This window comes from Alkalihalobacillus sp. CinArs1, from assembly GCF_947387515.1.
Taxonomy (GTDB): domain Bacteria; phylum Bacillota; class Bacilli; order Bacillales; family Guptibacillaceae; genus Guptibacillus.
The window spans coordinates 230,686-288,356 of record NZ_CANDOB010000003.1 but is presented as its reverse complement, the minus strand read 5'-3'; the positions used below and the strand labels follow the sequence as shown (position 1 = coordinate 288,356).

The 57,671-nt window shown below is 37.0% G+C and carries 55 protein-coding genes and 2 pseudogenes (2 of these 57 only partly in view); 49 read left to right on the top strand and 8 right to left on the bottom strand.

Annotated features, from left to right (window positions below; all coding sequences use genetic code 11):
- From PFZ69_RS17160 to PFZ69_RS17125, 8 genes are all read left to right on the top strand, one after another.
- On the top strand, nt 1–59 hold the 3' portion of the coding sequence (locus PFZ69_RS17160; RefSeq protein ID WP_270182320.1) for an IclR family transcriptional regulator. 676 nt of this gene lie to the left of the window's left edge; only the last 59 of its 735 coding nucleotides appear in the window; the start codon falls outside the window, past its left edge; its stop codon occupies nt 57–59.
- Nucleotides 60–84: 25 nt separating this feature from the next.
- Nucleotides 85–1,272, top strand: a complete 1,188-nt coding sequence (locus PFZ69_RS17155) for an MFS transporter (protein WP_270182319.1) — start codon at nt 85–87, stop codon at nt 1,270–1,272.
- 12 nt (nt 1,273–1,284) lie between these two features.
- Nucleotides 1,285–1,743, top strand: a complete 459-nt coding sequence (locus PFZ69_RS17150; protein WP_270182318.1) for a heme-binding protein — start codon at nt 1,285–1,287, stop codon at nt 1,741–1,743.
- Nucleotides 1,744–2,264: 521 nt separating this feature from the next.
- Nucleotides 2,265–3,149 (top strand): aminoglycoside 6-adenylyltransferase, encoded by an 885-nt coding sequence (locus PFZ69_RS17145; protein ID WP_270182317.1) that lies wholly within the window; start codon nt 2,265–2,267, stop codon nt 3,147–3,149.
- A 649-nt stretch (nt 3,150–3,798) separates the two neighbouring features.
- Nucleotides 3,799–4,731, top strand: coding sequence for an alcohol dehydrogenase (locus PFZ69_RS17140; RefSeq protein ID WP_270182316.1), 933 nt, complete (start codon nt 3,799–3,801; stop codon nt 4,729–4,731).
- 1,072 nt (nt 4,732–5,803) lie between these two features.
- Nucleotides 5,804–7,303: an AbgT family transporter gene (locus PFZ69_RS17135; RefSeq protein WP_442865207.1), complete on the top strand. Its 1,500-nt coding sequence runs from the start codon at nt 5,804–5,806 to the stop codon at nt 7,301–7,303.
- Nucleotides 7,304–8,784: 1,481 nt separating this feature from the next.
- Nucleotides 8,785–9,699 carry a GNAT family N-acetyltransferase gene (locus PFZ69_RS17130; RefSeq protein WP_270182315.1) on the top strand — a complete coding sequence of 305 codons (915 nt, stop codon included), beginning with the start codon at nt 8,785–8,787 and terminating at the stop codon, nt 9,697–9,699.
- Nucleotides 9,700–9,797: 98 nt separating this feature from the next.
- Nucleotides 9,798–11,585, top strand: coding sequence for a M3 family oligoendopeptidase (locus PFZ69_RS17125; protein WP_270182314.1), 1,788 nt, complete (start codon nt 9,798–9,800; stop codon nt 11,583–11,585).
- 206 nt (nt 11,586–11,791) lie between these two features.
- Here PFZ69_RS17125 and PFZ69_RS17120 read toward each other — a convergent pair whose 3' ends face one another.
- Complete coding sequence (locus tag PFZ69_RS17120) at nt 11,792–12,385, bottom strand: YczE/YyaS/YitT family protein (RefSeq protein ID WP_270182313.1); 594 nt, start codon at nt 12,383–12,385, stop codon at nt 11,792–11,794.
- Between the two features lie 113 nt (nt 12,386–12,498).
- Here PFZ69_RS17120 and PFZ69_RS17115 point away from each other — a divergent pair, with 113 nt between their 5' ends.
- From PFZ69_RS17115 to merA, 12 genes and pseudogenes are all read left to right on the top strand, one after another.
- Nucleotides 12,499–12,951 carry a MarR family winged helix-turn-helix transcriptional regulator gene (locus PFZ69_RS17115; protein ID WP_270182312.1) on the top strand — a complete coding sequence of 151 codons (453 nt, stop codon included), beginning with the start codon at nt 12,499–12,501 and terminating at the stop codon, nt 12,949–12,951.
- A gap of 25 nt (nt 12,952–12,976) precedes the next feature.
- The gene (locus PFZ69_RS17110) at nt 12,977–13,495 is read left to right on the top strand and encodes a GNAT family N-acetyltransferase (protein WP_270182311.1); all 519 of its coding nucleotides are present in this window, start codon (nt 12,977–12,979) and stop codon (nt 13,493–13,495) included.
- A gap of 21 nt (nt 13,496–13,516) precedes the next feature.
- The gene (locus PFZ69_RS17105) at nt 13,517–14,128 is read left to right on the top strand and encodes an FMN-binding negative transcriptional regulator (RefSeq protein ID WP_270182310.1); all 612 of its coding nucleotides are present in this window, start codon (nt 13,517–13,519) and stop codon (nt 14,126–14,128) included.
- 176 nt (nt 14,129–14,304) lie between these two features.
- Complete coding sequence (locus PFZ69_RS17100; protein WP_270182309.1) at nt 14,305–14,763, top strand: hypothetical protein; 459 nt, start codon at nt 14,305–14,307, stop codon at nt 14,761–14,763.
- 508 nt (nt 14,764–15,271) lie between these two features.
- Nucleotides 15,272–16,540 carry an L-lactate MFS transporter gene (locus tag PFZ69_RS17095; protein ID WP_270182308.1) on the top strand — a complete coding sequence of 423 codons (1,269 nt, stop codon included), beginning with the start codon at nt 15,272–15,274 and terminating at the stop codon, nt 16,538–16,540.
- A gap of 373 nt (nt 16,541–16,913) precedes the next feature.
- A complete protein-coding gene (locus PFZ69_RS17090; RefSeq protein WP_270182307.1) occupies nt 16,914–17,993 on the top strand; it encodes a polysaccharide deacetylase family protein in 1,080 nt (359 codons plus the stop codon).
- 215 nt (nt 17,994–18,208) lie between these two features.
- A pseudogene (locus tag PFZ69_RS17085) lies at nt 18,209–18,614 on the top strand (hypothetical protein); the annotation flags it as partial.
- 228 nt (nt 18,615–18,842) lie between these two features.
- The gene (locus PFZ69_RS17080) at nt 18,843–19,127 is read left to right on the top strand and encodes a hypothetical protein (RefSeq protein WP_270182306.1); all 285 of its coding nucleotides are present in this window, start codon (nt 18,843–18,845) and stop codon (nt 19,125–19,127) included.
- 6 nt (nt 19,128–19,133) lie between these two features.
- Nucleotides 19,134–19,358 (top strand): DUF3221 domain-containing protein, encoded by a 225-nt coding sequence (locus PFZ69_RS21050; RefSeq protein WP_442865206.1) that lies wholly within the window; start codon nt 19,134–19,136, stop codon nt 19,356–19,358.
- Between the two features lie 283 nt (nt 19,359–19,641).
- Nucleotides 19,642–20,064, top strand: a complete 423-nt coding sequence (merR, locus tag PFZ69_RS17075) for an Hg(II)-responsive transcriptional regulator (RefSeq protein WP_270182305.1) — start codon at nt 19,642–19,644, stop codon at nt 20,062–20,064.
- Nucleotides 20,061–20,288: a mercury resistance system transport protein MerF gene (gene merF, locus PFZ69_RS17070; RefSeq protein ID WP_270182304.1), complete on the top strand. Its 228-nt coding sequence runs from the start codon at nt 20,061–20,063 to the stop codon at nt 20,286–20,288. Before merR ends, merF begins: the two co-directional genes overlap by 4 nt.
- A gap of 52 nt (nt 20,289–20,340) precedes the next feature.
- Nucleotides 20,341–21,954: a mercury(II) reductase gene (gene merA, locus PFZ69_RS17065; RefSeq protein ID WP_442865205.1), complete on the top strand. Its 1,614-nt coding sequence runs from the start codon at nt 20,341–20,343 to the stop codon at nt 21,952–21,954.
- Nucleotides 21,955–22,400: 446 nt separating this feature from the next.
- On the opposite strand, the gene PFZ69_RS17060 is transcribed toward merA, so the two are convergent.
- On the bottom strand, nt 22,401–22,985 hold the full coding sequence (locus PFZ69_RS17060; RefSeq protein WP_270182302.1) for a hypothetical protein: 585 nt from the start codon (nt 22,983–22,985) through the stop codon (nt 22,401–22,403).
- A gap of 956 nt (nt 22,986–23,941) precedes the next feature.
- Nucleotides 23,942–25,897, bottom strand: coding sequence for an alkyl/aryl-sulfatase (locus PFZ69_RS17055; RefSeq protein ID WP_270182301.1), 1,956 nt, complete (start codon nt 25,895–25,897; stop codon nt 23,942–23,944).
- Nucleotides 25,898–26,130: 233 nt separating this feature from the next.
- Between PFZ69_RS17055 and PFZ69_RS17050 the strand changes: the two genes are divergently transcribed.
- The 4 genes from PFZ69_RS17050 (at nt 26,131) to PFZ69_RS17035 (ending at nt 28,976) form a co-directional block, all read left to right on the top strand.
- Nucleotides 26,131–26,586 carry a GNAT family N-acetyltransferase gene (locus PFZ69_RS17050; RefSeq protein ID WP_270182300.1) on the top strand — a complete coding sequence of 152 codons (456 nt, stop codon included), beginning with the start codon at nt 26,131–26,133 and terminating at the stop codon, nt 26,584–26,586.
- 144 nt (nt 26,587–26,730) lie between these two features.
- Nucleotides 26,731–27,438: a DUF5694 domain-containing protein gene (locus PFZ69_RS17045; protein WP_270182299.1), complete on the top strand. Its 708-nt coding sequence runs from the start codon at nt 26,731–26,733 to the stop codon at nt 27,436–27,438.
- A gap of 83 nt (nt 27,439–27,521) precedes the next feature.
- Nucleotides 27,522–28,283, top strand: a complete 762-nt coding sequence (locus PFZ69_RS17040; RefSeq protein ID WP_270182298.1) for a class I SAM-dependent methyltransferase — start codon at nt 27,522–27,524, stop codon at nt 28,281–28,283.
- Between the two features lie 240 nt (nt 28,284–28,523).
- The gene (locus PFZ69_RS17035) at nt 28,524–28,976 is read left to right on the top strand and encodes a hypothetical protein (RefSeq protein WP_270182297.1); all 453 of its coding nucleotides are present in this window, start codon (nt 28,524–28,526) and stop codon (nt 28,974–28,976) included.
- 107 nt (nt 28,977–29,083) lie between these two features.
- On the opposite strand, the gene ltaE is transcribed toward PFZ69_RS17035, so the two are convergent.
- Nucleotides 29,084–30,109 (bottom strand): low-specificity L-threonine aldolase, encoded by a 1,026-nt coding sequence (gene ltaE, locus PFZ69_RS17030; RefSeq protein WP_270182296.1) that lies wholly within the window; start codon nt 30,107–30,109, stop codon nt 29,084–29,086.
- Nucleotides 30,110–30,413: 304 nt separating this feature from the next.
- On the opposite strand from ltaE, the gene PFZ69_RS17025 reads away from it, so the two are divergent.
- From PFZ69_RS17025 to PFZ69_RS20990, 11 genes are all read left to right on the top strand, one after another.
- Complete coding sequence (locus PFZ69_RS17025; RefSeq protein ID WP_270182295.1) at nt 30,414–30,698, top strand: hypothetical protein; 285 nt, start codon at nt 30,414–30,416, stop codon at nt 30,696–30,698.
- Between the two features lie 68 nt (nt 30,699–30,766).
- On the top strand, nt 30,767–31,153 hold the full coding sequence (locus tag PFZ69_RS17020; protein WP_270182294.1) for a VOC family protein: 387 nt from the start codon (nt 30,767–30,769) through the stop codon (nt 31,151–31,153).
- 63 nt (nt 31,154–31,216) lie between these two features.
- Complete coding sequence (locus tag PFZ69_RS17015; protein WP_270182293.1) at nt 31,217–31,591, top strand: VOC family protein; 375 nt, start codon at nt 31,217–31,219, stop codon at nt 31,589–31,591.
- A gap of 28 nt (nt 31,592–31,619) precedes the next feature.
- Complete coding sequence (locus PFZ69_RS17010) at nt 31,620–32,273, top strand: YdeI/OmpD-associated family protein (RefSeq protein ID WP_270182292.1); 654 nt, start codon at nt 31,620–31,622, stop codon at nt 32,271–32,273.
- A gap of 107 nt (nt 32,274–32,380) precedes the next feature.
- On the top strand, nt 32,381–33,037 hold the full coding sequence (locus PFZ69_RS17005; protein ID WP_270182375.1) for a Type 1 glutamine amidotransferase-like domain-containing protein: 657 nt from the start codon (nt 32,381–32,383) through the stop codon (nt 33,035–33,037).
- Nucleotides 33,038–33,129: 92 nt separating this feature from the next.
- Complete coding sequence (locus PFZ69_RS17000; RefSeq protein ID WP_270182291.1) at nt 33,130–33,801, top strand: 5'-methylthioadenosine/S-adenosylhomocysteine nucleosidase family protein; 672 nt, start codon at nt 33,130–33,132, stop codon at nt 33,799–33,801.
- 630 nt (nt 33,802–34,431) lie between these two features.
- Complete coding sequence (gene dcuS, locus PFZ69_RS16995) at nt 34,432–36,036, top strand: DcuS/MalK family sensor histidine kinase (RefSeq protein ID WP_270182290.1); 1,605 nt, start codon at nt 34,432–34,434, stop codon at nt 36,034–36,036.
- Nucleotides 36,033–36,743: a response regulator gene (locus PFZ69_RS16990; protein WP_270182289.1), complete on the top strand. Its 711-nt coding sequence runs from the start codon at nt 36,033–36,035 to the stop codon at nt 36,741–36,743. Before dcuS ends, PFZ69_RS16990 begins: the two co-directional genes overlap by 4 nt.
- A 206-nt stretch (nt 36,744–36,949) precedes the next feature.
- Entirely contained in the window at nt 36,950–38,278 is a 1,329-nt protein-coding gene (locus PFZ69_RS16985; RefSeq protein ID WP_270182288.1) for a 2-hydroxycarboxylate transporter family protein, read from the top strand.
- 206 nt (nt 38,279–38,484) lie between these two features.
- Nucleotides 38,485–39,507 (top strand): serine hydrolase domain-containing protein, encoded by a 1,023-nt coding sequence (locus tag PFZ69_RS16980; protein ID WP_270182287.1) that lies wholly within the window; start codon nt 38,485–38,487, stop codon nt 39,505–39,507.
- Nucleotides 39,508–39,754: 247 nt separating this feature from the next.
- Nucleotides 39,755–40,453: a CPBP family intramembrane glutamic endopeptidase gene (locus PFZ69_RS20990; protein WP_333489747.1), complete on the top strand. Its 699-nt coding sequence runs from the start codon at nt 39,755–39,757 to the stop codon at nt 40,451–40,453.
- Nucleotides 40,454–40,553: 100 nt separating this feature from the next.
- Here the strand turns inward: PFZ69_RS20990 and PFZ69_RS16970 are convergent, their stop codons facing one another.
- The gene (locus PFZ69_RS16970) at nt 40,554–41,387 is read right to left on the bottom strand and encodes a DUF2935 domain-containing protein (protein WP_270182286.1); all 834 of its coding nucleotides are present in this window, start codon (nt 41,385–41,387) and stop codon (nt 40,554–40,556) included.
- A gap of 85 nt (nt 41,388–41,472) precedes the next feature.
- Between PFZ69_RS16970 and PFZ69_RS16965 the strand changes: the two genes are divergently transcribed.
- From PFZ69_RS16965 to PFZ69_RS16945, 5 genes are all read left to right on the top strand, one after another.
- Complete coding sequence (locus tag PFZ69_RS16965) at nt 41,473–41,904, top strand: NUDIX hydrolase (protein WP_270182285.1); 432 nt, start codon at nt 41,473–41,475, stop codon at nt 41,902–41,904.
- A gap of 44 nt (nt 41,905–41,948) precedes the next feature.
- Nucleotides 41,949–42,440, top strand: coding sequence for an AAA family ATPase (locus tag PFZ69_RS16960; protein ID WP_270182284.1), 492 nt, complete (start codon nt 41,949–41,951; stop codon nt 42,438–42,440).
- 72 nt (nt 42,441–42,512) lie between these two features.
- Nucleotides 42,513–43,382 carry an SDR family oxidoreductase gene (locus PFZ69_RS16955; protein ID WP_270182283.1) on the top strand — a complete coding sequence of 290 codons (870 nt, stop codon included), beginning with the start codon at nt 42,513–42,515 and terminating at the stop codon, nt 43,380–43,382.
- Between the two features lie 162 nt (nt 43,383–43,544).
- On the top strand, nt 43,545–44,009 hold the full coding sequence (locus PFZ69_RS16950) for a GNAT family N-acetyltransferase (protein ID WP_270182282.1): 465 nt from the start codon (nt 43,545–43,547) through the stop codon (nt 44,007–44,009).
- Nucleotides 44,010–44,099: 90 nt separating this feature from the next.
- On the top strand, nt 44,100–44,636 hold the full coding sequence (locus tag PFZ69_RS16945; protein WP_270182281.1) for a GrpB family protein: 537 nt from the start codon (nt 44,100–44,102) through the stop codon (nt 44,634–44,636).
- A 26-nt stretch (nt 44,637–44,662) separates the two neighbouring features.
- Here the strand turns inward: PFZ69_RS16945 and PFZ69_RS16940 are convergent, their stop codons facing one another.
- Both PFZ69_RS16940 and PFZ69_RS16935 read right to left on the bottom strand, forming a co-directional pair.
- A complete protein-coding gene (locus PFZ69_RS16940) occupies nt 44,663–45,802 on the bottom strand; it encodes a S8 family peptidase (protein WP_270182280.1) in 1,140 nt (379 codons plus the stop codon).
- A 531-nt stretch (nt 45,803–46,333) separates the two neighbouring features.
- Nucleotides 46,334–47,482 (bottom strand): S8 family peptidase, encoded by a 1,149-nt coding sequence (locus tag PFZ69_RS16935; RefSeq protein WP_270182279.1) that lies wholly within the window; start codon nt 47,480–47,482, stop codon nt 46,334–46,336.
- A gap of 360 nt (nt 47,483–47,842) precedes the next feature.
- Here PFZ69_RS16935 and PFZ69_RS16930 point away from each other — a divergent pair, with 360 nt between their 5' ends.
- From PFZ69_RS16930 to PFZ69_RS16895, 8 genes and pseudogenes are all read left to right on the top strand, one after another.
- Entirely contained in the window at nt 47,843–48,031 is a 189-nt protein-coding gene (locus PFZ69_RS16930) for a DUF4177 domain-containing protein (RefSeq protein ID WP_333489746.1), read from the top strand.
- Between the two features lie 95 nt (nt 48,032–48,126).
- A complete protein-coding gene (locus tag PFZ69_RS16925) occupies nt 48,127–49,284 on the top strand; it encodes a serine hydrolase domain-containing protein (RefSeq protein WP_270182278.1) in 1,158 nt (385 codons plus the stop codon).
- 126 nt (nt 49,285–49,410) lie between these two features.
- Nucleotides 49,411–50,460: an ArsR/SmtB family transcription factor gene (locus tag PFZ69_RS16920; protein WP_270182277.1), complete on the top strand. Its 1,050-nt coding sequence runs from the start codon at nt 49,411–49,413 to the stop codon at nt 50,458–50,460.
- 7 nt (nt 50,461–50,467) lie between these two features.
- Nucleotides 50,468–51,706, top strand: a pseudogene (locus tag PFZ69_RS16915) (MFS transporter).
- 978 nt (nt 51,707–52,684) lie between these two features.
- Entirely contained in the window at nt 52,685–53,461 is a 777-nt protein-coding gene (locus tag PFZ69_RS16910; protein ID WP_270182276.1) for a GNAT family N-acetyltransferase, read from the top strand.
- Between the two features lie 535 nt (nt 53,462–53,996).
- Nucleotides 53,997–54,914: a DUF6843 domain-containing protein gene (locus PFZ69_RS16905; protein WP_270182275.1), complete on the top strand. Its 918-nt coding sequence runs from the start codon at nt 53,997–53,999 to the stop codon at nt 54,912–54,914.
- Nucleotides 54,915–55,065: 151 nt separating this feature from the next.
- Complete coding sequence (locus PFZ69_RS16900) at nt 55,066–55,506, top strand: WapI family immunity protein (protein WP_270182274.1); 441 nt, start codon at nt 55,066–55,068, stop codon at nt 55,504–55,506.
- Between the two features lie 46 nt (nt 55,507–55,552).
- Complete coding sequence (locus tag PFZ69_RS16895; RefSeq protein ID WP_270182273.1) at nt 55,553–56,767, top strand: DUF4910 domain-containing protein; 1,215 nt, start codon at nt 55,553–55,555, stop codon at nt 56,765–56,767.
- 141 nt (nt 56,768–56,908) lie between these two features.
- On the opposite strand, the gene mce is transcribed toward PFZ69_RS16895, so the two are convergent.
- Nucleotides 56,909–57,328, bottom strand: a complete 420-nt coding sequence (mce, locus tag PFZ69_RS16890) for a methylmalonyl-CoA epimerase (protein WP_270182272.1) — start codon at nt 57,326–57,328, stop codon at nt 56,909–56,911.
- Between the two features lie 143 nt (nt 57,329–57,471).
- On the opposite strand from mce, the gene PFZ69_RS16885 reads away from it, so the two are divergent.
- Nucleotides 57,472–57,671, top strand: partial view of an NAD(P)/FAD-dependent oxidoreductase gene (locus PFZ69_RS16885; RefSeq protein WP_270182271.1) — the beginning only. It continues 922 nt past the right edge of the window; the window shows 200 of its 1,122 coding nt (coding positions 1–200); its start codon is at nt 57,472–57,474; its stop codon lies off the right edge, out of view.

Genomic DNA, 57,671 nt, shown 5'->3' with positions numbered 1-57,671 from the left:
TCACTCAGGTCAGTAAAAAGATCAGAGCATGTAGCGCTCAAATTTCAAAACTATTGTAATTAAGACGTCAAGGAGGAGACAGCTATGAGTAAATTATCATCAAAAGCGATCATCGGACTTTTGTCACTAGCCATTAGTGCTTTTGCTATCGGTACGACAGAGTTTGTTATTGTCGGACTCCTTCAAACCGTTGCATCGGATCTGGATATTTCCGTAACCAAAGCAGGGACCTTGATCTCAGGTTACGCAGCAGCCATTGCTATCGGGACTCCCATTGTTACGACAATGACGGGAAAGCTTCCAAAGAAAGGATTGCTCCTTACTTTCATGTCCGTTTTCATCCTTGGAAATGTCCTCTCAGGGCTCTCCGGGACATATGAGTTATTGTTAATATCACGTATTATTACAGCTGTAGCTCATGGCGTGTTCTTCGCCATTGCTGCAACTGTAGCTGCGGAACTTGTGCCGAAAGACAAGCAATCCTCAGCCATTTCCATTATGTTTACTGGATTGACGGTGGCTACCATTATCGGCGTACCATTCGGGACATTTGTGGGACAAGCGGTTGGTTGGAGAGCTACCTTCTATTCTGTGGCAGTACTTGGACTCATCGGACTAGTTGCCAATCTATGGGCAGTGGATCGAATGAAGCGACCGACTGAATCTCCTACCCTCGGTGATGTAGGACGGCTTGTATCGAACTCAAGAATTCTACTTGCTCTACTGATGACAGCATTCGGTTTCGGAGGGACTTTCGTGCTATTCACTTACCTTTCTCCAATACTAGAGGAGGTAAGCGGGTTCACCGAAGGGGCTATATCATGGATGCTTCTATTATACGGAATAGCCGTGTCGATTGGGAATATCGTCGGTGGTAAAGTGAGCAACAGCCATCCTGTAAAAGCGTTGCGATTTGTATTCTTCATCCAAATCTTCGTACTTCTTTTGCAAATGGTATTGCTTCCAAACCAGACCTTTAGCTATCCATCAGTCTTTATTCTAGGTTTATTCGCCTTTATGTTGACTCCGGGGGTCCAGTCCTACATTCTCATGCTCGCTGAGAAACTTGTACCAAAAGCGAAGGATGTCGCATCGGCGATGAACATCTCCGCTTTCAATATAGGAATTGCCGGCGGTTCTGCGATCGGTGGTTTCGTTGTGGAGAAGATGAATTACCTTGATACAGCTTGGGTTGGTGCCATTATGGTGACCATCGCACTTCTTCTGGCTGTGATCAACTACCGACTAGATAAGAAACAACATTTATTTTAAAGGAGAATAGATATGAATATAGAAGGTCTACTACAACTCGAGGATGAGCTGGTATTCGACCAATTTACAAATGAACAGGCATTAAAACTGGGCATGGAACTCGTCCAATATGCGAAAGAGAACGGCAAGTCTGTGGCGGTGCACATCGAGAAAAATCGTCTGCCGCTTTTCACTCATCTAATGGATGGAACATCAGAAGAGAATATAAAATGGTTATACCGCAAAAAAAACGTCGTGGACCATTACAATCACAGCACACAATTCATTGCAGCTCGTTTTGAAGAAATGGGCACCACACACAACGAAAGTTCCTTGCTTCCAGTTGAGGAGTACCAAGCTGTCGGCGGCTCTTTGCCTATTACAATCAAAGGGGTAGGTACGATCGGTTCTGTTACCGTAGCTGGGCTTACTCCGCAAATGGATCACGATTACTGTGTAGCAGGAGTTAGACGTTTCTTGGATAAAGATTAAGATTTGAACTGTGTTGGGAAGGTTCTCGGGTTTGACAAACACGAGAACCTTCCCCATTTATATTTTATTTTACTTCTTGTGAAAGAACCTTTGCAAAGACACGTATGAAGACAGTAAGTTAAGTCTTTTGACTATTTGGGGTATTGAATGTAAATAAACTAAGTAAAGTATAGAAAAACGGTAATAAACCTTTAGAAATATTTAATTTTAAAAATATTGATGTTTTACTTATAGGTTTACACAAACACCTCGAATTCGAGTCTTCAAGTAAAGGGAGCATATCACTAAATGTGTATTATGCTCTCTATTTTATAATTAGTTAACCTAAGAAGGGTTTTTCTTTTCGGCTATCGAACCATGCTAAATAGAGATATTTTCAGTGAAAGGAATTTACATATGAAGAGAATATTTAATAAGGTATAAACATCATTATTAAGAAGTGAGAGATATCATTCACGAGATCCTCCTTAAGATGGAACAACCAACTAATTTAAACTATTACATCTACGGAGGGAAAATAAATGAGAAGTGAACAAGAAATGATGGACCTCATAATCAAAAGAGGTAAGGAAGATCAAAGAGTTCGTGCTGTATATATGAATGGTTCCAGGACAAATCCGAACGTGTCAAAAGATATCTTTCAAGATTACGATATTGTATATGTAGTAAAAGAAACCTTGCCATTTATCAAGAGTGAAGATTGGGTACATGGATTTGGAAATATACTTATGTTCCAAGAACCAGATAAAAATAGTAAGGAAAGCGGAATGGAAACGAATTTTAGTGAATCTTATGGGTATTTAATGCTCTTCGACGATGGCAATCGGATTGATCTTCATATTGAAACGAAAGAGCATATGAGGGAGCATTATTTAAAAGACAAACTAACGGTTCCTTTGTTAGATAAAGATAATTGTTTACCTAGTATCCCAGAGCCGTCCGATAGTGACTACCATGTAAAAAAACCTACTGAGTCTATGTATTTAAGCTGCTGTAATAACTTCTGGTGGTGCCAACAAAACATTGCTAAAAGCATGTGGCGAGATGAGTTACCCTATGCAAAATTCATGATGGAACGTGTGGTTAGACAGGAGTTAAATAAGATGGTTGAATGGTGGATTGGGATTGCCACTAATTTCGAAGTATCAACTGGAAAAGTAGGAAACTATTTTAGAAAACAGCTTCCGGACTCTCACTGGAATAAGTACAAAGCTACTTACTCTGATGACAACTACGAGAACATATGGAATTCGTTGTTCATTTGTGGGGAGTTATTTAGAGAATTAGGCAAAGATATTGCATATTATCTGTCGTTTAACTACCCATCCCATGAGGATGAAAATATGACTATGTATTTAAAGCAAGTACGGGTATTACCGAAAGATGCTAAAGAAGTTTTAAAATGAATTAAATAACCCTGCTGAATTGGCAGGGTTATTGTCTTCGTTTGAAGTCTTCAAGAATTGGGGCGAGTATTGTGAAAATAGACATTTGAAACACCTATCTATTATCTACCTATTAATAATATAAATTTTTAGTGTTATTTTTTGAGGGATAACACTCTAACTAACCGACCTCCTATAATAGGAGCAAGGATCATTATTATACTTAGTAGATATAGGCGGATTTCGAATATTGATGAAGATAAGAATAACAAAATAGGGTAGCAAGTCCAAAAAAGAATATAGAAAATGATAAACAAAAATTTAACTCTTTGAAGAAATTGCTGAAAACCTCTATTCTTTGCTTCAATAAAGTATAAAAATTCTATTGATTCTCTAAGCGTTGATAGCTTCCTAAATTTATGTAGGAGTAAACTTACCATTATGCTTATTGGGATAAGGGTTATTATTAGTATTTTCATATTCTACTCCTAACTTTAGCAATTACATATTTACCTTATCATAACTTAATTGTTCTTACTTGGTTAATCATAAAATTGAATTCTTCAATTAAAAGGGACTAATACAGAGTTGATAGCTACACATATAGGTAAAGGAAATAAAGGGTTCAAAATATGAAGATTATATCTAACATATAAAAGGGTGTTTTCAAATGATGCAACAGTCATTAGTACTTGTAGGAAAAAGAAAACTAGAATGGGAACGAAAGGCATTAAATCCTATTGAAGAAGATGAATTATTAATTCAAACAATCGCAGGCGCAATAAGTATAGGTGCCGAACTCCCTCAGTACAATGAATCCGATGTTACGGATCTCGATCCTAAATACCCCAGAGAAACAGGTTATGAGAGTTATGGAAAAGTGATAGCAGCTGGAAAACATGTATTAGACATCGAAGTGGGAGATTTCGTTCTAGCTTTTTATGGACATAAAGACTATGGGGTAGTAAAAGCTGAAAAGGTTGTTAAAGTCCCTGAAACGATTGATTATACATATGCTTTACTCAATACTCTCTCTTGCGACTCTGCGAAAGGTGTTATGAAGCTCGGACCTAACAAATGGGATCATGTCTTAGTAGCAGGGGCAGGAACAATGGGGCTGCTGACACTTCATTTTTTGAAAGAGTACATAAACGTTGAGAAAGTCGATGTATTGGAAACTAATAAAGCAAGAGGTAAACGAGCCAAAACGTTCGGAGCTAATAATGTTTATATATCAGAAGATGAAGTTCCCAGAGAGCATTATAAGTATGGGTTTGAGTGCTCTTCAAGTAAGAATGCATTTCACGCAATACTAAAAGCGTTGAATCATAATGGGGAAGTTTGTGTGTTGTCAGACGGGAACAAGGACCTTTTCTTTTTGAATGAAGACTTCTATAAGAAGGAACTTAAAATCGTGGGATCAAGTGACGGATGGGACTATCGACAACATAGTCAGTGGTTTTTCGAGAATATCAAGAAATCAGAATATGTAAATACTATTTTTGAAAGCCATATACATTCAAATGAATTAATTGATTACTTCGCGTATCTTAGTGAAACTAGTGAAAGTCCTATAAAAGTGTTGGTTACTTATCAAGTTTAATAACATTAGTATTCAATTAAAGGGAGCATTTCTTTAGAAAGTAGAAGAATACTTTTTTGTGAAATAAGTGTTCATAATAAAGATTACTGCTGTAAAATAAGGTATATTAATAAATAGATTCTCTTGTAATTGAAGAAAAGTGGTGAACAAAGTGGGAAGATACCAATTAGATAACAAAGGTAAGGTAGCTGTGACAAAATTTCATGAAAAACAGACGACTACCAAATTTGATAGAAAGAATCATCTTGAAAAAATGCGTGCAGAGTATTTAAAAAAGAAGCAACAACAGACAGATAAATAATATGATGGATAACATAGGAAGATTAAGTTCTTCCTATGTTTTATTATGAAATGTTTTATATCAATATCTTTTGCAATCGGGAGCAAATGATCAAGAAGCCAATAAATCTGCTTTGGCTAAGAGTGCCTGTCCCACTGCTATATAACTGTGAAAAATTAGGGATCAGGGGCCGATATTGTGAAAAGTGAGTTAATAACCGAATTAATAAGAGAGTCCACCCTATGAAGGGATTGGGCTCTTTTTTGGCAGTAATTAGGCGGATTGACCTTGCATTACGGTGTAAGTACTTAAAAATGTAATTACTATTTTTGGAAGTAACGCAATTGACAGAGAGTTGACGAAAGGGAGCATTTATATCATGTTGCTTTCAATCCCGGCGCAAGCGCATTTCGCTTGTGATTTACAATACAGAAAATTAACCAAGAATCACTGAAATCTTCAGAAAAAAATCATTGAATATGAATCATTTGAAAGACCTGTTTGAGGGGGATGTTCTCCTATAATGGCGCTTGACATCCACGGCAAAATCCCTGTAAAAGATTGTGGGTCAGGCATCTTCCTCAGTTCCTCTAAACCTGAATATTTTATACCTCCTTTGTATTTTTTCGTAATAATAGGAATTTTATATATTCTTGAGAACGTCTTCATTTGTATCGAGTTTGCTTTATACTAAAAACGACAGCAATAGACAAAAACGGCTACGGTATGAATATTCATTGCTGTTTTACAACAAGAGAGGAGGAAATTCTATTGTTTAAAAAAAGTAAAGGAATGTTTCAAAAAGGATTGGATGGTATTGAGTATGTAGGGAATAAGCTGCCCCATCCAATTACACTATTTGCTATATTAGCCCTACTGGTTGTCCTACTGTCTGCTATCGTTTCTAGTTTTGGGCTGAGTGTAGAGCACCCTGGGGAAGAAGGAAAAATTGTTGAAGTAAACAACCTCCTTAGTGCAGAAGGTATTGAGTATATTTTCTCCAGTATGACCGATAACTTTATTGGATTTGCTCCTTTAGGGGTCGTCCTAGTGACAATGCTTGGGATTGGAGTAGCTGAAAGAACCGGACTGATTAGTGCATGCTTACGTGGTTTTGTGCTGTCTGTTCCAAAATCATTGATCACTTATGGACTTGTATTTGCAGGGGTCATGTCCAGTGTTGCTTCAGACGCTGGTTATGTAGTATTACCTCCACTAGGGGCTGTCATTTTTGCAGCACTTGGCCGTCACCCATTAGCGGGGCTTGCTGGTGCATTTGCGGGTGTTTCTGCAGGCTTCAGCGCTAACTTGTTTTTATCAGCGACGGACCCCTTATTAGGAGAGTTAACGATTGATGCTGCTGCTATCATTGATCCTGCCTATGCGGCGAATATGAACATAGCGATGAACTACTATTTCATCGTTGTTTCTGTATTCTTGCTAACATTTGTAGGGGGATGGGTCACAGAAAAGATTGTCGAACCCCGTTTGGGACAATACAAAGGCGAGTTCCGTGAAGATTTAAAGGGATTGGATGCTACAGAAAAGAAAGGTTTGAAATGGGCAGGTATTTCTGTCGCTGTAGCAACCGTGCTTGTTGCTCTTTTGATTCTGCCAGCTGGAGCGCCTTTAAGAGGAGAAGATGGAGGGATCATACAATCTCCGTTTATGAGTTCCCTTGTGCCAATTATCACCATTCTATTCTTTATTCCTGGGTTGTTTTATGGCATCGCCGTCAAAAGTATTAAAAATGACAAAGATGTGGCAAACCAGCTTTCTGAGACGATGGCTTCCATGGGGATGTTCATTGTACTTGCTTTTACTGCAGGACAATTTGTAGCTTACTTCTCAGAAACAAATATGGGACTGGTAATCGGTGTTTATGGCGCGGAATTCTTAGAATCGGCCAACCTATCAGGGATCCCATTAATCTTAGGTTTTATTTTAGTGGCCGCTAGCATTAACTTGTTTATTGGCAGTGCTTCTGCAAAATGGGCAATGATGGCTCCGGTATTTGTACCGATCATGATGCAGCTGGGTTATTCACCTGAATTAACTCAGATGGCCTACCGTGTGGCAGATTCTACAACAAATATCATTACGCCTCTAATGACTTACTTTGCTATCATTATTGCATTCGCTCAAAAATACGATAAAAACATGGGAATTGGGACTTTGATTTCTGTTATGTTCCCATATACGATCTTTTTCCTTGTGTCTTGGACAATCATGTTAATTATCTGGATGCTGACGGGCATTAATTTGGGACCAGGCTCTCCTATCCACTATTAATGAGTCAACCGGATACTAATCAACAATCATTCAGTCTATGCTAGTTCATTTGCTTAACAAAATGTTAGCATCTGACCTCATTCTTTTTTTAACATTTTATAAAGCCAGGCATCATTTTTTAAGAGATTAGTGTGGAATATTTGCATTAACTAAGAGAAATTATGAAAGAGAGCTAAAATTTTTAGCTCTCTTTATTAAATTTGGAAAACAACGTGAACCTTATCCTTGAGTAATAAAATGTCCTCTTCATCAAGTATCTTCATATGACATTTAGACCATAGAGTCGCGATATTTGCGTGGTGTATTGAGGAGAAGGTAGGGCTTTGAATGAAGCAGGAAGCGAGGGGACGGTTCAAGCGCTATTGAAAAAGACAATAGAAGGCTAGGATTATCTTGAAATTGAGTCTTATAAAAACGGGAGAGTTAGTTTAAAACCCGATAATGCCAGAGAGGAATTCCATATTTGGAACTCTCCTTTTTTCTATAACTATCAACATTAAACTTTAACAAAGCGTATTGATAGACTTGGATATGTTCTAGTAAAGAAATTTAATAATGAAAAAGATAAAATTGATAACTACATAACGTTTATACATTTATTGGAAGGGTAGTTACTGATTGTACTTGCAAAAATTGGAGCTGGTGTTTTTTATCTGAAGTCAAAAATCGTATCTAAATTGGTTGTCCCTGTATTGAGCTCATAGTTGGTCTCTGGTAGTGTTACTCCGACTTTGGGACTCGAAACAGAAATTTGGATGCTTTCCGAGATTACTGCTGCTCTGGTTCTCTCTGCGCTTAATTATTCGCAAAAATATTAAGATTGAGTATGTAATGGGAGCTAATGGGTCTGATTTCGAAATCATATCAAGTGAATAAACTTTCGAGGAGGTTTAGAAATGTCTTTCGGGAAAAGGTTTCTTATTACATGTTTAATCTTAATGGTTATAATGGGTATTGAATATATATTCTTGCCAGATAATTTAATAATTAAGGCAGTGGCATTAAGTTCGACTACTATGATCGTTACCGCAGTAATCAATAGGAAATACCCTCTAAAAAAGAAAGCAAATTCCTAGCCTAATCTAAATGTATTTAATGAGTACATGATATTAGAAACTATTAGAAATTAGGTCGTACATTTGTCGGATTTCATGTAAGGCGATAGTGATGGAAAAAGAGTCAAATCTATATAGGTAAGTAGTTCAGTTTTGGAGTACAGAAACACAAATTGTACCCTTGATTGAACTGCTTTTTGCTTACGAAAATGCTTATTAATCTGAACCCTAATTTGCAAGGTGAATAGCAGCCAGGACCGCCAGCCTTATTGGAAGAATTATGGTGAAATAAGGTAGAATTAATGTTCAATAAACGGGAGCATATCTCTAGAAAGATATGTTCCTTTTTAATATAAGAGATAGATTTTTCGGAAATGTTTTGAAATAATTGGTATTGAAGTGTTGAGGCAGATGAGGGGGAAATGTATGAGTGAGCAAGTTCAATCATTGAATGAAATTATTGATCTAGGAGATGGATTGAAATTAGTTTATCAAGAACCTGATGAATACTTTAACTATTATTCAGTTTATTATGGACAAAAATATGCAGATTACTTCTTTAGAAGGTCTTCGGGAGCAATGAAAGAAATTGTATCCATTTTTGACTGCGGATATTTCATCATGAACGGTGACAACATCATTGGCGGTGTATTTATAAAACCCAATTTTATGGCGGATTTATTCGTAGTACCTCCTTATGAGGAATATGATGGGTTAGCTCATAAGCTTTTAAACCACTTAAAAAAGGTATCTAATACCGACGAAAAGATTATTGTTAGAGATGTTGTAGAGGAACATGTTGCAACATATGTACAAAGTGGATGTCATGTCAATGAAGTTAATTATTGGATGATTCGTCCAACCCAACCCATAAAGGCTATACTTCCTGATGGATATCTCTCTAACCCAGTTTTAGAAGGGGATATAGCAGATATAGTAGATTTAATAATTGAGTCTTATAGTGCGAATTCAGCTTATAAACAAATCGGAACGAAAGAGGACTATACGAATCACGTAAGAGAGTTCAACGAAATATACCAGCATAATAAAGCCATGGATGAGTGTTCAAGAGTTATTGTAGAACAGTGCACAAATAAGGTTGTTGGTGTGTGTCTGCACATGGAATTTGAAGACTATCCTCTCATCATGAGTTTGGCCGTACACCCTGAGCATCAACATAAAGGTCTTGGAAGATTCTTGTTAAGGCATTCTATAAATATGTCGAGTAAAGAATACCCGGCTACCCGTTTATCCGTAATTGAAGATAATCCAGCGATTAAGCTTTATGAAGATCTTGGATTTATAAAGAATAAATCTTTAACTGAAATGTACTTAGTATGATTTAAGCAAAGCATAATACGAAATGATTATTCAATTATCGGGAGCGATGATCTAAAAGGCAAGAAATAAGAAATAGTAAAGAACGTAAGGGGGAGTTTATGGAGAAGTTAAGTTATCAAGAAGTATGGAATTTGGATAAGATTTTTAGTGGTGGCAGTAAATCGAGTCAGCTTTTAGAACATATTGAGCATTTAGAAGCACTTATCCATGATTTAGAAGGTGTTATTAACTCTTTCACTGATCATAAAACAACAAATAAATTAGTTGAATTAGTAGGAAAAATGGGGAACACTCGCTTAAATCATACTCAAGCTAATTCATATATCACTTGTCTTCTTGCGCAAAACCCAAAGGATCATGACGCTGCTAGCTTAAGAGCAAAAATTGGTCAAATAGAAGCTCGGTTTGAAAAAGTATTATCTAAAGTGAAAAAGATACTATCAAATATCGATGAAGAGCGATGGAGAGAAATGCTAGATACGAAAGAGTTAGAAGGGTATAAATTTATTCTCGATGAATGGCGAGAAAACGCAGATTCGCACTTATCAGAAGATGAAGCAAGTTTAATTTCTGACTTAATGGTTGATGGGTACCATGCTTGGGGCGATTTTTATAAAGGTTTAATAAGCAATATTATCGTAAAGATAAGGATTGATGGAATAGTAGAGAACCTATCAGTTGGACAAGCCATTAATTTGCGTTCACACCATTGTGAAGAAGTGCGAAAGGAAGCTCATTATGCACTGGAATCAATATGGAAAGAGAAGGAAGAACTGTTTGCTAAAGTATTAAATCACATTACTGGCTTTCGTATACAAGTACATAAAAAGCGCGAGACGAAAAATGCTCTAGAAAGTCCTTTGAAGAAGAACAGAATAAAAGAAGAAACGTTGAATACAATGTGGTCAGTTATTAATACATATAAACAATCTTTCTCCAAGTACTTAGATCGAAAAGCTGAAATGATGGGCGATTCTAGTATGAAGTCTTATAACTTTTGGGCACCTGTTACAAACGTTAAGCAAGAAGTACACTTTGGTGAAGCAGTGACATTCATCACGGACCATTTTAGTCAGTTTGGTTCGGAATTAGGAAATTTTGTTAAAGAAGCCTTTAATCAAGGTTGGATAGAAGCTGAAGATCGTCCTAACAAAGCGCCTATTCCCTTCTGTGCTAGTTTTCCAGCTACTGGTGAATCTAGAATCTTCATGACGTATAGTGGTTCTTTTATGGATATGTTAACTCTTGGACATGAAATAGGACATGGTTTTCATAATTACGCCATGAAGTCTGTTGATGGCTTGAATAAGAGCTATCCCATGAGTATTGCTGAAAGTGCTTCAACTTTCTGTGAAATGATTATACTTGATGCGTCAATGAGAAAGGCAAATAATAAGGAAGAAAAAATTGCTATACTAGACGAGAAATTGAAACGTAGTATTATGAACTTCATGAATATTCATTCGAGGTTCTTATTCGAACAGCGATTCTATAAGGAACGTAAAGCGGGTATGATTTCACCCAAACGTTTAAATCAATTAATGGAAGAATCTATAACTGAAGCGTACGGGGGATCTTTAGATCAACCATCTATCTATTCATGGGTTTGGACACCTCACTATTATATTACTCAATCCGCTTTCTACAATTTCCCTTATACTTTTGGGTATCTATTTGCCTTAGGTTTTTATGCGAAGGCAAGAGAAAAAGGACTAGAGTTTGAAGAAGATTATCTGAACTTGCTTCGTGATTCTGGACATATGTCTATGGAAGATTTAGTTATGAAACATCTAGGAGAAGACATTACTTCAAAGGAATTCTGGGAAAAAGGAATGGAGCTATGCGTGAAAGATGTAGAGGAGTTTTTAGACTTAACTTCCAATTAAATAGAGTGAGCCTTAAATACTGTGAACTACAGTAAATCAAATATCTAGAGTTATAGTATTCCGTTAAATGGAGCGTTGATCTAAAAAAGGATTAACGCTCTTTTTGTTTAATATCTAACTGATGAGAAGGATTGTGAGAGACTCACTTTTTTACATATCTAATATTGATGCATTGTTCTTCTCAAAGCTTGTTGGCGTACTAGGATTTAAGGAACTGGTACCAGTACCTTTTTAGTAAATGTCATAAAGTAGTTCAGGATTAGACCACTTAAGCAAACGATTAATAAAGTTCCAATGCCGATTGGTCCTTTAAAAATCATGGCCAGTATTAAAAATAATAGGTAAATAATTGATCTAGAAAAAGTTATATTTGTTCTAGTTAATTCATGTATGATTAACGTTAATCGGTCAATCGGAATTGGTGCAAAATTTGTGTGTAGATATATGGCAGTACCCAACCCTATAACAATTAAGCCGAGTCCAAAGTAAACAACTTTGCTGTACAATAGCTCGGGTGTGTGCAAAGTTTCTAATAAAAAGAGCCACATATCGATACTAATCCCCGTTATAAATGCTGTTAACAAACCCAAAACTTCAGGTTTTTGTCTTTTTAAAAGCGAATTACATCCTATTAATATCAAAGCAATGATTATTTCCCAGGTCCCTACCGTAAAACCCACGTGGATAGACAGTCCTACCAATAGGGCGTCAAAAGGGGAAGTACCAAGGTCAGAATGTATTGTGAAAGAAATGCCGAGGGTTAATAGCAAGATTCCTAATACATAAAAGAACAGTTTCAAATTAATCTACCTCTTCATCATTATTTTTTTGTTGCAAATACAACAAAAATAAGTTAGATTAAGTATACGATGATAAATATTGCATTTGCAACAAAAATTTCTAGGGGGTTAATATGAAGGAAATCCTACGTGAAATTGGAATGATAGCGAGGGCTTTAGATTCTATAAGTAATATAGAATTTAAAGAGTATGACCTCACAAGAGGACAGTATCTTTATCTTGTGAGAATCTGTGAAAGTCCGGGCATCATTCAAGAGAAAGTGGCTGAGTTAATAAAAGTAGATCGTACTACAGCAGCCCGCTCGATTAAGAAACTTGAAATGAATGGCTTTATTGTAAAGAAAGAAGACGAACATAACAAAAAAATAAAAAAGCTTTATCCAACTGAGAAAGGAAGAAAGATTTTTCCTTTTATTAAAAGAGAAAATGACCATTCCAATACCGTTGCCTTAGAGGGATTATCCGAAGAAGACATAGAAAACCTTTTCGACCTTCTTCAAAGAGTAAGGAGAAATGTAGAAAAAGACTGGGAATTTGTTAAAAAAGGAAACAAGAGAAGTTATTGAATATAGAAAGGAGAGAAAGATTCAAATGAATGTTAAGGTGATCAGATGTTCAAAAGGAGATTCACGAAAACTTCAGGAAATTGGTTATCAAACATTTAAGGAGACGTTTGAGGATCAGAATTCTTTAGAAAATATGAAGGCTTATTTGGAAGCAGCTTTTAACATAAAGCAAGTAGAAAACGAGTTATCTAATCCTTCATCGCATTTCTTTTTTGTTTCGATAAATGATGAGGTCGCTGGATATTTAAAGGTTAATACAGGGAATGCCCAATCTGAAGAGATGGATGATGACTCCCTAGAGATTGAACGGATTTATATTATTAATAAATTTCAAAAGAATGGACTTGGTAAGTACCTGTTCAATAAAGCTAACGATGTTGCTTTAGAACAGAATAAAAAGAAAATTTGGCTTGGCGTATGGGAAAAAAACGAAAATGCCATTTCTTTCTATAAGAATTTAGGTTTTGTTCAAACGGGAGAGCACTCTTTTTATATGGGGGACGAAGAACAAACGGACTTAATAATGGTTAAAAGACTCCAATAATAATTAAAGAGGTGAAGGAGCATGTATATTCCAAAGCATTTTAAAGTCACGGACTTCGTTGAAATCAAAGACTTCATTCAGAGAAACTCTTTTGGAACGATTGTAACGACAGAAGAAGGAAAACCTATTGCAACTCATTTACCTTTGGAGTTACATAAACAAGGGGATGACTACTATCTCACTGGCCATTTCGCTTCTGCTAATCCACAGTGGAAAACTTTCGGGGATGATCCTGTTCTTGTGATGTATCAAGGCCCTCATGCTTATATTTCATCCTCTTGGTACAAGGATGAAAATGTGCCCACATGGAATTATCAGGCAGTCCATGTATATGGAACGGCTAGTATTATGACTGAACAAGAATTGCAGGAAAACCTGAAGGCTCTATTACAAAAGTATGAAAAACACCGTGAAAGTGGAGCGTTATGGGAGAAGCTCTCTCAAAAAACCAAAAACCAAATTAAAGGTATTGTTGGATTTAAAGTAAAAGTGCTAGAAGTTCAAGCAGCCTATAAATTGAGTCAAAACCGAAGTGAAGATGACTATGATAACATTATTGATAAACTTGATAAGGAAAACGATTTAAACTCTCAACAATTATCTGAAGTGATGAACGATAGAAAAAGAAAGTGATCCATTCTATGTATTTCCTTTATGAATGATGTTTTTATCTTGAATTCAAGTCTTCAACTAACGGGAGCATATCTATCATCAGATACGCTCTTGTTTTTTAAAGTATGATTGAAAAAATTCCTTCATTTTGAAATGATTGGTGTTGAACAGAGTAGTAGGAAGCTAGGTGTAATGAAATGAATATTACGAAATTAGTAATGGTGCTAATGATAAGTTTAACTATTTTAGGTGGATGCGGGAAAGGAGCAGAGACCATTAAAATTGAGGGGGATTATAGATTTCTCATCATACAAGGTGTAAATAGTAAGGAGATTGCCAGTAATGAGACTAAAAAAGAGTTAGAGAATATTGAGAAAATTAGCACCTTGATACAAAAATTAGAAAGTGTTGAAGTGACTAAACAAAAACCAGAAAAAATTAAAGAGAAGAATAAGTTATTAAATGAAACAGGTAACTACATAATTGCTTTATCAGAAAATGAAAAATTGCAGGGGAAAACCTATTTTATTAATATGTTTGAAGATGGTTCTTTCATTTACCAAGATCCTTCTGGTAACAAGCTTAAATATGTTTCGACTGAAAACCATCCTAAGTTGTATGAAGAGATTAAAGAGCTACTGATGATTTCATTTTAGTAATAATTAATAGTCTATGTTCAATTATCGGAAGCATATCTCTAAATAGATATGTTCCTTTTTCTGTATAAAAATTAGAGGATTATTACTGAACTATTTTAAAATTTGCAGGTCATGAATTAAAACCAGGACACGATATGAAGAAGTTATCGATAGCGATATTACAATTAGAAGATACAATATTTTCAATAATGAAAGACGGTATTGTAACAAATATGTTTGGCAAGATTGTTTTGAGCAGTATGAAAATTATCCCATTTGCTAACCCCGACAGTGTAATTAAGTATTCTTCAACAATATGGAGTTTTACTAAGTAGATATAATCAAATAGCTAAGGGAACCACATTTTGACGGGGTTCCCTTTTTTAGCTTTACATATTGAAATACAATACCACTACATGACTTCGTGGTTGTTTCAAATAATTTTAAATAGTTTGATTTTTCTAGTTACTCGTAGTATCCTGTCTTCATGAATCCGTTTACAAAGAGAGTGAAGGAGGTACAGAATATGAAAGCATTGAAAAACAGATGGTTAATTGCTTTATCAGCTATTTCCATCCACCTTTCCATCGGAGGTGCCTATGCGTATAGCGTATATACCACCCCCGTAAGTGAACAAATGGGTTGGACTCCAACTCAAGTAACGATTGCATTTACCATTATGATGGCACTGGCTGGGTCATCTGCAGCATTGTTTGGTAAGTTTGTTGAAAAAAATGGTCCAAAAAAATCAGCAGCTTTGGCTGGTGTTTTGTTTGGATTAGGACAAGCAGGTTCGGGGATTGCGATCGCGATTGAGTCACTTCCACTTTTCCTAATGGCCTATGGGGTAGCGAGTGGACTTGGACTTGGCATTGGCTATATTTCACCCGTATCAACTCTAGTGAAATGGTTCCCTGACCGAAGAGGTTTAGCAACCGGATTAGCGGTACTTGGTTTCGGAACAGGAGCACTCATTACAGCACCGGTTGCAGCTAACTTAATAACTTCAATTGGAATATCTAATACATTTTACATATTAGGGGCAGCTTACTTTGTATTTATTCTATTAGGTGCTTCTTACATAGCCCCACCCCCTGAGGGCTGGATGCCAGCTTCTATGAAACAAAATATGGCCTCTGGGAAAAAAGTTTATAAAAAGGATTTACAACAATTGACTTCAAAAGAAGCGGTTAAAACAAAGCGTTTTTGGCTGCTTTGGACAATGATGCTTATTAATACTACCGCAGGAATTATGATGATTTCAGTTGCTTCACCAATGGCCCAAGAAGTTGTAGGGTTATCAGCCGCTGCAGCTGCCACGATGGTCGGAATTATGGGTGTATTTAATGGCGGAGGTCGTCTTGGCTGGGCAACAGCTTCAGACTATATTGGCCGCCCCAATGTTTTTCTGATCTTTTTCTTAATACAAACTGTTGCTTTTTTCATGCTTCCTATTACATCAAACATCATCATATTCCAACTCTTAATATTCCTCGTTGTTACTTGTTACGGCGGAGGATTTTCTAATCTCCCTGCGTTTATTGGTGATTTGTTTGGAACGAAACAACTCGGTGCCATTCATGGGTATTTGTTAACAACATGGTCCCTAGGTGGCGTATTTGGACCTATGATTGTCTCTCAAATTCGGGCTAGAACCGATAGTTACACTCCTGTATTTTACGTTTTTCTTGCCTTAATATTATTAGCGCTTGTCGTCTCGATTCTTATGAAATTAGACATTAAAAAGACTGAGAAGGATTTAAAACACCAACAAGAAGAAGCTGTTAATTATTAATTAGCAAACCAAAGCATATGCATTTTTAAGTTGGATCGCGTCTTACCGACGAGGTTCAACTTTTTTCTTGGGAATGAGATTCTCGATTGAATCTTAATCTAGTCACTTTCCTTAGGAGTCTTCCAGATTGCACCCAATCAATGTAATAAGAGAAAGATGAACAAGGTCGAATGTAGAATTACAGCTGAAAGAAGATGAATACTCAAGTGACAATCAATAGGAATCTCCGCAACGTTTTCGACATTTCCCAGACGAAAAATGCCTCTTTATTTTTTACCACTAATTAACTGTATTCTTATCTATTAATTATTGATAAACTTATCTCTGTAATAATTCTGTAATAAAAGAAAAGAGAGAGGGAAATAGTGTCAAAATGACTAAATTATATAAAACGGGGAAAAAGAGTTTATTTTTAATTATTATTTTAATGGTATTTATAACTTCAGGGTTTATTGGTGCAGTGCCGGTAAAAGCTTCAACCGTTTCTACTGCTTATTTTTCTGTAGATGGTGAACTAATTAAGTCGAACTACTATATGCAAAATGGTCATGTCATGGTACCAGATCTATTCTTTAAACACACCGGAGCAACTGTTGAAAAAAATACAAAATACAATTCTATTGCTGTTGTAAGAAATAATTTTGTAGCACTTCCGTTAGAGAAGTCCTATATGGACTATTACGTGAAAGATAAAAACAAATGGGTTCGTGAGTACCTTGCTACCACGACAACTGTTATCAATAATCGTCCCTATATTCCTTTAGTGGTTACAGCAAAAAAGTTAGGGATGAACGTTACCTACGACTCTAAAATTAGAAGGACCTTTATTCAAACAAACACACCAGAAAAACCAATTGCGTACGAAAAGGCTAATATTACAGAAAAGAAGATCGCTTTAACTTTTGATGATGGTCCAGACAAATTGATTACACCTCAACTGCTTGATATCCTCAAAGAGAAAGAGGTTGCTGCTACATTTTTTGTTGTGGGAGAGCAAGTTTCCTACTTTCCTCAGTTATCTAAAAGAATGGTAGAGGAAGGGCATACCATTGCAAATCATACATGGGATCATCCTCAATTATCCAAGCTCTATACGGATGATGTTGTCCAACAGATAAGGTCAACAAATGAAATTATTGAAAAAGTAACTGGAGTAAAAGCTACGTTATTTAGACCCCCTTACGGTGATTATACTTTAGCAGATGCTATTGTATTTGATAGACTTGGATTTAAAAACATCATGTGGTCAGTCGATACAATCGATTGGAGTGGTAATTCAGCGGAAGAAATCCTTTCCATTGTTCACAGAGATAAATCTCCAGGGGGAATTGTCCTTCAACACAATTTCCAAAATAGCAAATTACAAGGAACCGTCGATGCGCTGCCACAAATGATTGATCAATTAAGAGCAGAAGGCTATGAGTTTGTAACAATTGACGGATTATTAAAATAAAAATTGTGATCTTAAATAAGTTGTATCGTTTGTACTTGAACGATATAACAATGTAAATAAATGCATTATGAGTACAGACCCTCGTTGACTAAGTAGTTACGAGGGTTTTTTTTACGCATCTTTCTAGGGTTTCCGGTGCATCGGCTGGAATGGGAAAGGCCACGGCAGCGGTGCTGCTAGAGAAAGGCTACGGGGCAGCGCGAAGAGTCGAGAAGATTGATGCCATTGCGCTGTCACACCCACATTACTATTCTTCACAAGTTGAATGGGCGGAAGCATTTCAAGTTCCAATATACATACACGAAGATGATAAAGAGTGGATAAGTCGAGAATGTAAACACATAGAATTATGGACTGGAGAATGCTCTGAATTTAAAAATGACGAAACCATTCATCGCTTAGGAGGGCATTTTAAAGGTGGATCTGTTCTTCACTGGGAAAAGGGTAATAACGGAAATGGCGTTCTTCTAACGGGAAATGGCTTTGAAAGTAAGACGATTGGAGTTTGATCGCATTTATAACGCTTTTCATAACATTGTTGCCTCTGATGCTAACCGTGTTGTGCAACGTTCAGCTGAACGCTACATTAACGCCCTTAATGGAAGCTTATTTAAGACTTAATTTAACATAAATAGGTGAAGTGATACGATTCACCTATTTGTCATCACAATCCTAAAGAAAAGGCTGAATTGTGAAATGACAAAAATTAACATAAAGTTTATAATTGGACATACCCTCTAATAGGAGGTGTTCAATCTGAAAAAAAGTATCATTGGTCTTGTCGTAATTGTCTGTATAGCTGTATGTGCATATTTTATTTATAATTATAACTCGGAAGAAAAAGCAACTATGAATGAAAGTAAACAAGTTGTTGACCAAGAGAGTATATCCAGGGAAATGGCTCTCATAATGAATGAAGTTATGGAAGGCTTAAAAGATAACGATGTAGTGGGAGATATTCATACAGATTATCAAAAGTCTGTAACGATTCAAACTTCTATAAGAAGTTCTGACAAAAATGCTGATGCTTTAAAAAGTGACATAGAGGAAACAGTAAATGAAATATTAAAGTCGGAAGAACTTAAATCCGTGTCTAAAGTTGATTCATATAAAGTTATAGTAGACTTCAAATGAAAAGTAATTGAAGAGAATGCAGTTATTATTGGCTATGTAGTAGAACGTGAAGGTGATAAAGTCCTTATTATTGATCCAAAAAATAAAAATACATCTATTTGGCTTTCGGGTGCACCAAAAGAAATTAGAATTGGTCAAGAAATTAAAGTTAATCTCGATGGGGTTGTTTTCTTTTCGAAGCCTGCTCAAGCAGAGTTGGGTGATTATGAAATAGTTAGTGAAGTTCAATAAAGAAATACAAGGTTAGGAACTGAAAAATACCATTTATATATTCAAATACATACTCAAGAATAGGGAGCGTTGATCCAAAAAGGATGCGCTCCTTTTTGGTTAAGTTAATAACGGGCATTAATAATGGAAGACCTGAATTTGAGGTATAGTTAAGATGTTTTTTAGAGTTTGAAGCGAATAGAAAATAGTGGTTGTGTAAGACTAAAGCCAATTGTCTATAAGTTAGTTTAATTTGACCCTGTACTATGGTACAGGGTTTAAAATATGGATTGAGGTGATTCATATGGAAATCAAGATTAGCGAACTAGCAAAAATATGTGAAGTGAATAAAGAAACAATTCGTTATTATGAACGTAAATCGTTGATACCAAAACCAAATCGTAACAAATCGGGCTACCGTATATATGGTTCCGCTACTATCAAACGACTACTATTCATTAAGAAAATGCAAGATTTTGGCTTCTCATTAAGTGAAATACACAAGCTTTTAGGGGTGGTCGATAAAGATTCTGATCGTTGTCAGGATATGCATCAATTTGTTTCTGAGAAATTGGAAGATGTTGAACAAAAAATTAAAGATTTACAACGTATTCAAACTATCTTATCTGAATTGAAGGCATGTTGTCCAAATGAACAAGACCTATATGCGTGTCCCATAATAGAGAGTGTTATTGAAGTTAACGAGAGAGAGGCGGATATCAAATGAAAAAGAATAAATGGTTTATTGGGAGCGTAGTGGGATTCTTTATAACCCTTATTTGCTGCACAACACCTCTTTTGGTAGTTTTACTGGGTATATTCGGATTAGGAGCAATAACAGGATATTTAGATTACGTTTTAATTCCACTTTTACTTGTTTTTTTGATACTTACTATAGCTACTTACAAGAAAAGAAAACAAACTTCCCATGATAAGGATTGTTGCTCTTAAGATAATAAAGGAGGAGATTGAATTGAAAAAATTTAAAATAGGAATAAAAGGCATGACATGTACGAGCTGTGAAGAACATGTGCGTCGAACACTTAAAGCAAATGGTGCCGATAATATTATAGTTAACTTTCAAAAAGGATTGGCGGAATTCTATTTACCTGACTATTACAATGAAGAGACTATACCTAAAGCATTACAGAAAACACCTTATCGACCAGAAATGATGAGCCGGGTACCACTAGCTGGTAAAAAAAGCACAACTGAAGAGTCGCTGGATTATGATCTCTTTATTATCGGTTCTGGGGGTGCCGCTTTTTCTGCAGCAATTAAAGCAGTTGAAAAAGGCGCAAAAGTTGCTATGGCTGAAAGAGCTACAATTGGAGGTACTTGTGTAAATATTGGATGTATCCCTTCAAAAACCATGCTACGTGCAGGTGAAATCAACTATCTTTCAAGTAGTAATCCATTTGCGGGATTAAATACAAGCGCTGAAGCAATAAACATGAAACAGCTAACAAATCAAAAGGAAGAACTTGTGCAAGAGATGAGGCAACAAAAGTATGTTGATCTTATTGATGAATACGGGTTTGAATTAATAAAAGGCGAAGCGACCTTTACTGATGAAAGAACTGTTGAAGTCAATGGAAAGAATTACACAGCTGACAAGTTTTTGATTTCAACAGGTGCGTCCTCTTCAGTACCGAATATCCCAGGCTTAAAAGATATTGAATTTCTTACTAGTACAACTGCCTTAGAATTAGAAGTAGTTCCGGAAAAGTTGGCCATAATAGGATCTGGTTATATCGCCATGGAATTAGGACAGCTATTCAATAATCTGGGGTCTCAAGTTACGTTGATGCAGAGAAGTGAACGACTACTGAAAGAATACGATCCAGAAATTTCAGAAGCCGTGGATCAAGCTTTAACTAATCAGGGTCTTCAGTTCATCACTGGAGTTACGTATAAAAAAGTGGAGCGAGACGGCTTAACTAAAAAAGTCTTTATTGAAGTGAATGGTAAGGAACATGTTATTGAAGCCGATGAGGTACTCATCGCTACAGGTAGACGACCGAATACTGACTCACTGAATCTACAAGCAGCAAACGTCGAAGTTGGTGAAAAAGGGGAAGTCATGGTTAATGAATACTTGGAAACAAGCAATCCAAACATTTATGCGGCTGGCGATGTTACATTAGGACCGCAGTTTGTCTATGTGGCTGCTTATGAAGGTGGTATCGTGGTTGAGAACGCACTTGGTAATGCCCGTAAAGAGGTGGATCTCAGATTTGTTCCAGCAGTAACCTTTACGAATCCCTCTATTGCTACAGTTGGTTTAACCGAAAAGCAAGCAACGGATAAGGGATATGATGTAAAGAGTTCTGTTCTTGCATTAGATAGTGTCCCGCGTGCACTTGTTAACCGTGAAACAGATGGGGTTTTTAAATTAATTTTTGACAATAAGACCCAGAAGATATTAGGGGCTCACGTCGTTTCAGAATACGCCGGGGAAGTAATATATGGTGCAACCTTAGCTATACAGTTTGGACTAACGGCAGAAAATTTAAGAAATACGATGACTCCGTACCTAACGATGGCTGAAGGATTGAGGCTTGCTGCATTAACATTGGACAAAGATGTCACTAAGTTGTCTTGTTGTGCAGGCTAACTAATACAAAACATTCATTCTAGTTAAATAGAAGTATTATTTAGATGAAGAGAATCTCTTAAAAAAGGAGATTCTCCTTTTTTTGATTAATAAAAACTTATCAAAGATTATAACTATGTATTAAGTACAAGGTTTACATGCGAAATCATCAAGGGAAATTTACAAAACATACATGGTATGCATATACATGAGGGTTACGTACACTTTGTAAAATATTTATTGACGTGGACTCGACCGATCTTTTTTTCAAGTTCCCCATTTCAAGATCAAGATCCCTGTCTAAAGCTGGCACACGGCCTGCACCGTGTATCGTAAGGTCTGCTTCAAATTGAACTCTTTCTTCATCCTTTTTTGCATGTACAGTGAACTTATTTTTTGAAGCTTAATAGGTAGTTATGAACTTAGACTGAGAAAGAAAGTAATAGAACATAGATCATCGTCACCTCTTATACTTTCTTTACACGTGAAAAAATTCGTATTGATAATCTAGTTTCTAGTAAATAAATAATTTTCCCCAACATAAAGATAATTTTGGTTGATCCTCTGATAGCGATCTCTTTGCACAAAGCTTTTCCACCAACCGTTAAACCGGCTACAATACTCGGAAAGATAATGGCTGTAATGGAATAATAAAAAGAATCATCGGTTTGACCAGCCATTAAGGACAATTGTAATACGACAGCTGCGGATGCTGACCCACTGACGATACCACATATATCTCCAACCACATCATTGAAAAAGCTTGAAAAGACTTCCGCATTTTTACAAACTTGAACAGATTCCTTTGCTCCGTTAATTCTTTTTGATGCCATTGCATGGAATGGGGATTCTTTTGCGGCAGCCGCAGACAATCCAATGGTATCAGAAATTACTCCAATGGTGATAAAGAAGAAAACTGTCATTATACCTAGCACTATAGAAGCGTTAGATAATACAAAGGTAGATATAGATGAAAATATAGAAGCAAGGAATATAGTGAAAACAGTTACTTTCGTACTCCATCCTAATGATCTAGCAAAAAAATCTCTCATTGAATCATCACCTTACACTTTCATTTAATCTTATAACATGTTTATGGAACTAATCTTCTACTCTCTATTAAGCGGAGGATTAGTAAATGTACATATCTTTTTAAGCTTGGCTAATTTTGTTTGTTTTTCTTAAATAGTTAGTTCTTTTATCAAGTAAAGCTATTTTCCGCCATTCTGCGGATAGAAATATCCACTCGACATACGCACGTATTACAGTTAGTAAAATAGCTCCTATTTTACTCCATCGTAGCCATGTAGACATATGGTTCTTACTGGTTTTTTGACTACATAACAAAAAGTTTACTTAGGGAAACTTTTTGTTATGTGGTCAATTCTAAGATGAAACGCAGTGACATGTCAAATTAATTATTTATCTAGGAATACATGGGGGGAAATAATATCTGTTCTGTAAAAGGATTGAATCTGATCGATTCCAGCTATTCAGCTTTCGAATTCTCATTTAATAGATTGATAAATAATTTTAATGGGCGCAAAACATGAAAAATTTAAAGAGTAACCCGTATCCAGAGACTAAAAAGATGTTAAGTTCGTAATAGTGGAAATTTATCATGGTTAGACTGAGTAGAATAAAAGGGAATTGAATTTAATATTCCAAGGGGAGTGTGACTCAAAAAAGATTTGATTAATTTAATAAGCGTTCTTTAGGGGGATAAAATGTTGCGGTTACATATGTAGAAATCAAAATTAAAATTTTGATTATCTTGATTTTAAGACTTTCAGAAAATGGAGCTTGCCCGTAATTGGCTAAGCTCCATTTTTCTTTTAAAGATTGAGTTTGCTTCTTCTTTTATAGGAGATTAGTATCTATCTCAGATTAATAATTGATGAATGCATTTCTTTAATGCGTATGGTTAGCTTTATCGAGGATCATTGATCAATAATAGACTTTCTACTAAAAACAAGTCATATCGCGAACGATATGACTTGTTTATCGTCTAGTAATCATCAATTCTACTTTTACTTAAGGGCGTCATAATAGGGAAGTCTGTGTCTATTTGATCAAGGGACCATAAAAATTGATGCCATTTGTGAAGTTCTCCTATGACTTTGATCGAAGAAGGTGAAGGACGGTTGTTGGTAGTGGCTAACTCATATAAGGTTTCTTTCTTCATGATAACAGTAACGTAATCCTCTTTTACTTCACCAGACAAGTAACGAAAGATGCCGCGCTTGATTTCCGTTAAGGCTTTTTCCTCCCGATCTGGAATAATAAAGTTCAATTTGAAGTCATAATCCCCAGCGATCAATCCGTTTATTCGTATACTCAGCATGTTCAATACTTGTTCGAGTGTCATAATATCCAGAACCTCTGTTGTGATGGTAGACCTCTGGATAGGAATTATTCCATAACGAAGTTCTTGAGCTCCCATCAAATACTCATTACGCCATGGTCCAGATTCTGCGATGTAGCCGAGCTGCTCAAGTGCATCTGCACAAAGGTATTTCGCTTTCTTATTCGTTGGATTTGCAAAGATGACGTGCTTGGTGACTTCAGCTACCCATTGGTAATCACCTTCTCTAAAGCATTCTTTCGCTTTTTTGATGACTTCATCCTCTCCACCCATATAGTTCACATATTTCTTTGAAGACTCTTCGGGTAGCATCTTGTTTAAGTCGACAGGATTTCCGTTATACCATCCCATATATTTTTGGTACACAGCTTTAGCGTTATGGTTGACAGTTCCGTAAAACGAACTGTTAAACCACTCGTCATTTAAACTTTCAGGAAAAGTTACCATTCTTCCGACTTGATCGATTGTGTAGCCTTGGTTGATCAATCTTAGTGTCTGATCATTAATATATTGGTACATGTCTCGTTGTTTTTCCATATACTCAATGCAGTATTCTCTTCCGTGCCTTGGCCAATTATGCACTTCAAACACAGATGTTAACTTTTCGCCGAATAGATCAATAGCCTGTTGAATGTATTTCGCCCAGGCGACTGGGTCCCTAACTTCAGCTCCACGTAATGTGTAGATGTTATGCAGTGAAGCTGTACAGTTCTCAGCAATACAAAGGCTTTTCTCCTCAGGGATAAACATATTCATTTCGGCAGGGGCTTCTGTATCAGGTGTAATTTGGAATTGCATTCTTACACCGTCAATGACTTTCTCGACATAGGATTCACCTTTCAAAGGTGAGATTTCTTCAGCAGAATTGACTAAAGTCACAACACCAGTAGATACATACTTTCCAATGCCGCTATCCACTTGACCTTTTTCTCCGCGAGGCAGCACCTCGCCATACATATAAAATCCTCGTCTAGACATTGCCACACCTGCGGTCACATTCTCTTCCAGGGCTGCACTTAAAAACCCGCTCGGTGCATAAATTTTTATATCATCCGTAGTTCCGCTAGAAAGAACTCCATCAACACCACCATAATGATCAACGTGTGAATGAGAAAAGATAATGGCACTGATCGGGAACTTGCCAAAATAACTATCGATTAATTGAAAAGCTGCTGCTGCTGTTTCTTTGCTTGTAAGACAGTCGATCACAATCCAGCCTGACTTTCCACGAATAATACTCAAGTTAGCAAGATCAAATCCTCTGACCTGATAAATGTTTTCTGTCACTTGAAAAAGACCGGCGTTTAAATTCAATTTTCCCTGATGCCATAGTTTCGGGTTAACGGATGAAGGGAGTTTGCCTTCCAGAAGGAATTCATACCGTTTTAAATCCCAAACAGGAAGAAGAGAATCATCTGGTTTGATAACAGGGAGAGAGGTGTTTTTCAGCACATTTCTCGTAGCCCACTCCTGTTCAATCTTCAGCTTTGCCCAGGGTAGGCTTTCTTTTATTAATTCATTTATTATTTGCGTTTTCGTCGTGGCATCCTTATGAAAAGGATTGAATTCTGCTATTCTCTTAAAATCTTTTTGGTCCATGAGATGTCACCTCCACGAAACATAGTATTCAGGTGAAATTCCTTTCATACATAAGAGAACGTACAAAACATGAGCTAAATGTAACATGTAAGATAAAATATGTATTATAGAATCATTACTAGATAAAAGGGAGCGTAGATCTAAAAAGGATTATGCTCCTTTTTGTTTAAATTAATAAGAGGGAAGTTATATTATAAAAATTTATTCATTTTGAAAAAGTAAAGGGGAAAAGTATGATTAGATTAGAAAAAATGAAAGCAAGTGAGTTTCAAAGTTATCTCAAAAAAGCTATTAAAAACTATGCAGGTGAACACGTAAAGGCTGGGAATTGGAGTGAAGAAGAAGCAATAGATAAGGCAACCAAGGAATATGAAAGGCTTTTACCAGAAGGTGAAGAAACGGTAAATAATCACCTATTTACAATACATGATGAAGAGAAAGAAGTAGGGATGATCTGGCTTGCTCAGCGCACAACAGAAAAAGGATTTATTTTCGACATAAACATTCGGGAAGGGTATCAAGGACGTGGTTATGGGAAGAAAGCAATGAAAGAAATAGAAATTGAAGCAAAAAAATTAGGATTGAAAATTGTAAAACTTCATGTTTTTGGTCACAATCAAATTGCTCGAGGTTTGTACGAAAAATTAGGTTATGTAGAAACAGATATCGTTATGGAGAAAAAGATATAAAACATATATTCTATTTCATTATCAGGAGCTCATTCATAAAACGAAAGGCTCCTGTTATATGAAAATTGAGTTAAGATTTTTATTTTGAAATATTTGGTATATGCAGTTATCCGAAAATGTAATAACGGTTCATAGGGGGATACGATGTCATTCAAGAAAGAAATTATTCTTGTTGGAACTTTTCACTTTGAACAACATGCAGAACAACTAAAGCATAAAGAAAGTGAAATTGAAGAGTTGGTTAGTTATTTATTTGACTTTTCGCCAACGAAAATAGCATTAGAGTGGGACGGGTCACAAGATAAAACACTTAACGAAGAATACTATAACTCAGAAAGTAGTTACCAAATAGATGAAGTACAACAACTAGGATTTAGGTTAGCTAAAAAGATGCAACACAATAGAGTTTATGGAGTTAATTGGGATGGTCATCTTACAAAAGAGGATATGGCGAACTTTAACCATGTAGTTCAAAGCTCTTATCCTGAAATTTATAAAAATATAACTTCACTAACTGAAAATACTCCAGTAATTACGTCTGAACTTAGTTTAATTAGCTCTTATGAAAAATTAAATGAAAGTGAATATATTAGAAATCTAGAAAAGATGTATCTGTCATTTGTAGAAGTTCAAAGTGATCAAGGTGAAATGGTTGGTTTTAACTTCTTAAACAAATGGTTAGAACGAGAATTGATGATATTTAAAAATTTAATGAATATTACCTCAGAAGACACGAATGAACGGATTCTGCTAGTAATTGGGAGTGATCACCTTTGGATGCTAAGGAAATTGTTCGAAGGGAAAGGATGGGAAGTAATAAATCCTTTTCATGGTCAAGAATTTAAGCAATAGTTTCTGCTAATCAACAATAGTGATCATTCTTCTAAGAGAATATATTCATCGGCAAAACTAGAGTTTATGAAAGGGGGCTTTTCATGAAAACAACAAACTACTCTACTATTGCTGCTAACTATGATAATAATCAATTTAGAATCGACGAATTAAAACTAGATTACGACTTAATGGACTATGTTGAACAGCATACTCAAAACAACATTGAAATGCTCGATCTTTCTTGTGGAACAGGCCTATATCTTGAGAAGCAAATTCAACTTTTCAAAGGGAAGAATATTAATTGGTATGGCCTTGATGCATCAAAAGAGATGTTAAATAAAGCCAAGGAAAAGGTTGAAGATGTTAATCTCGTACACGGTTATGTTGAAAAGCTGCCTTATAATTCTGGTGTCTTTGACTATATTTCTAATAACTATGCTTTTCATCATTATGAAGATAAGGAAAAGGCATTAGATGAAATAACTAGGGTACTTAAGGTAAACGGTATATATAAATTACATAATATTGCTATTCATGACATGCCGAAATGGTGGGTTTATTATTACTTCCCTACTGCTTATGAAGAAGATATAAAGCGGTTTTGGAAAAAGGAATTGGTCTACCAAAAACTCATTGAAAGAGGGTTTAAAGTTAATCTAAAAATGGAGTATAGAATGGAAGAGATAGCAGTAAAGGATTATTTTCATCACGCTGAAAATAGAGATATTTCTGTTCTTACTTTAATTAGCGATAAAGATTATGAAGATGGATTAATGAGAATGAAACGTGACTTGCAATTAGACCCTTCCAAGAAAATCACAAATGATTTTGCAGAGGTGTTTTGGGTTTCAAAGAAAATGTAGTGCAGTTTTTTTACCATATTGTAAAAGTATTACGATGGTTAGCCCAAAAAATCTCTTATCGTTATATCAACAGGTCCGCTCTCAATGATTAAGTAAAGGAGTTAGTCGTGGATGATACTAACGTGAGCTTAACCGAACGAGGAGCTTCAACAGCTCGACTTCAGGGTGTCAGCCCTGTTCTCCAATCATTCTTATAATGGATAAACAAAAAGCATACCGTTTAATAAAGGAGGAGAGGAAATGCAGGTAGGATTAAATAAAGAGGAATTCCATAAACATATGGCCGTCTCACTATTTAACTCAACATGGGATTTCTTAGATAAACAAGAAAGAACGGATCGTGAAAGCGAGACGATGATACATATGGCACATGCTTCTCGTTATCACTGGGAAATTATCGGGGAGCCAATTAATTTGGCTAGAGGAGATTGGCAAATATCTCGAGTTTATGCTGTATTAGGTCGGTTCGAACCAGCTCTTCATCATGCTCAACAAAGTTTGGATGTTTGCTTACAAGAAGAAATAAAAGGTTTTGATCTTGCATTCGCTTACGAAGCATTAGCACGGGCATACAAGGTTGGGGACCAAGAAGAAGAAAGTAACAAATATAAAGAACTCGCTTATCAAGCTTGTGATGAAATAGCTAAAGAAGACGATCGAAAAGTTGTAATAGAGGATATAGCATCTATTTAATGAAAGAAGACTTGCCTCAAAGTGCAAGACTTTTTAAGTTTTACTTTTTTGATTAGTTTTAAAAGAAGTGCTTACTGAACTAACAGTAAGCACTCTAGAACGAAGTATTAAGCCTTAACAATTTTCTTCACCTTTACGACAACAGTACCAATATCTTCTTCACAGATCCCATTGTTCGTGACGAAGCGGATCGTGTTAGGACCAAATGCACCTGTTAAAATATCGTGATTCTTTAATTGATGAACGAACGCATCCGTGCTTAATCCACAATTAGAGATGTCTACTAAAATAATGTTTGTATCCACACTATTTTTAATAGTTAAACCTTCAATTGCTTGAAGCCCTTCGGCAAGGTGTTTTGCGTTCGCATGATCATTCTGTAGACGCACTATGTTTTCTTCGAGTGCGATGATACCGGGTGCAGCGAGTACACCAACTTGCCTTAGTCCGCCGCCTAAGCGTTTACGCCATTTTCGAGCGTGGGTAATGAATTCAGAGGAGCCGGCAATAATAGAGCCAACAGGTGCACCTAACCCTTTTGATAAGCAAAACTGCACAGAATCAGTATACTTTGCGAACTCTTTTATAGGCGTCTTAGAAGCAACTGAAGCGTTGAATAACCGTGCACCGTCTAAGTGAACAGGAATATCGTTTTGTTTCGCGACTTGATAAATTGCCTCCATGTTTTCAAGAGGCACAACAGCACCACCTGCTTTATTGTGCGTATTTTCAATGCAGATCAGCCCGGTTTCAGGCTGGTGGATATCTTCTCCACGAACAGCAGCTTCAACCTCTGCTGGATTCATTGCCCCATTCTCACCATCGATCGTCTTAATTTGAACTCCCGAAAACGCTGATAGAGCAGCAGCTTCATAGAGAAAGATGTGCGCCTGAGATTCCATGATAACTTCCTGTCCTGGAAGGCAGTGTACCAATCCGGCAATCTGATTTCCCTGCGTACCACTCGTTACAAATAGGGCATCTTCTTTGCCAAGTAAAGCCGCTGCCATTTCTTCAAGTTTATTTACAGTTGGATCTTCTCCGTACACATCATCGCCAACTTCAGCTTCATACATTGCTTTTCTCATTCTCTCATCTGGTTTCGTGACCGTGTCACTGCGCAAATCTATCACAATTCGTCCTCCTCAGTTACAATAAGTATAAGTGTATAATGGATTGCACGAAAAGTATAAGGGTAATTTTCAAGGTGATCAAGTTGAAAAAGTGGAAGTGAGGTCGTGACAAAGTTTGGACGTATCGTACTCCATCGGGACCTATTAGTACAATGTTGATTTCCCTTTTTACATAATGCTTCATATTACGAGTATATCGGCCATGCCCGTTTAGCTAATTAAGTAGTTAGTACAACTACACGAGCGTGGTAGAGTTAGAAAAAAGTAGCAAATGAAAATCTTTAGTGAAGTAAGGATGTTTGAATTGGAGAACGGAAAACAAGAATACTCAAAGAATAAGAAGGGGCTACTAATCACTCTCTATATTATGGGTGGTATCTTCGCAATAGGCGCAATACAATTTACTTTTGATGCCGACCACACAAATGACATGATAGGAAGTTATTTTACGTTAGGAATCGTGGCCGTTGGAATAGTTAGTCAAATGCTTAAAGAACTTTGGGCTGGTAGGAAGAAAGGTGCAATGATGGAATTACTGTTCGCGTTTGTTGTTGGAGCGGTTGTAGTATGGACACTCTTTGTAAGATAAAGAAATAAGAGATTTGATAAGATGATTTTGATTGATAAAAAACGTTACCTATTGGAGGCGAAACGACTATGAGAATTATCGTTACAAGTATATTTGTGCAGGATCAAGAAAGAGCCTTAAAGTTCTATACTGATACACTCGGATTTGTGAAAAAGGAAGATAAGCCGGTTGGTGAATATAGATGGATTACTGTTGTTTCTGACGAAAATCGAGTAGGTACTGAACTAGTACTTGAACCTAATATTCACTCCGCCGCCAAAGAGTATCAAGAGAAGATATACGCTGATGGTATCCCAGCAACAATGTTTGGTGTGGAAGATGTTCAAAAAGAGTATGAGGAATTAAAGAAACGCGGTGTTCAATTTACGATGGAACCAACAAATATAGGTGAGGTTACAATTGCTGTTTTCGACGATACGTGTGGTAACCTTATTCAGATTGCTCAAATGCATTAAATCCTAAAATGAAAGGTTCATTAACTTTAGGGAGTAAATGATTGAAGCGAAAGGAGAATGTATTTGAGTAATGATAAGAATGATATTGGGCAAATTCATTGGCGAGACTTGACGGTCGGGAATGCTGAGGAAATTAAAGATTTTTATACTAAAGTTGTTGGGTGGAAAGCCAGTGAACATGATATGGGAACGTATCATGATTTTGATATTAAAACGCCAGCGGGTGAGACAGTTACAGGAATTTGCCATGCGAAAGGAACCAATGCCTTGCTCCCTCCTCAATGGCTTATGTATGTAAAGGTTGAAAGTGTCAAAGAAAGTGCCGATAGTTGTATCGAACACGGTGGGCAGATACTTGATGGTCCTAGGTACATGGGTGAGATGTTCTTCTGTGTTATTAAAGATCCCGCTGGTGCAGTGCTGGCTATTTTTGAGTAATACGACTTTTTAGGGGGCGTTACATAAGATGTCGATCGTAGATAAACTTAAGTTAACAAAATACGAAAATATGGCTGTTCTTCATAACCCAGGAGGATATGAGTTCTTTGAGGAATACTCGAAGTCTTTGTCTGGGAAGCACGATGCTATATTTATATTCGTCAAAACGATAGAAGAGATGACTCAGAACCTCAAGGATATCATCGCTAATGACGAAGTGCTTTTGCCAAAGGGATATGTGTTCTTTGCATATCCGAAGAAAGGTAATAAAAAATACGATTCATACATTCATAGAGATGACATGTTTCCGGCGTTGAACGTAGGAGAAGATGGCTATGTCGATAATAGCGAAATAAAGTTCTCACGGATGGTCAGCATGGATGATGTATTTACTGTGGTAGGAATGAAAAAAGAAAAGAGAAAAGTTCCGAAAACGGCTCCTGCCAGTCAATGTGTTGCGGATTATGAAGATAAAATCAACGATGTAGAAACCCTTTTGGGAGAACATCCATCAGAGCTTGCATTCTTCCGTGATCTAACTCCCGGGTACCAAAGGGACTGGGCGAGGCAAATTTTCTCTGCAAAGCAGCAAGCCACCCGAGATAAGCGAACGAAGCAAATGGTTGAGGTTTTATCAGAGGGCTATAAAACGCTTGATCTTTATAGAAGAAAAAAGAGATAAGGATTAGTTTTCTGAACAAACCAAATAGTTATGGAGAATTTTTATAGCTAAGGGGGGACTTCTTTATGGGTGAGGTTCCCTTATTAAGTTTTGCAACGGGGGTACTTATGAAAACTCACTATTATTTAGGGTGGTTCACCAATTTCTTTCCAGAGAGGCTGGGAAGGCTGTTACAAAAAGATATAACTGATAGAAAATCGATTGCCATGATTAGCTCGAATCCATCTAAACTTGAAGATGATGGTGCTACTGAATGCTCCTGGCTTGATCAGGCTGGTATTTTGTTTGATGACTATCATTTGATTAATTATCGCGTACATAAGGAAGAAGCACAAACGATAATACAAAATGCTTCAGTTATTTTTTTGTTGGGTGGAGATCCTCTAACACAAAATGGTTTTTTAAGAGAATATGAGTTAATGGATTCCATTAAAAAAAGCAGCGCTATTGTGTTGGGTGCAAGTGCTGGTGCATTCAACATGTCTACTAAATGGTTATGCTCGAAAAACCTTGGATTTAACGTTGGAAAGAACACTGTTTACAAAGGAATCGGTCTTGATAATTTCTCCGTTTTATCTCATTTTGATCTTGAAAATAATATTGAAAGGGTTCAGAGCGAACTCTCTCCATTATCGGAAGAAATAACTATTTACGCTTCGAACAAAGATTGCGCTGTACGCGTAAAGGGAGACAGGATCGACGTTTTTGGAACTGCTTTCTTAATTTCCAACTCGAAGATACGGAAATTGAAAGAGACGCTCTAATTGGAATGACTTACGATGGCTCAATGTGTAAAAGAGCAGTTAATATCAAAATGTTTAAAAATCATTGGAGATGGTTGGTAAGGTGATAAGTGATGATTGGAATAAGTATAGCAACTAAATGGGAATATGAGGCAACCGTGGAATACTTCGGTATAAAAGATGACGAACGTGTCGGGTATCCTTATGGCGAATATTTTAAACGAACAATCAATGATACTGAACTGGTCTTTTATAGTACCGGCGTTAGAAAAGTGAATGGTGTTGGTGGTAATCAGTATATGATATCTCGTTTTAATTTAACTAAAGTAATCGTTGCCGGTACATGTGCAGGGATAGATGATACGTTCAATAATTTAGATGTTTTTGTACCCAATAAAGCAGTTCAATATGATTGTACAGTAAAAGAAATTGAGCCGCTTATTAAGCAATCTTTCGTAGTTGAACTCGATCTATCGAAGTATGGTAGCGATTTTCATACCGGAACAATTGGCACTGCCGATAAAGCGGTAGTGATGTGGAAGGACTATTTAACTCTTAAAGAAAACGAAATAACAATAGCCGATACAGAAGCGGGGGCAATTGCTTATATCTGTAAGAAGAATAATGTTGAGTGCATTATAATAAAGGGAATTTCTGATTTTCCAACAGATGAAAGAAACTCCGATAAATTCAAATCGAATAATGATCAGATCACTGTTTATTTGGAGAACACACCCAAAGTGATGAATAAAATATTTGATGAGTATTTAGAAAGGTTTATTTAAAATAAACGCGGTTGATTATTACCTTATTGCAAATTTTTTAATAGATGTAAAAGAAGTTCGTTACAAGTATGCAATTATTGAAGAAACTGTACACTATAATTTTTGTGTTTTGGGAGCGTTAATTTAGAAAGGATCACGTTCCACATTATTTAAGTGAATTTAATAAAAGGCAGTTTCTATTTTTACTTGATGATGAGTATCGTTTTTATCTTAGTCATACATATCAAATCATGAAAAAGTAGGTTTATAGTAGACCTTAACTCCTACTTCAATAGGAAGCTTTCAAAGAGTTAGACGATGTATTAGAGATACAGGAGCCGCAATATATGGTCTCCTGTTTTTTTTGTATTAGGTTATTAAGGAATCTTTTTAGCCATAGGTAACTGCGAGTGTTCACATCTGGGTGCTGGAACTACTATGGTAAAATATAGATGTATCATTTATTTGTAATTTTCCTCATAGTTTGCACAATCTATCATTCATAAAAATAAAAAGCTAGACTTGTTTCTAGCCCATTTCTGATTTGTTTAGCATTTCTTCTGTATCATTAATCCCGACTTATCCATTAATCAATTCTCCAATAAACAATTAGTCCCCACAATTAGAGTGTTTCTCATAAGGAGAGGTTAAATGAAACAATCCCGTTTTAAATTAAGTACGATCATCATTATCTTCGTGCTTCTAGTTGTTTTCTTCTCATTAGTCATTACGGATCTTTTGATTACCACGAGTACGAGTGAGGATATTCGAAATCAGCTTGAAGAGAAGGCGTTGATCGTTTCCCGTTCGGTGTCAGAATCATTTGTTGTACAGAAAGAACTACAACTTAAGACGAACAATCAAACCGTTCAGGACTACGCCATGAGTATTCAAGAAGCGTCAGACGTCTTATTTGTTGTAGTTATGAATATGGAAGGAATCCGTCGCTCCCATCCAAATCCTGATTTGATTGGAAAGGAATTTGTGGGTGGTGACGAGGCGAGAGTGTTGAACGGAGAAGAGTACATATCGATATCTGAAGGAACGTTAGGTCAATCTGTACGAGCCTTTACTCCTGTAATTGCAGAAAATGGGGAACAGGTTGGCGCCGTATCTGTTGGAATTTCCTTAGATGCAGTTGAAGCGTCGTTGAGAAGCAACCATGTTAATGTTTTAATAGGTTCTATTGTCGGTGTACTTGTAGGGGTCATTGGAGCATTCTTGTTAGCAGGATTTATTAAGAAAAGCTTATTTGGTTTAGAACCAGCAGCGATTGCTCGCATACATGAGGAACGAAACGGCATGCTGCAATCAGTTCATGAAGGAATCATTGCTGTAGATGCCGAATCTCGAATTACGCTCGTCAACAAATCAGCACGAACTATTTTTCATAAAGCAGGTATTGAGGAAGAAGATCCTATAGGTCTTCCGATTAAAGAATACATTCCTCATTCAATGCTTGGGAGAGTACTTATGACAGGAGAGGCAGAGCTTGATGAAGAGCAGCTAATCAATGGCTCGTCCATAATCGTAAACCGTGTCCCACTTATTGTGAACAATGAAGTGGTCGGAGCGATATCAACGTTTCGGGATAAAACCGAGGTGAATCAGCTGGCCGAACAGCTGACAGGTGTGCGTTTGTATGCAGAGTCGCTTCGTGCCCAGTCTCATGAATTTAAAAACAAACTCCATGTTTTGCTAGGTATGATTGAGCTCAAATCTTTCAAAGACATGAAGGCGTATATTAAACAGCTCGTCGATCATCAAGTTTATGAAGCAGATATCATAACCAATAAAATAAAAGATCCTGTATTAGCAGGATTTATGATTGGAAAATTAAGCTATGCTCGAGAACAAAATATCCAATTGAGCGTAGTATGTGAAACCGATATTGCAGCAGCAAAAGATGAAGGAGTAACCCATGAAATCGTAACGATTATTGGAAATTTGCTCGACAACTCTATCGAAAGTCTTAACGGAAGAAGCGAGAAAGTGATGTCTCTCACCCTATCATATGTTGATGAATTGCTCGAAATTGAAGTACGAGACACTGGACCAGGAATTAAAGAAGAACACCATCAAGAGATATTTCAAAAGGGTGTTTCGACAAAAGGAAATAACAGGGGATACGGCCTACACCTTGTACAAGAAAGTGTAAGAGCACTGGATGGATCTATTGAGTTTGATTCGATCGTAAACCAAGGCACAGTATTCACAGTGATTATTCCTTATGAAGCGGAGGTGGACAACGCATGATTCAGGTGATGATTGTAGAAGATGATCCGATGGTCGCCAACTTAAATAAACAGTACATAGAGCAGGTTGGAGGGTATCAAGTAGCGGCCGAAGCTTCTAATGTAGTAGAAGCTTTACGCTCATTAAGTGAGTGTCGAATAGACTTGATTCTCCTCGATGTATACATGCCTGGAAGAGACGGATTGCAGTTTCTAAAAGAACTCAGAGCAAAAGATGAGCAAGTAGATGTCATACTGATTACGGCTGCTTCAGAGAGAGAGCAAATTCAACAATCGCTTCGTCTTGGTGCGGTTGATTACTTAATTAAACCGTTTGATTTTCATCGTCTAAAAAGAGCTTTAAACAAATATAAAGAAAACCACTTTCCTTTAAAAGATAAGCCGAAAGTAAGCCAGGACGAGATCGACAACATTTTTATAAAGAAGGAACATCATTTTGAAGATAGACGTATCCAAGTGCCGAAAGGGCTGACTAAAACGACGCTAGAGCATATTATCGGTATCATCCACACGAAGCAGAACGAAACCTTTTCAACAGATGAGGTTGCACGAGAAGCAGATATTTCAAGGGTCTCCATCAGAAAATATTTAAAGTTTTTAAAGGAAATTGACTTTCTTGAAGAAACCTTGATCTATGGGATCGGGAGGCCTGTTTATCAGTATCAAATAAAAACTGAATATAATATGAGCCTTGAATTTTACCATTAAAAAAGCAGCCGAATTGGCTGCTTTTTTTAATTACAATAAGTTATTTATTTTCAAATGGTAGGAAAATAAAGCGTTTGCACGTAAGATAAAACTCACAAAAGACGTGGTTGCAAGATGGTTGAACGGTAAGTCCGAAGGGTGAATGACGTATTAGGACAACCATTTTGTAAGGTACACGAGAAATTATTTAGAAAAGGAGAGGTACTATGTCAAGCTCAGCTGAAAGAGTGCAAACGAATCAACCGTCAACGCAAGGTGTGACTTTATTAAACCAAAATAAGAAAGCGGTTACATTGTTTGGTCTTCCACTTACTTGGTTTTTCGTGATTACTGCCCTTACTCTTGTCATCATGTACACTGGGAACTTACCAGGAGGCATGATTGGAAGCCTACTCATTATGATGGTTCTTGGTGAACTTTTTGGATGGATTGGCGATCATACACCAATCTTAAAAACCTACTTAGGCGGAGGCGCAATATTAGCTATCTTTGGTGCTGCTTATATGGTATATGCTGGTTTCATTCCAGATGGTACAGCAACATTGATTAATGACTTTATGAAAGATGGAGGTTTCTTAAATTTTTATATAGCTGCTTTAATTACTGGAAGTATATTGGGTATGAATAAGAGCATTTTAATTAAAGTTGGCCTTCGCTATTTTCTCCCTATTTTCGGTGCTGTAGTCGGTGCTATGGCGGTAGGTGGGTTGCTTGGGGCAATGGTTGGTTTTACATTAAGAGATGCAGTACTCGTTATTACAATGCCTATTATGGGAGGTGGAATGGGTGCAGGTGCCGTTCCTATGAGTCAAATATATAGTGAATTGATGGGGAACGATCCAAGTTACTATATATCGATGCTCGTTCCTGCTTTAGCTTTAGGTAACGTATTTGCCATTATTATTGCTAGTATGCTGAATATGCTTGGGAAGAAAATGCCTTCTTTGTCTGGGAAAGGGCAGTTATTAAAAGGGTTTGAATACAAAGAAGAAAAACCCTCGTTTGATATACAAAAGATGGGAATCGGACTAATGGCTGCAGTATTGTTCTTTTCTGTAGGATCATTATTAGCTGGTTTCATCCCAATTCACGCATATGCAATTATGATTATTGTTGTCGCGATAACGAAGGTTGCTGGAATCATCCCAGAAAGCATTTTGAATGGAGCAAATCAATGGTATAAGTTTGTTGCAAAAAACTGGACGTTTGCGCTCTTGTTTGGGATTGGTATCGCTTATACCGATTTAGGTACTGTGCTTGAAGCATTAACGATCCAATACATTGTTACTGTGCTCGGGGTTGTTGTTGGTGCGGTGATCGGAGCAGGTCTTTTAGGTAAGCTCGTTGGCTTCTACCCGATTGAATCAGCCATTACAGCAGGACTTTGTATGGCAAATATGGGAGGGACAGGAGATGTAGCAGTCCTTTCATCTTCAAAACGAATGGAGCTCATGCCATTTGCACAAATTTCGTCTCGTTTAGGTGGAGCGATCATTCTGTTGTTAGCTGGTTTGATCATCCCATTTCTTGTATGAAAAAAGGTCCGCTCTCTTATAAGAGAGTGGACCTTTTGTATGCCATCAACACACAGCAGTGGTTACATAAGAATAAAAACGATTGTAATGCTATTAAGTTAGAACAGTGCTCTATTCGTTTCCAACCATGAATAAAGATAAACAACCATCATAAAAAGTTGAAGGAAAAGGTTAAAAACGTGTGAATGTAGAGGGGGAGATTATTGTTGATTCAAACAAATGAGTCATCATTTGTTTCTGAATTAGTGTCATCCGCGGTATCAAAGAAGCACATATATGGAGCTTTAATGTGTATTGAAAATGGGGATGATTCTCTGTCGCTCTTAAAAGGTGCTGGAAATCTAACGATCGATCGGCCATATTTTATTGCAAGCGTAACGAAATTATATGTCACTGCAGTCTTACTAAACTTACGATCAAAAAATAGTCTGAACCTCCATGATAAAATCTCAGACTACTTGAAAGATGAAACGATGCATGAACTCCACATTTTTAAAGGGAAAGACTACTCTAGAGAAATATCAATCAAACAGTTAATGTCAAACACATCGGGAATTCCTGATTATTTCTCAACTGGTGCGGTTAGGGAATTAACAACGGGAATAGACCAAACTTGGGGCTTTGAAAGAACAATAGCGAGTGCAAAACAAAAGGAACCGAAATTTACTCCCGGTAAAAAGGCTCAATACTCGGATACAAATTATCAGCTCTTAGGAAAGATTATTGAAACGATTACCAAGAAAGATATCAACACGGTCTTTAAGGAAGTTATTTTTGATGAACTGGAGTTAAAAGAAACGTATTTATTTGAAGATGTGAATGATCATCGACCTGCACCTTTTTATTTCAAAGATAAGGAACTTCATCTACCCAACTATATGTCATCGATAGGACCAGAAGGGGGTATTGTTTCAACCGCTAAGGAATCTATGATCTTCTTAAAGGCCTTTTTCAATGGTCAGTTCTTTCCAAAAGAAGATTTGAACGAGCTTAAAGACTGGAAACTCCTTTTCAGTCCGGGTGTGTTCTTTTATGGAGTTGGAATTGCAAGTCAGCCACTATTCCTAAAAGAGATTAAAGATGGAATGCTCGGACATTGGGGGCAGACAGGAGCTTTTTCGTTTTACCATCCAAGAAGTGACCTGTACTTTACAGGAACAACCAATCAATTTTACGGCCAGAATGTCGCAGCAAGGATGATGATGAAAATCATCAAATCGTTAAAATAACTACGTATTGTTAAATGAATGGGGAAATCTGAGATTTTAAAGTAGTGAAAGATGATACTTAAAGAAAAGGAGCGATCATCCATAGAGGATTACGCTCCTTTTTGTGTAAATTAATTACAGGAGGCGTTTTACTTAAAGATAAATAAAATGCAAGGAAGGAGGGTTTTAAATCAACAAAAGAAAGACATTATTTTATTTATTGTCAGCAGCTCTATTTTTCGCAGGTATCATTCTTACTTCGATTAAAATGTTTGTTTTGGGTCTTATCCCACTCACATGCTTGCTTCTATTATACTTTCGAAACAAGGATTATCGTTCTTCAGTTTCTTTGTTTATATTCTTTTTGTTAGGGTTACTCATCTATCAGGTTGGGAGCACCTTTGTTCAAAAGCTAACTCTTTCTCAAGAGATGAAAGTTTTAATAAATAGAAGTTTCCTATTGTTTATCCTAATAAGCACCATTATTTCACTAAAGGTATCCAGGCAGAAACTACTCCTGTACTTACGTTTACCGAATTGGAAAGATCACATTATGATGCCATTCCATCAGATAAAGGTAGGATACTTCTTGCTTTTTGGATTGATTGGTTCGAGCATGATATTTTTACCGCTTCTCTTTCAGGAGGTGAGCTATATACGATCACTACTCCTATTTGGGGTTTTGTTTGCCCTTATAAACGCTACTTTGGAAGAAGTAATTTGGAGAGGTGTGATGTTATCAAGCTTAAAGAGGAGTGTTTCAACCTTATATGCTGTTTTGATAACAAGTGTTGGTTTTGGTCTCTTACATATATCAATCGGAATACCTGTAATAATGAGTATCTTATTCTCTTTTGGCGGGCTTTTTTATGCAATCGTTGTCATAAAATCAAGAAGTATTTACCCATCTATCGTGTTTCATATGCTTATTAATTTAGGTATGGTTTTTAATGGCTGGATTGTTTAACCTCATTCCATGCTTGCTTATTAAGGAGGCAACTGAATTAGCAAGTCTATGTAATGCCCCCTTAATAAATGGCTTTTTTCTCGGTAAGAGCAAACGGAATTTAGTTTTTTGAAGATAAATAAGAAGGCTTTGTTAGTGAACATGAAGGCGATGGAATAGATGGAGCATATTGGCTAAGGTGGACTAAGAAATAACAGCTTTCGGGAAAATGATGTTCAAGAAATCTCAAAGTCGTGTTGTTTAGAACTTCATCAACTTGGAAAAGAGACATTACCTCTTCCACAAGTGCGTTTAAAGCTTGTATCGAATGAGCGACCTCATCTGCAAATCGTTGCTGTGCTCGAAAACCAGAGGGTGTGAATCGAAGAAACCCTCGCATTGCTCTGTTTTTCGAAATATACACTTGAAATTGGTTCTGAATACTCTGTGCTTTCCTTATAAACTCAACTTCTATTGGATCAAGAATATCGATTAAGAGCGCGGCATGACCCACTTGATCCGTTAACCATAGGTCCATTAAGTCTAAAAGCGAAAGAGGGGGAGGAACCTTTCCTTCAATATAGAAAGTAAGCTGACGCAAATATTCCTGATTCTCATCTAACGTTCCATTAAAGTAAGATGGACTAAGGTTAATGTTAATTTCATTTCGAATTCTACGTCTCTGAACCTTCCCTTCAAAATTAAAGTAAGCTCTTGCTAATTTATATGCTTTTTGAGAGAAGGTTATCATAGCATCTGAGCTTGCGGATTCATCCGGTTTAATAGAAGTAAGCTGGGTCTGAAGCTCATCGAATGCTGCTGCAAACTGATTTGCTTCATTCACATAGGTGTGTTCACTAGGAGATAAGTAATCACGTACAAAGACTGCGTGATCAGAAAGAATTTCAATCCAGAAATGATGTTCCTGCCAAGGGGTAAGGAGTGTCTGGTTCATGTGATGTTCCTCCTTTAGCCATAGTCTTTTAATTAAAACTATGAAGCGTAGCTCAGGTTATACCAATTAACAAGGAAGTGAAGAAATGCAAGGCTATAATGTTCTAATGATTTATAACAAAGAGATGGACAAATTATTGATGTGTGAAAGGTTGAAAGATCCCTATAAAGGATTAAGTAATTTAGTAGGTGGAAAAATTGAAAGTGGTGAAAGGGGGATAGAAGCTGCATATAGAGAGCTTCACGAAGAAACAAGTATTTCCAACGAAGATATTACGCTTCATCATCTAATGGATTTTACCTACTATCATCAAGATTGTTACGTTGAAGTGTACGTTGGCAGATTAGATAGGGATGTAGCGGTCTCAGGAGATGAAAACGTTCTTTATTGGTCTGGTTTAGATCAAAACTTTTTTGATATGTCCTTATATGCAGGAGAAGGCAATATAGGTCATATGATACAGCAAGTGAACGGTGTAAAAGAAAAGCTGTTTTCAGCAGAAGATTCACTTAAATAGTTTCTATAAATGCACCACTTAAACATGTTTGGAGGATCAAATACATGAATCAATTGGGAACGCTATACTTTTTTTGTGGAAAAATGGGCGCAGGAAAATCAACAAAATCGAAACAACTAGCAAGAGATAAACGAGCGGTTTTGATATCTGAAGATGAATGGCTGTCTTCTCTTTATCCTAATCAGATCACATCATTTGAGGATTATCTGAAATTCTCAGCGCAGATCAAGCCATTGTTGAAGAAGCATGTCCAAAACTTGTTACATGTCGGTACAGATGTAGTAATGGATTTCGCAGCAAACACTCGAAAACAAAGGAAGTGGTTTTTGGATATTGCATCAGAGGTCGATACAAGCCATCAATTGATCTTCCTTAACGTAAACAATGATCAATGTTTACGTCAAATCGCACAAAGGCGTAACGAACAACCCGAAAGAGCAGCTTTTGATACGGAAGAGGTGTTTCATCATGTTACGTCATTTTTTGAAGCGCCAGAAGCATCAGAGGGGTTAACAATCGTAGAAGTGAGTAGCTAGTATGCAGTCCATCAAGTGCAAATAGGAGCGTTTAATCTATAAAGGACTTTGTCAGACAGATGGAGGTATATAATGAAATCTTTAGAGGGGAAAATTGCAATCGTCGCAGGTGGAACGAGAGGAGCTGGAAGGGGGATTTCAGTTAAGTTAGGTGAAGCGGGAGCTACAGTTTATGTAACAGGAAGAACAACTTCAAAGAGTCTATCTCCCATGAAGCGTAAAGAGACAATTGAAGAAACAGCTGACATGGTTACAAAATCTGGTGGATTAGGGATACCCGTCAGAGTCGATCATACCGTTGAATCTGAAGTCGTTGAATTGATGAATCTAGTAAAAAGAGAAAGTGGACGACTTGATATTTTAGTCAACGATGTATGGGGTGGGGATCCGTTAACAGAGTGGGGGAAGCCGATAGGCGAACATAGTTTATCAAAAGGACTCCAAATGCAAAAGCAGGCTGTAGAATCTCATATTATTACATCTCATCATAGTATTCCGTTGTTTAAAGAAAATAATGAAGGATTAATAATAGAGATTACCGATGGGGTTGATTATAAGCCACGGGGAAATTTTTATTACAGTTTAGCAAAAGTATCAACTATACATATGGCTCAGGCAATGGCAGATGACTTAATAGATGATAAAATTACCTCCATCGCTGTAACACCAGGATTTTTAAGGTCAGAAGCGATGCTTGAATTGATGGGAGTGACAGAAGAAAATTGGAAAGAAGGAGTGAAAGTAGATCAACATTTTATTGCATCTGAGTCGCCTTATTACATTGGTGAAGCAATTAAATGTTTAGCTTCTGATCCTGAAATAGCTAAGAAAACTGGAGGAGTATATAGTACATGGGAGCTTTCAGAGCAATATGGCTTTAAAGACATTGACGGAACACAACCCCATTGGGGGAATTATTTCAGGGATCATGTAAAAGATTAATATTTTTCAAAAGGCGCAAGCGTTGCCCGAAGGGGGCACGCTCTTTTTTTATCTCATCCTACTGTAGGGTGATTTATGATAAAATCAGAATAGTTTTGAAATAGGGATGGTAGAAAACTTAAAAATTAAGAAACAGATAGTTTTATAGAATGGAGAGAACCCATGATTAAATTCAGTAAACTTGATGAAGTAGAATTTAAAAGGTATATGGATTTCATGATCCCTGATCATGCGGATGAAATCACAAGAAACTTCAACTTAACAAAGGAACAAGCTTTAGAGGAATCAGAGATGATGATCACTGACATGTTTAAGGATGGATTAGCCACTGAGGGACAATATTTGTATAATGTTGTGGAAGCGTATTCAAATGAAAAAGTGGGAGTTCTTTGGTATAGCATTATTCCAGAGATTAATTCAGCATACTTATACCATATTTTAATAGATGAACAACATAGAGGAAAAGGGTTCGGAACTAAGACTATTGAAAAGCTTCAAAGTCAGCTAAGAGAATGTGGTGTGAAGTCAATCGGATTAAGTGTGTTTGGGAAAAATGATGGAGCTTATCGCTTATATAAGAAACTAGGGTACTCGAATACAAGGATATCAATGGAGAAAGTGCTGTAAGGAATCGATGAATTAAGAAAGAACATTACAGGCCAAGGACTTATAGAGTTATGAATTAATCATTCCTAAAAGTCTATTAGGAGGTTGTAAATGTTAGGCCTTAACAAAGGAGAAGTTGTCTTAGTAAATCATTCAGATGAGTGGAAGCAGTTATTCGATGAGGAAAGATCTCTGTTACACTCAGTTATTGGTACACATATTATTGATATTCAACAGATTGGGAGTACAGCAATCGATGGCATAGAGGCAAAGTCTATTATGGATATAATGGTCGGATTAAACTCTTTAGAAGATATTGATAAGTTTAATATGGAAAAATTAAAAGAAGTCGGCTACTATCATTTACCAAAAGTACGAATTGAAGGAAAAACCGTTTTTGCTAAGTTCACTGATCTTGAGAATCTAACGAAAACACATGTTGTTCATGTAGTTGAGTACCGAGGGGATTGGTGGGAAGAACATCTGTTTTTTAGAAACTACTTAAAAGAAAACCGAACGGCTGCTAAAGAATATGAGCAGCTCAAGAAACTTTTAGCAGAAAAGTACCCAAATGATGAGCGCTCCTATACGAATGAAAAGAAAAAGTTTGTAGAATCTATTTTAAAGATGAAAAAGCATGGATCATAATCGATCCATGCTTTTCTACTACTCTATTATTTTGTTGCTTCAAGAACGTCGATCACACCGTTGCCATAATAGAAAGAATCACCAAGTGGTTTCGCTGTGTCGTTAAGCTTTTGACGAACTTCAGCATTTGTTAAGCTAGGGTTGCCTGCAAGGATAAGTGCAGCTGCTCCAGCCACGTGAGGAGAAGCCATTGACGTTCCATTGAAGCTGTCGTAGCCATTACCAGGTACAGAGCTTAAAATGTTAACGCCTGGTGCCATTACTTCAAGCTCTGAGCCTACACTTGAGAACGATGCGCGTTTATTGTTAGAATCTACTGCGCCGACTGCCATTGCAGAAGAATATTTCGCCGGATATCCAATTGTGTTAAAGCCGAAGAACGTTCCACTGTTACCAGCTGCCGCAACAACTAACACACCTGAGTTGTAAGCATTGTCAGTCGCATTTTTAAGTGCAGTTGAACCAGAGCTGCCACCCAAACTCATGTTGATGACATCCATATTATTGTCCACTGCCCACTCAATTCCTTGAATGATGCCGCTGTAAGTGCCGCTACCAGAGCTATCTAGTACTTTTACAGCATAGAGACTAGCAGAGGGTGCTACACCAAGTACGCCAACACTATTATTTAGTCCAGCAACTGTACCTGCCACATGAGTACCATGTCCATTGCCGTCTGTAGTTGCGTCTGGTTCCTCAGCAACGAAACTTGCACCGCCGCTCACGTTCAGATCTTCGTGGCTAGCGTCAATTCCTGTATCTAGTATAGCAACTTTAACTCCAGAGCCAGTGTTTCCAGTCGCTTGAACTTGATCTGCTTTAATATGAGGGATGCCCCAAGGTGTTGTTTGACCAATCGCATGTGCTACTTGATCTTCTTCAACATATGACACGTTAGGGTTCTTTTTAAGAGCTTTTGCCGCTGGCTCAGGCAATGATACAAGCATCGTATCCATATGTTTAAACTTATGCTTAACCTGTCCGCCTAATTTCTGTATGTTTTTTATTTGAGCTTGATTAACGTTTGTTTTAAAACCAACGAGGAAGTTTTTAGGTCCTTTGTCAGCCGGTGCAGCTGATGCTGAAGGTGAAGAGAAACCGACCAATAAGGATAGAACAAGAGCCACGCTGAGAATGATGCTTAGTCTTCTTAATGTAACTTTCATTTCATTTCCTCCTATCGTGATTTTAGATGCAATAACAATCAAACTAAGTGCTCGTGATGGACAGATCCCGGGCCCGGATATGTATGTCAGAAAAGTTCGACTATTACGAATACTATCGTATCATGAGTTAGAAAATAATAGTATTGGGAAATATACGGTCGCTAAGAGAGGTTTAATAGGTTGTTAACCAATTCATTTCCCAACCTACATTCCGCAGAATAACGTTATATCAAAAATTTTAAGTTGAATTTCAAATGACGTGCATAAAAAGACCATCATCAAAGTAGAAAAATCGATTACATGAAATTAATAGGTATGAAAGAGATAATAAATGAAGGCATTTTACTATAATTAATCTTAAAAGTAGGCAGTTAAACTGAAATTGAGATTGAGAAAGGTGAGTAAATTGTAAGTAAGAATATAAGGAGATTAGAGAGGAAAAGAACAAGAATATGCATGCTTTTGTGGAAGTGTAAGGGATAAGATAAAAAATGCATGGATCGTAATGATCCATGCATTCCTGCTAATGTATTATCTGGTAGCTTCGTACACATCGATTACGCCGTTCCCATAATAGAACGAATCTCCAAGAGGGATAGCTGTATCAACAAGCTTCTGACGAACCTGTACGTTTGATAATCCAGAGTTGCCTGCCATAATAAGTGCTGCTGCTCCCGCAACATGTGGAGAAGCCATCGACGTTCCATTGTAGCTGTCATAGCTGTTTCCTGGAACAGAGCTTAATATGTTAACACCAGGAGCCATCACTTCTAGTTCAGAGCCAACGCTTGAAAAAGATGCACGGTTGTTGCTTGAATCTACTGCTCCTACTGCCATTACAGAAGCATATTTCGCAGGATAGCCGATCGTGTTCTTTTTGCCTCTTGTTCCTTCGTTGCCAGCTGCTGCAATCACTAATACACCTGAGTTGTATGCATTGTCATTAGCATCTTGAAGAGCAGTTGAACCGGAACTTCCGCCCAAACTCATGTTGATAACATCCATATTGTTATCGACTGCCCACTCGATTCCTTGAATGATGCCGCTATAGGTCCCACTTCCAGAGCTGTCTAGCACTTTTACTGCATAGAGACTAGCTGAATGCGCTACTCCAAGGACGCCTACTGTATTATTAAGTCCAGCAACCGTACCTGCAACGTGCGTTCCATGACCATTGCCATCTGTAAAGGCATCAGGCTCACTTGAAACGAAGCTTGCGCCGCCGCTCACGTTCAGATCTTCGTGGCTAGCGTCAATACCTGTATCTAAGACAGCAACTTTAACTCCAGAACCAGTGTTTCCAGTCGAATGAACTTGATCTGCTTTGATATGAGGGATGCCCCAAGGTGTTGTTTGTCCAATTGCATACGCCATTTGGTCTTCTTCAACATAAGATACATTTGGATTTTTCTTAAGGGCTTCAGCTGCTTTATCTGGCAACGAAACTAGCATCGTATCCATAAATTTATACTGATGCTTCACCTGTCCGCCTAATTTCTTAATGTTGTTAATCTGAGCTGTCTGAATGTTTGATTTAAAACCAACGAGGAAGTCTTTAGGCCCTTTGTCCACCGATGCAGCGGATGCAGAGGGGGTTGTAAAGTGTAAGTTACCAACCAGTAAAGACAGAACGAGAACCAGGCTAAATACAGCGCTTAATGCTCTTAATGTAACTTTCATTTCTTTTCCTCCAATCATGATTTTATTACAAATAACAATCAAACAATGTGCTCGTGCTGTTAACGTCCCGGGCCCGGATATGTATGTCAGAAAAGTTCGACTATTACGAATACTATGGTAACATGTGCCAAAGGATAATAATATTGGGAAATATGTAGCTGTTAAATGACTATTAAGAGGTTATTAAACAATTGTTTTCCCAATCTACAAACTAACTAAAAAGTGTTATGATAAAAGTTTTAAATGAAATTGACAATGAGCTTGAAAAGCAGGTTTGAATCAATTTGACTGGATCATATATTTGAAACTTTTTTAAATGATTTAACGTAAATAAATGGAAGTGATAAAAGGAGGTCATGGATGTTGTATGAACATAAGTTTGTAAAAATCGACTTGTCTTCTTTTAACAAACCAAGGGATGACTATCATGAAGTCATTTTTGAGCATGAAAAGGAAGGTTGGGAGTTAGTACAAATTTTCGCCCCAGGTACTAGGAGTTATGGAATGTCTGCTTTTTTTGAAGTCATATTCAAACGCAAAAAAGACTAAGGTGGATGGACTTGCCTTAGTTTTTTCGCTTTAAGGTATTTATTGTTAGAAATATCTATTTCACTCGTTTTGAAACCTATAGGAGGTCATTTAATTTGGATGATCAAGACTTGAGATATAAAGAATTTGATAAAGTATTAGATTTCCTTGAACAAAATAGGCTATTTAGTGGCGTAGTACTGTTATCAGAAGAAGGTATTCCATTTTACAACAGAGCGATAGGCAGGAGAACTGCAACAGAATTACATACTCAAGATTCAGTCTTTGAAATCGCCTCCATTTCAAAGAGTTTTACCGCAATGGCAATAATGATACTGATGGAAGAAGGAAAATTGAATTTAGAAGATGACCTAATAACGTATTTTCCTGATTTACCATACAAAAACATAACGATAAAAAATATGCTAACCCATACCTCCGGACTTCCTGATTATATGGAATGGTTTGAAACAGAAGGAAACTGGGATATTGAAAGAATTGCAACAAATAAAGATGTCGTTGCATTCTTAAAAGAAGAAGAGCCAGACGTTTTGTTTCCGGCAGATGATAAGTGGGAGTATTGTAATACAGGGTATGTATTGCTTGCAGAAATAATAGAAAAGGTTTCAAGAATGGAGTATGGAACGTTTTTGAAAACAAAGTTATTCAAACCTCTAAATATGGAGAACACAACAACACATTCACACTATCTAGACGGTAATCTTACAACACTTTCACAAGGTTACATATATGACTGGAAGCAAGATTTGTACAAGCTTCCAGAAGAAATGGAAGAACACAAATATGTATATTTTCTCGATGGTGTAAAAGGTGATGGAGGAATTAAATCGACCGTACTAGATTTATTGAAATGGGAGCGTTCTCTTTATCGTAATGTATTGGTATCCAAAAAGACTATGGAAAGTGTGATTAATCCAGTTTCAAAAAAAAACAGCCAAAAATCCATTGAATATTGTCATGGCTTGCATGAACAATTAGGCGGCTATGGCTTTGGTTGGAAGATTGAAGACCATCCTCACTATAAAAAGCTGATCCTTCACGATGGATATTGGGCAGGGTATTGTTCTGGATTAATTAGTTATAAAGATTACGATAAATCGATCATCATGTTAACTAATTTGGATTTTACGGATGATAAATTTAACAAGGTACCACATTTGCTGACTCTTCTATTAGAGAATATTTTATTTGGAGGAAAAGCAGATCTAAAAGAGTTTGAGGATTTGATACTGTCAACTCATGTAGGTAAGTGAGAGTAGTAATATGTCATAGCTAAATGTTTTAAAACAGCCACTCTAAAACTAGAGTGGCTGTTTTAATGTTAAAATAAATTTGAATATTCTGTTCTATAAATATAGAATAGTAGTGGGAGGGATAATATGGAATTATTTTCTGCAAGCACGAAGTTATCAAATGGAAAGTATAGTATCCAACTGGAAAGCTCTCTATTATGGGAATCTGCTTTAGGTATCGCTGCGATAACAAACGACTCGTTGGTTGATACTTTGGATATTTCTAAACAAAAACGAAAAGCAATCGAACAATCTCTATCCACAAGAATGCTTGAACAGCTTCGATTTGTAAAAAAACATAATACGTGGAAAACGCTTCTCCAGATTCTTCATCAGAAAGAGTTTGATCATCTTGACTCTTTTACAGATTATGTGGAGAGGTTATCAGCACATCAGCTGAAGACCATTTCAATTCCGTATTTAGGTCAAGAGTATTACAATTTGATCAATGAACTTTTGAATGGATCGGAAGATGCACTTCGTGAATTGCGGATGATCACGAAGCATCACCCTTTTCTTCCAAGCTATTTAGAATTTATAAATCAAGTTTCTGCTGAAAAGCTGAAAAAACATCTAATTGAAGTTATGACCGGGTGGTATGAAACGGTTATTGAACCTGATAAAAACAAGTTGAATGATATTCTTCTAAAGGACAAGGTTTCAAAAGAAAACATGCTAAATCGTCTAGAGCCTGAGGAGTTTATTAAGTGGGCTACTGACGGTGTTACTTACTCGAAGGAACCTGGTGTCCAAAAGGTTCTTCTTATTCCACACTATTTTTACCGACCTTGGAACGTTGAAGCAGACCTTGAAGGAGTCAAAGTATTTTATTATGCGGTAGCCAATGAAAGTATCTCAGATGAGAAATATATACCTAATAAACAATTGGTACAACGCTATAAAGCGTTAGGAGATGAAACACGTTTACGAATACTGAAAATGATTAAAGATGACCACTTATCTTTACAAGAGTTAACGCACGAGCTGAAGCTAGGTAAAACAACCGTTCATCATCATTTGAAGATCTTGAAATCAGCAAAGCTAGTATCTCAGGTTTCAAATCATAAATACGACATTAATCAAAGTGCCATTGACTTCTTACCTGCAGATTTAAGTCTGTATCTGGATAGTAAATAAGAAGGGGATGCCTATGAATAATTCGATTGTACGAATGGGATCAGAGGATAAAATTCCTGAGTTCAAAAAGAATTCCCAAGTATTTCGGTTTATCGGTGGTAACTTAGTATCCTTCTTCGGCGATCAAATCTATTTGATAGCGCTGCGGTTGATTGTACTAGCAATTACCGGCTCACCGCTTAGCATGGGAATCGTAGCAGCTCTTGAAAGGCTGCCAATCCTTATCCAGCCCTTTACTGGCGTATTGGCTGATAATTTTAATCGCAGAAGGATACTCTTGTTTTGTGATATAGGACGGTTTTTAACTGTAGGCTTTTTAGGTTTTTTATACATACTAAACTCCTTAACGATTTGGGAGATATACGGCGGGGCGTTGATTGTTGGTTTGTTGACCCAGGTGTAAAATACGTGTCAATTTGCTTCTGTTCCAAAGCTCGTCAAAAAGAAAGACCTTCAACTAGTCAACTCAATAAATACAGGTGTTTTCCAAGCAGCTGTGTTTGTTGCTCCTGGCTTAGGTGGAATCATGATTAGTATTTTTAATCCTGGTGTAGGGTTAATCATTAACAGCTTATCTTTTTTAATTGGTTTCATCGTGACGTTAAGTCTAAGTATTGATAGTAATATACAGAAAGAGAAAGTGAAGACAACAACAATCATTTCAGAAATTAAGGAAGGGTTTCGATTTGTTATTGATGTAAAACCAATTTTATACTCAAACGTAGCGATGCTCTTTTCAATCTTTGGAACCACTCTTTTCTTAACGATGCTTGTGATCCATCTAAAATCAACAGCACGGTTTGATGCAATTGAAATTGGTTTTCTTTTATCGATTGGTGGTGTTGCGGCTATTGGTGGTGCGTTAACGTCGAATTGGCTAAAGAAACATTTCAGTTACAGATCGATCCTTTTCACAGCAGGAGCTTTAGGTGGATTATCAATTATCGGGTTTGTAATGTATGATTCTTTCCTTTGGTTAGCAATCATGAATGCAGTTGGCACAGTATCTGCGGCAATTATGACACCTTGTATCGTCACGATACGTCAACATCTAAGCCCAGACAATCTCTTAGGACGAGTTCAAGCTTCTAGTCGTTTTATGACTTGGTTACTAATGCCGGTAGCGGCTTTAGTTGCAGGGCTAATAGCTGAGCAATACAGTACTACCCTAACGATATTAATTGGTGGAGTCGTTGCTACTGCTTCTTCCTTTCTTTATTTACATCCATCTTTAAAAAAAGCATAGGTTAGTCGTGTCTACTATCTATAAGAAAAAGGAGCGTTATTCTAACAAGGATGACGCTTTTTTTATGTCTTTTTTTGAAACATTTTCCAATTGTAATCGTAATGATTAACAAGGTGTAGGGGATTTCTACACTTTTATTAAACTAAATAGTATCCATCAAAGTCATTCATCAATAAATCTGTCCAATCAACTATAATTGAAAGGAGTCATCGCTTTGATTTATAAATTTGTTTTCGGTTTAGTGTTTCTACTTAGTACACTTGCAATTGCATTTTTACTAAGTAAAATTTCTTCCACATTCAGTAAGGTTTTAGAAAATACGCTAAGTAGTAAGGTTAAGTATATCTTTCTAGTATTCGTAACAATTTCGTTCGACATTGCTTTAGTTTTTCTTTTTTCTTGGAAAACTCAATGGAATTTCTTAGATTCCTGGTTCACATGTAGCGTACTATTAATAGCGATCGTTTGGCTTCCGGGCTACTTTAGACCATTCCATGAGAACGCTAGTAGAACTGTTGGTAATTTTAGTTCAAGATATCAATCAAATAATATCTTAATCTTTAAATTATCACAGCACCCATTTGTGATAGGAACCTTAATCGTTGGAATAACCGGAATCCTATCATCCGTCATTTTATATCTTCCATACTTGCTTTGAGAGGGAAAAAAGTATAGGTTAACAGCTTTCGCTTGTTTCTAACTTTCGTGATCGGACGGTGAATATACAATGTTTAAGTCATCCCAAATGAATAGTTTAATCCGAGTAGTAGGTTTATGGCTTATTTATCTTTACATAATTTACAACAACCAACACATTCCGGAAGGTGTCGGGACTACAATATTGTTCTCTTTGATTTCGGTATTTGTCGTGCTCATAACTGTATTGGACATCAAGCGAATTATGAAAAAAGGGTGAATACCCTCTTTAAGTGGGGAGCTTTCTAGAGTGAGAAATATCAATCGATATGAGGTGCGCTTATGACGAACTTAGTATTCTATCAAAACGCTTCAATGGTTGAACGATCAGAAATAGACATGTTAGTAGATCGATTAACAATAATGAAAGAACGAGAAGGAAATCCGATGGGTGTTGAGATAAAAGAGTTTGGAGATGCGGTTGCGTTCTCTGTGAAAAATATTCCTGGACCTTCTTTCAATACGATAAAAGGTGTTTCTGATAATAATGTTGAGGACATTGATGCGATGTTGGATTTTTACACTTGTAGAGGTATTCCTGCTCGATTTGAAATTACTCCCATCCAACCAACCACAGAGTTCCTAAGAGCTCTGAGTAATAAGGGTTATTTTCAATGTGGGTTTCATACCTCTCTTTACAGAACATTTGATATAGGCCGATCACCTAATGACGAGCAACAACCATCTTTGCACATCCAAGAAATGAGCAAAGATGATTTTTCTTTGTTTGGAGAGATCTATACAAAAGGGTTTGGTATGCCTCCGTTCATCAAAGAACATGTTACGGAAAATAACAAGATCCTATTAAATAACGGTAAGTGGACGTTTTACTTAGCAAGTGTAAAAGGAGAACCAGCTGGAGTAGGAGCGCTGTTCGTGCACAACGGTGTTGGTATTTTAGCTGCATCGACAACAGTGCCGGGTTTGAGAAATAAAGGGGTTCAAACTGCACTAATAAAAACCCGTTTAGAAAAAGCGAGTGAGTTAAACTGTTCATTCATAGTCGGACAAGCGGCATATGGGATGTCAGCCACAAAAATATGGAACGAGCAGGGTTAAAGATAGCTTATACAAATGCTGTTTGGGAAAAGTACAAGTGATACAGCTAGAAAAGGAGAAGCTCTTTTTTACACCGTATACATGAGAATGTTAGTGACAGAAGGGCATAAAGTGTTGTTGCAAGGTCGTAATACTGAGAAGTTGGCGCAAGTGGCGCGCGAACTTGGAGAAAATAATACAGAACAGTATGTGGCAGATTTATCTCAGATGAGTGAAGTGAAGAAGTAAGTATTTTGATAATGACATTGAAGAATTTGGAGAACCCCATCCTGATGCCCGTGATGATAAAAAGTGTGCAGCGCTTGTAAAGGAATTGGATGCCCTCATAGAAAAATAAAGAGGTCAGACGCTTGTTGAAACAAAAACTAGCGTCTGACCTCTTTTATATATACCTTCTTATTAAAATAGAGATTTAGTTTCAAATGGTTGAGTAATAACTTTGTTTCATCGCTAAATTTTGGTAGATAATTATGTTGCACTATATGTGAAATATTTCACAAAAGCATAATAAGTAAGGTTTAAAAGGGGGGAGAATATGAGGATAAAATCAAAATTAATTTCAGCTCTATTTTCCACATCGTTGACATGTGTTTACTGGTTGATAGAGGGTTTTCTAAATACTAATGCCCTGTTTGTAATCACTGGGTCTCTTTTCATTATGTTTGTGATCTTGTTTGCAGGAATTGGTAATGTAATCTACGGAATTCCAGTGTCGTATTTATCTGATTGGCTATCATCTAAAGTGCCATCATTTCGGTTCATTACAGCAGCGTCCATTCACGTTTCGCTAGCTTTTGCGACAATTATTGTCATTGATGAGGAGTATGTTCACTTCGCTATTGTAGCATCCATCTTTTTCTTTATAGTAGAGGAATTACAGCACATGAAGCAGAGAACGATTCAATTAAAATCGATGATCATGAATACGATGATTATCCTAACTGTAGTCATTGGGGTGCTTTTTTATGATTCTTACGTATTAATAGAGAAGAAGGCGAATGGAGATGAAGCAAAAACAAACATAACTCATCTTATCCCAGAGGGTTATGAAGGCCCTATATTACTTTTATACAACTTCGATGGAAGTTCAACAGTTAAAGAGGAAAGTAACCGAAGGGTTATCACAGTTTATATAGAAGAGGTGGTTTATACATATGTTGGTGACAAGCTACAATACGGCGAAGCAAAGACTTCGTTTGCAATGCCAAATGGTTTGATCGAGGATACGTATTTTTATCAATATGATGATGGTGAGCGTACGGTTATTAATGAAGATTGTATCTATAGAGGAAATACAGGAAGTGTTCATTTGTATGGAGAAGGTGAAGTAAACTATGAAACCATCCAAGTCACAAATAGCGGTTGTGGACTTGATTTTAAGAGAAACGGAAGTTATCACTACCATGAGCGAATTGATCAAGTTTTAAACGAGTTAGGCAACCGAAACAAATAGTGTAAGAAAATCATTATCATTGATAGCGGAAACGTATAAAAATGCTTACTGCTATAAATTTCCTTTTTGGTATAATGATAGTTGCTGCTATTCCGATACGTGCTGGTACATTTTATTAGTCCTCTGAAGAGGTCAATAATAAGGTGAGGGGGTGGCCGTCATTCAATTCCAACTATTAGGAGACAAATCAAAGATTGCAATTGAAGTATTGGGAAGAAAATATCCTGACTCTACCGATTATTGGGACGGTAATTGGATTGACTCTTACGTTTTACTAAAAATCCCTGGATACTCAGCTAAATTCCGTGCGAATGTAAGAACGAATGAATTATTGTCTTTTTTGGAAGAACTGAAAACGATGAATGAAACGTTAAAAGGAAAGGCAGTGCTCGAGAATATGGAAGACTTCATTCTACTCGAGGGGAGAATGGATGCATTAGGTAACGTGATGTGGTCTGGAGAAACCTGTTATCCAATGGGGACTGGGGCTATATTGAACTTTACATTTGAATCGGATCAATCATATTTAACGAAGTTGATAGAAGAATTGATTGTTGTAGTAGATAAGTTTCCAGTTATCGGGAAGCCGTGAAACCCATGGGTGAAGAGATTTTAAAATGATTTCAGGGGGAGAAGTAATGCAAATGTTGCAGGGAACTTATATGGATCATCTCCATACACTATCGACAGAGATCGGATGCCGTCCAGTCGGATCAGAGGCAAATCACGAGGCGTCCCATTATATTGAAGAAGTTTTAAGAAATGCTGAAATCAACGTAGACATTCAAGAATTTGAAGTACCAAACTGGCGGCTTAATGAAGCTTTTATTGAGGTTGATGGGTATCGTTTAGAGGCTCTAGCTAATGGTTTTTCTGAGTCAGTCGAGGTTTCGGGGTCAATCGTTTCTTTTTGCACAATTGAAGAACTCTCTGCATCACAAAACCTTCAAGGGAAGATCGCGTTATTATACGGTGAATTATCAAAAGAAAACTATGTTCCTAAAGGGTTTACAATTTATAATCCTGAACATCATCAAAGAGTGATTCAACTACTTGAAGAGAAAAATCCTTCAGCCATCTTATTTGTAAGAATGGAAAAAGAAATAAATCAACCGTTAATCAACGATTGGGACTTTTTCATTCCATCTTTAACGGTTTCTCCAGAAGTAGGTTTAACCATAAAAAATAGCCCTTCAACCTCCTCAGTAAAATGCGTGATAAAGAGTAGAAGAAAAGAAGGTAAAACGAAGAATATCATTGGGAAAATAAATGGGTATGGGACTGAAAAAATCATTCTTACTGCTCACTATGATACGGTGTTTAATACTGACGGAGCTTTCGACAATGCTTCAGGAGTGGCAGTTGTCCTCTCGTTAGCTGAAGAGCTTTCTAAGAGAAGTGATTGGCACACTAGTTTCGAGTTCATCTTTTTTAGTTCAGAAGAATTTCTCGGTCTAGGAGACGAGATTTATTTGAAGGCATACCGAAACGACCTTCCTCAAGCACTAGTCGCCATGAACTTTGATGGTATCGGTCAATCGCTTGGCACGAATAATGTTACACTCATGTCTGGATCAAATGAATTTGAAAGTTATGTAAAAGCGATCAAGGGAAAGTTTCCAGCTGTCCAATGGACAGCACCATGGTATGAGAGTAACCATTACACCTTTTTCTCAAATGGTGTGCCTAGTATCCCGTTCAGTAACTGTGGCGTTTTAAATCTATTACATACAGTAGACGATACGATTAAGTGGATCAGTAAAGATAAATTGACAGAAGTATTCTCACTTGCAAATGAGATTATAAAAAGTTTGCAAGGAAAAACGAGGGAATGGACATCAAAACCCCAATAAAAGGAATGCTTGGCAGACATACGGAGAACGGTCAGAGGGTATCAACCACTGACCGTTTTTATATGCCGAAACGTTTAAAGATTACAGAATTAAAGCTGTTTTCTCTTGCCATGATGCTGATTAGAATCCAATAAAATCAGGTTATGGTTGTTCTGGATAATCACAGTACTCAATAATCGTACCTTCTGTATCGGCAGGGTTTAAATAGATCAACCTTCTTCCATGCTTGTTGATTCGTAGCGTATCCTCTAAGGTTCGTATGTTTTGTTTCTTTAGTTCTTCTAACGCCTCATCTAGGTTATCAACGCGATATGCGATATGGTGGACGCCTTTTCCTTTTTGTTTCATAAATCTTGCGATTGGAGAAGTCGTGTTATTCGTAGGCATCAAGAGTTCAACGCGGCTATCGTCAATATCGATCACTGCGATCTCGCTCTCCACCCCTTGTGCCTCACTCCGGTAGTGATCGACAAGCGTACCTCCTAAAACGTTCGTGTAAAACGTAATGCTTTCATCGATGCGCCGAACGGCTATTCCTATATGATCAAGCTGTTTGTTCATTGTGAATGACTCCTTTATAGGTAATGGCATAATTTTAACATAAGGTTGCTAAAGGAGTGCATTGCCAGCGTTTGATTGTGAGCGGCGTCTTCATTATGTACAATAGCTAATGAAACTAAATTTATTCGAAAAGGTGTTCATAAATGAAATCATATGTTGTTATTGGTGCTGGAATTCTAGGAGCATCTACTGCCTATCATCTTGCGAAAGAAGGTGCCGACGTTACGATTGTCGATCGAGCCGATTCGGGTCAGGCAACAGATGCTGCAGCCGGCATCGTGTGTCCTTGGCTTTCACAACGACGCAATAAAATATGGTACAGGCTAGCGAAGGGCGGGGCGAA

Coding starts and splice junctions, on each gene's coding strand:
- PFZ69_RS17155 (WP_270182319.1), top strand. CDS start 85: ATGAGTAAATTATCATCAAAAGCGATCATCGGACTTTTGTCACTAGCC.
- PFZ69_RS17150 (WP_270182318.1), top strand. CDS start 1,285: ATGAATATAGAAGGTCTACTACAACTCGAGGATGAGCTGGTATTCGAC.
- PFZ69_RS17145 (WP_270182317.1), top strand. CDS start 2,265: ATGAGAAGTGAACAAGAAATGATGGACCTCATAATCAAAAGAGGTAAG.
- PFZ69_RS17140 (WP_270182316.1), top strand. CDS start 3,799: ATGATGCAACAGTCATTAGTACTTGTAGGAAAAAGAAAACTAGAATGG.
- PFZ69_RS17135 (WP_442865207.1), top strand. CDS start 5,804: ATGTTTCAAAAAGGATTGGATGGTATTGAGTATGTAGGGAATAAGCTG.
- PFZ69_RS17130 (WP_270182315.1), top strand. CDS start 8,785: ATGAGTGAGCAAGTTCAATCATTGAATGAAATTATTGATCTAGGAGAT.
- PFZ69_RS17125 (WP_270182314.1), top strand. CDS start 9,798: ATGGAGAAGTTAAGTTATCAAGAAGTATGGAATTTGGATAAGATTTTT.
- PFZ69_RS17115 (WP_270182312.1), top strand. CDS start 12,499: ATGAAGGAAATCCTACGTGAAATTGGAATGATAGCGAGGGCTTTAGAT.
- PFZ69_RS17110 (WP_270182311.1), top strand. CDS start 12,977: ATGAATGTTAAGGTGATCAGATGTTCAAAAGGAGATTCACGAAAACTT.
- PFZ69_RS17105 (WP_270182310.1), top strand. CDS start 13,517: ATGTATATTCCAAAGCATTTTAAAGTCACGGACTTCGTTGAAATCAAA.
- PFZ69_RS17100 (WP_270182309.1), top strand. CDS start 14,305: ATGAATATTACGAAATTAGTAATGGTGCTAATGATAAGTTTAACTATT.
- PFZ69_RS17095 (WP_270182308.1), top strand. CDS start 15,272: ATGAAAGCATTGAAAAACAGATGGTTAATTGCTTTATCAGCTATTTCC.
- PFZ69_RS17090 (WP_270182307.1), top strand. CDS start 16,914: ATGACTAAATTATATAAAACGGGGAAAAAGAGTTTATTTTTAATTATT.
- PFZ69_RS17080 (WP_270182306.1), top strand. CDS start 18,843: ATGAATGAAAGTAAACAAGTTGTTGACCAAGAGAGTATATCCAGGGAA.
- merR (WP_270182305.1), top strand. CDS start 19,642: ATGGAAATCAAGATTAGCGAACTAGCAAAAATATGTGAAGTGAATAAA.
- merF (WP_270182304.1), top strand. CDS start 20,061: ATGAAAAAGAATAAATGGTTTATTGGGAGCGTAGTGGGATTCTTTATA.
- merA (WP_442865205.1), top strand. CDS start 20,341: ATGACATGTACGAGCTGTGAAGAACATGTGCGTCGAACACTTAAAGCA.
- PFZ69_RS17060 (WP_270182302.1), bottom strand. CDS start 22,985: ATGAGAGATTTTTTTGCTAGATCATTAGGATGGAGTACGAAAGTAACT.
- PFZ69_RS17055 (WP_270182301.1), bottom strand. CDS start 25,897: ATGGACCAAAAAGATTTTAAGAGAATAGCAGAATTCAATCCTTTTCAT.
- PFZ69_RS17050 (WP_270182300.1), top strand. CDS start 26,131: ATGATTAGATTAGAAAAAATGAAAGCAAGTGAGTTTCAAAGTTATCTC.
- PFZ69_RS17045 (WP_270182299.1), top strand. CDS start 26,731: ATGTCATTCAAGAAAGAAATTATTCTTGTTGGAACTTTTCACTTTGAA.
- PFZ69_RS17040 (WP_270182298.1), top strand. CDS start 27,522: ATGAAAACAACAAACTACTCTACTATTGCTGCTAACTATGATAATAAT.
- PFZ69_RS17035 (WP_270182297.1), top strand. CDS start 28,524: ATGCAGGTAGGATTAAATAAAGAGGAATTCCATAAACATATGGCCGTC.
- PFZ69_RS17020 (WP_270182294.1), top strand. CDS start 30,767: ATGAGAATTATCGTTACAAGTATATTTGTGCAGGATCAAGAAAGAGCC.
- PFZ69_RS17010 (WP_270182292.1), top strand. CDS start 31,620: ATGTCGATCGTAGATAAACTTAAGTTAACAAAATACGAAAATATGGCT.
- PFZ69_RS17005 (WP_270182375.1), top strand. CDS start 32,381: ATGAAAACTCACTATTATTTAGGGTGGTTCACCAATTTCTTTCCAGAG.
- PFZ69_RS17000 (WP_270182291.1), top strand. CDS start 33,130: ATGATTGGAATAAGTATAGCAACTAAATGGGAATATGAGGCAACCGTG.
- dcuS (WP_270182290.1), top strand. CDS start 34,432: ATGAAACAATCCCGTTTTAAATTAAGTACGATCATCATTATCTTCGTG.
- PFZ69_RS16990 (WP_270182289.1), top strand. CDS start 36,033: ATGATTCAGGTGATGATTGTAGAAGATGATCCGATGGTCGCCAACTTA.
- PFZ69_RS16985 (WP_270182288.1), top strand. CDS start 36,950: ATGTCAAGCTCAGCTGAAAGAGTGCAAACGAATCAACCGTCAACGCAA.
- PFZ69_RS20990 (WP_333489747.1), top strand. CDS start 39,755: ATGTTTGTTTTGGGTCTTATCCCACTCACATGCTTGCTTCTATTATAC.
- PFZ69_RS16970 (WP_270182286.1), bottom strand. CDS start 41,387: ATGAACCAGACACTCCTTACCCCTTGGCAGGAACATCATTTCTGGATT.
- PFZ69_RS16965 (WP_270182285.1), top strand. CDS start 41,473: ATGCAAGGCTATAATGTTCTAATGATTTATAACAAAGAGATGGACAAA.
- PFZ69_RS16960 (WP_270182284.1), top strand. CDS start 41,949: ATGAATCAATTGGGAACGCTATACTTTTTTTGTGGAAAAATGGGCGCA.
- PFZ69_RS16955 (WP_270182283.1), top strand. CDS start 42,513: ATGAAATCTTTAGAGGGGAAAATTGCAATCGTCGCAGGTGGAACGAGA.
- PFZ69_RS16950 (WP_270182282.1), top strand. CDS start 43,545: ATGATTAAATTCAGTAAACTTGATGAAGTAGAATTTAAAAGGTATATG.
- PFZ69_RS16945 (WP_270182281.1), top strand. CDS start 44,100: ATGTTAGGCCTTAACAAAGGAGAAGTTGTCTTAGTAAATCATTCAGAT.
- PFZ69_RS16940 (WP_270182280.1), bottom strand. CDS start 45,802: ATGAAAGTTACATTAAGAAGACTAAGCATCATTCTCAGCGTGGCTCTT.
- PFZ69_RS16935 (WP_270182279.1), bottom strand. CDS start 47,482: ATGAAAGTTACATTAAGAGCATTAAGCGCTGTATTTAGCCTGGTTCTC.
- PFZ69_RS16930 (WP_333489746.1), top strand. CDS start 47,843: ATGTTGTATGAACATAAGTTTGTAAAAATCGACTTGTCTTCTTTTAAC.
- PFZ69_RS16920 (WP_270182277.1), top strand. CDS start 49,411: ATGGAATTATTTTCTGCAAGCACGAAGTTATCAAATGGAAAGTATAGT.
- PFZ69_RS16910 (WP_270182276.1), top strand. CDS start 52,685: ATGACGAACTTAGTATTCTATCAAAACGCTTCAATGGTTGAACGATCA.
- PFZ69_RS16905 (WP_270182275.1), top strand. CDS start 53,997: ATGAGGATAAAATCAAAATTAATTTCAGCTCTATTTTCCACATCGTTG.
- PFZ69_RS16895 (WP_270182273.1), top strand. CDS start 55,553: ATGCAAATGTTGCAGGGAACTTATATGGATCATCTCCATACACTATCG.
- mce (WP_270182272.1), bottom strand. CDS start 57,328: ATGAACAAACAGCTTGATCATATAGGAATAGCCGTTCGGCGCATCGAT.